This window comes from Bradyrhizobium sp. DN3 (genome assembly GCF_041357655.1).
Classification (GTDB): Bacteria; Pseudomonadota; Alphaproteobacteria; order Rhizobiales; family Xanthobacteraceae; genus Bradyrhizobium.
In genome coordinates this window covers 1-55,180 of sequence record NZ_JAULLN010000008.1, presented here as the reverse complement: position 1 = coordinate 55,180, position 55,180 = coordinate 1, and the positions used below count along the sequence as shown (strand labels likewise).

At 64.6% G+C, this 55,180-nt stretch carries 57 protein-coding genes and 1 pseudogene (1 of these 58 cut by a window edge); 27 read left to right on the top strand and 31 right to left on the bottom strand.

Annotation, left to right across the window (positions count from 1 at the left end; all coding sequences use genetic code 11):
- The 6 genes from rnr to AAE027_RS13860 all read left to right on the top strand — a co-directional run.
- Positions 1-2,301, top strand: the 3' portion of a protein-coding gene (gene rnr / locus AAE027_RS13885) for a ribonuclease R (RefSeq protein WP_370985854.1). It extends 54 nt beyond the left edge of the window; only the last 2,301 of its 2,355 coding nucleotides appear in the window; its start codon lies off the left edge, out of view; its stop codon occupies positions 2,299-2,301.
- On the top strand, positions 2,295-2,735 hold the full coding sequence (locus AAE027_RS13880; RefSeq protein ID WP_370985853.1) for a DUF983 domain-containing protein: 441 nt from the start codon (positions 2,295-2,297) through the stop codon (positions 2,733-2,735). The genes rnr and AAE027_RS13880 overlap by 7 nt, the downstream gene beginning before the upstream one ends.
- A 31-nt stretch (positions 2,736-2,766) precedes the next feature.
- On the top strand, positions 2,767-3,519 hold the full coding sequence (locus AAE027_RS13875) for an NUDIX hydrolase (protein ID WP_370985851.1): 753 nt from the start codon (positions 2,767-2,769) through the stop codon (positions 3,517-3,519).
- 278 nt (positions 3,520-3,797) lie between these two features.
- Positions 3,798-5,123, top strand: coding sequence for an LLM class flavin-dependent oxidoreductase (locus tag AAE027_RS13870; RefSeq protein WP_370985850.1), 1,326 nt, complete (start codon positions 3,798-3,800; stop codon positions 5,121-5,123).
- 124 nt (positions 5,124-5,247) lie between these two features.
- Complete coding sequence (gene rpmG / locus AAE027_RS13865; RefSeq protein ID WP_007603295.1) at positions 5,248-5,415, top strand: 50S ribosomal protein L33; 168 nt, start codon at positions 5,248-5,250, stop codon at positions 5,413-5,415.
- Positions 5,416-5,514: 99 nt separating this feature from the next.
- The gene (locus tag AAE027_RS13860; RefSeq protein WP_370985848.1) at positions 5,515-6,045 is read left to right on the top strand and encodes a hypothetical protein; all 531 of its coding nucleotides are present in this window, start codon (positions 5,515-5,517) and stop codon (positions 6,043-6,045) included.
- A 209-nt stretch (positions 6,046-6,254) separates the two neighbouring features.
- On the opposite strand, the gene AAE027_RS13855 is transcribed toward AAE027_RS13860, so the two are convergent.
- The 4 genes and pseudogenes from AAE027_RS13855 to AAE027_RS13840 form a co-directional block, all read right to left on the bottom strand.
- A complete protein-coding gene (locus AAE027_RS13855) occupies positions 6,255-7,358 on the bottom strand; it encodes a DUF6745 domain-containing protein (RefSeq protein WP_370985847.1) in 1,104 nt (367 codons plus the stop codon).
- Positions 7,336-7,683: a hypothetical protein gene (locus AAE027_RS13850; protein ID WP_370985845.1), complete on the bottom strand. Its 348-nt coding sequence runs from the start codon at positions 7,681-7,683 to the stop codon at positions 7,336-7,338. Before AAE027_RS13850 ends, AAE027_RS13855 begins: the two co-directional genes overlap by 23 nt.
- Positions 7,684-7,753: 70 nt before the next feature.
- Complete coding sequence (locus AAE027_RS13845; RefSeq protein WP_370985844.1) at positions 7,754-9,148, bottom strand: ammonium transporter; 1,395 nt, start codon at positions 9,146-9,148, stop codon at positions 7,754-7,756.
- Between the two features lie 397 nt (positions 9,149-9,545).
- Positions 9,546-9,844, bottom strand: a pseudogene (locus AAE027_RS13840) (MFS transporter); the annotation flags it as partial.
- Positions 9,845-9,919: 75 nt separating this feature from the next.
- On the opposite strand from AAE027_RS13840, the gene rpmG (AAE027_RS13835) reads away from it, so the two are divergent.
- Complete coding sequence (gene rpmG / locus AAE027_RS13835; RefSeq protein WP_007603295.1) at positions 9,920-10,087, top strand: 50S ribosomal protein L33; 168 nt, start codon at positions 9,920-9,922, stop codon at positions 10,085-10,087.
- A 133-nt stretch (positions 10,088-10,220) separates the two neighbouring features.
- On the opposite strand, the gene AAE027_RS13830 is transcribed toward rpmG (AAE027_RS13835), so the two are convergent.
- From AAE027_RS13830 to AAE027_RS13820, 3 genes are all read right to left on the bottom strand, one after another.
- The gene (locus tag AAE027_RS13830; RefSeq protein ID WP_276339337.1) at positions 10,221-10,343 is read right to left on the bottom strand and encodes a hypothetical protein; all 123 of its coding nucleotides are present in this window, start codon (positions 10,341-10,343) and stop codon (positions 10,221-10,223) included.
- 119 nt (positions 10,344-10,462) lie between these two features.
- Positions 10,463-12,199 carry an adenylate/guanylate cyclase domain-containing protein gene (locus tag AAE027_RS13825; RefSeq protein WP_370985841.1) on the bottom strand — a complete coding sequence of 579 codons (1,737 nt, stop codon included), beginning with the start codon at positions 12,197-12,199 and terminating at the stop codon, positions 10,463-10,465.
- A 170-nt stretch (positions 12,200-12,369) separates the two neighbouring features.
- Positions 12,370-13,602, bottom strand: coding sequence for an MFS transporter (locus AAE027_RS13820; protein ID WP_370985840.1), 1,233 nt, complete (start codon positions 13,600-13,602; stop codon positions 12,370-12,372).
- A 130-nt stretch (positions 13,603-13,732) separates the two neighbouring features.
- Between AAE027_RS13820 and AAE027_RS13815 the strand changes: the two genes are divergently transcribed.
- Positions 13,733-14,335 carry a TetR/AcrR family transcriptional regulator gene (locus AAE027_RS13815; RefSeq protein WP_370985838.1) on the top strand — a complete coding sequence of 201 codons (603 nt, stop codon included), beginning with the start codon at positions 13,733-13,735 and terminating at the stop codon, positions 14,333-14,335.
- 87 nt (positions 14,336-14,422) lie between these two features.
- On the opposite strand, the gene AAE027_RS13810 is transcribed toward AAE027_RS13815, so the two are convergent.
- Together AAE027_RS13810 and AAE027_RS13805 are read right to left on the bottom strand one after the other, a co-directional pair.
- Entirely contained in the window at positions 14,423-15,163 is a 741-nt protein-coding gene (locus AAE027_RS13810) for an IS5 family transposase (protein WP_370985837.1), read from the bottom strand.
- Between the two features lie 182 nt (positions 15,164-15,345).
- Positions 15,346-16,080, bottom strand: coding sequence for a TetR/AcrR family transcriptional regulator (locus AAE027_RS13805; RefSeq protein WP_370985836.1), 735 nt, complete (start codon positions 16,078-16,080; stop codon positions 15,346-15,348).
- Positions 16,081-16,195: 115 nt separating this feature from the next.
- On the opposite strand from AAE027_RS13805, the gene AAE027_RS13800 reads away from it, so the two are divergent.
- The 4 genes from AAE027_RS13800 (at position 16,196) to AAE027_RS13785 (ending at position 19,987) form a co-directional block, all read left to right on the top strand.
- Positions 16,196-17,089, top strand: coding sequence for an NAD(P)/FAD-dependent oxidoreductase (locus tag AAE027_RS13800; RefSeq protein WP_370985834.1), 894 nt, complete (start codon positions 16,196-16,198; stop codon positions 17,087-17,089).
- Positions 17,090-17,126: 37 nt separating this feature from the next.
- Entirely contained in the window at positions 17,127-17,882 is a 756-nt protein-coding gene (locus tag AAE027_RS13795) for an alpha/beta fold hydrolase (protein WP_370985833.1), read from the top strand.
- Between the two features lie 156 nt (positions 17,883-18,038).
- A complete protein-coding gene (locus tag AAE027_RS13790) occupies positions 18,039-18,965 on the top strand; it encodes an NmrA family NAD(P)-binding protein (RefSeq protein ID WP_370985832.1) in 927 nt (308 codons plus the stop codon).
- A gap of 158 nt (positions 18,966-19,123) precedes the next feature.
- Complete coding sequence (locus AAE027_RS13785) at positions 19,124-19,987, top strand: class I SAM-dependent methyltransferase (protein ID WP_370985831.1); 864 nt, start codon at positions 19,124-19,126, stop codon at positions 19,985-19,987.
- A 333-nt stretch (positions 19,988-20,320) separates the two neighbouring features.
- Here AAE027_RS13785 and AAE027_RS13780 read toward each other — a convergent pair whose 3' ends face one another.
- Together AAE027_RS13780 and AAE027_RS13775 are read right to left on the bottom strand one after the other, a co-directional pair.
- Positions 20,321-21,694, bottom strand: coding sequence for a PleD family two-component system response regulator (locus tag AAE027_RS13780; protein ID WP_091895936.1), 1,374 nt, complete (start codon positions 21,692-21,694; stop codon positions 20,321-20,323).
- A 14-nt stretch (positions 21,695-21,708) separates the two neighbouring features.
- The gene (locus AAE027_RS13775) at positions 21,709-22,074 is read right to left on the bottom strand and encodes a response regulator (protein WP_027553080.1); all 366 of its coding nucleotides are present in this window, start codon (positions 22,072-22,074) and stop codon (positions 21,709-21,711) included.
- Positions 22,075-22,314: 240 nt separating this feature from the next.
- Between AAE027_RS13775 and AAE027_RS13770 the strand changes: the two genes are divergently transcribed.
- Positions 22,315-22,626, top strand: a complete 312-nt coding sequence (locus AAE027_RS13770; RefSeq protein ID WP_370985830.1) for a DUF3572 domain-containing protein — start codon at positions 22,315-22,317, stop codon at positions 22,624-22,626.
- Positions 22,623-23,912: a DNA polymerase IV gene (locus AAE027_RS13765; protein WP_370985829.1), complete on the top strand. Its 1,290-nt coding sequence runs from the start codon at positions 22,623-22,625 to the stop codon at positions 23,910-23,912. Before AAE027_RS13770 ends, AAE027_RS13765 begins: the two co-directional genes overlap by 4 nt.
- Before the next feature lie 16 nt (positions 23,913-23,928).
- On the opposite strand, the gene AAE027_RS13760 is transcribed toward AAE027_RS13765, so the two are convergent.
- Positions 23,929-24,084 (bottom strand): hypothetical protein, encoded by a 156-nt coding sequence (locus AAE027_RS13760; RefSeq protein ID WP_008548553.1) that lies wholly within the window; start codon positions 24,082-24,084, stop codon positions 23,929-23,931.
- Positions 24,085-24,283: 199 nt separating this feature from the next.
- On the opposite strand from AAE027_RS13760, the gene AAE027_RS13755 reads away from it, so the two are divergent.
- A complete protein-coding gene (locus tag AAE027_RS13755) occupies positions 24,284-24,691 on the top strand; it encodes an ACT domain-containing protein (protein ID WP_370985828.1) in 408 nt (135 codons plus the stop codon).
- An 89-nt stretch (positions 24,692-24,780) separates the two neighbouring features.
- On the opposite strand, the gene AAE027_RS13750 is transcribed toward AAE027_RS13755, so the two are convergent.
- Together AAE027_RS13750 and AAE027_RS13745 are read right to left on the bottom strand one after the other, a co-directional pair.
- Positions 24,781-25,182: a RidA family protein gene (locus AAE027_RS13750; RefSeq protein WP_091899125.1), complete on the bottom strand. Its 402-nt coding sequence runs from the start codon at positions 25,180-25,182 to the stop codon at positions 24,781-24,783.
- 207 nt (positions 25,183-25,389) lie between these two features.
- Positions 25,390-26,235: a cell envelope integrity EipB family protein gene (locus tag AAE027_RS13745; RefSeq protein ID WP_370985827.1), complete on the bottom strand. Its 846-nt coding sequence runs from the start codon at positions 26,233-26,235 to the stop codon at positions 25,390-25,392.
- Between the two features lie 240 nt (positions 26,236-26,475).
- On the opposite strand from AAE027_RS13745, the gene AAE027_RS13740 reads away from it, so the two are divergent.
- The 4 genes from AAE027_RS13740 to AAE027_RS13725 all read left to right on the top strand — a co-directional run bounded on the left by AAE027_RS13740 (position 26,476) and on the right by AAE027_RS13725 (position 29,638).
- Complete coding sequence (locus AAE027_RS13740; RefSeq protein ID WP_018321130.1) at positions 26,476-26,943, top strand: RidA family protein; 468 nt, start codon at positions 26,476-26,478, stop codon at positions 26,941-26,943.
- A gap of 5 nt (positions 26,944-26,948) precedes the next feature.
- Positions 26,949-27,695: a glycerophosphodiester phosphodiesterase gene (locus AAE027_RS13735; RefSeq protein ID WP_370985826.1), complete on the top strand. Its 747-nt coding sequence runs from the start codon at positions 26,949-26,951 to the stop codon at positions 27,693-27,695.
- Positions 27,696-27,907: 212 nt separating this feature from the next.
- The gene (locus tag AAE027_RS13730) at positions 27,908-29,149 is read left to right on the top strand and encodes a GNAT family N-acetyltransferase (protein WP_370985825.1); all 1,242 of its coding nucleotides are present in this window, start codon (positions 27,908-27,910) and stop codon (positions 29,147-29,149) included.
- A 60-nt stretch (positions 29,150-29,209) separates the two neighbouring features.
- Positions 29,210-29,638, top strand: a complete 429-nt coding sequence (locus AAE027_RS13725) for an HIT family protein (protein WP_249756425.1) — start codon at positions 29,210-29,212, stop codon at positions 29,636-29,638.
- A 211-nt stretch (positions 29,639-29,849) separates the two neighbouring features.
- On the opposite strand, the gene tsaA is transcribed toward AAE027_RS13725, so the two are convergent.
- The 4 genes from tsaA to AAE027_RS13705 form a co-directional block, all read right to left on the bottom strand.
- Positions 29,850-30,341, bottom strand: a complete 492-nt coding sequence (gene tsaA / locus AAE027_RS13720) for a tRNA (N6-threonylcarbamoyladenosine(37)-N6)-methyltransferase TrmO (protein ID WP_091889533.1) — start codon at positions 30,339-30,341, stop codon at positions 29,850-29,852.
- A 31-nt stretch (positions 30,342-30,372) separates the two neighbouring features.
- Positions 30,373-30,723 carry an AzlD domain-containing protein gene (locus tag AAE027_RS13715; protein ID WP_091889535.1) on the bottom strand — a complete coding sequence of 117 codons (351 nt, stop codon included), beginning with the start codon at positions 30,721-30,723 and terminating at the stop codon, positions 30,373-30,375.
- Positions 30,720-31,457, bottom strand: a complete 738-nt coding sequence (locus AAE027_RS13710) for an AzlC family ABC transporter permease (protein ID WP_370986052.1) — start codon at positions 31,455-31,457, stop codon at positions 30,720-30,722. Before AAE027_RS13710 ends, AAE027_RS13715 begins: the two co-directional genes overlap by 4 nt.
- A gap of 225 nt (positions 31,458-31,682) precedes the next feature.
- Positions 31,683-32,636 carry a transglycosylase SLT domain-containing protein gene (locus tag AAE027_RS13705; protein WP_370985824.1) on the bottom strand — a complete coding sequence of 318 codons (954 nt, stop codon included), beginning with the start codon at positions 32,634-32,636 and terminating at the stop codon, positions 31,683-31,685.
- An 89-nt stretch (positions 32,637-32,725) separates the two neighbouring features.
- Here AAE027_RS13705 and AAE027_RS13700 point away from each other — a divergent pair, with 89 nt between their 5' ends.
- Positions 32,726-33,364, top strand: coding sequence for an HAD family hydrolase (locus AAE027_RS13700; RefSeq protein WP_370985823.1), 639 nt, complete (start codon positions 32,726-32,728; stop codon positions 33,362-33,364).
- Between the two features lie 4 nt (positions 33,365-33,368).
- Here the strand turns inward: AAE027_RS13700 and AAE027_RS13695 are convergent, their stop codons facing one another.
- Entirely contained in the window at positions 33,369-34,406 is a 1,038-nt protein-coding gene (locus AAE027_RS13695) for a phenylacetaldoxime dehydratase family protein (RefSeq protein ID WP_370985822.1), read from the bottom strand.
- A 28-nt stretch (positions 34,407-34,434) separates the two neighbouring features.
- Positions 34,435-35,451, bottom strand: coding sequence for a carbon-nitrogen hydrolase family protein (locus tag AAE027_RS13690; RefSeq protein ID WP_370985820.1), 1,017 nt, complete (start codon positions 35,449-35,451; stop codon positions 34,435-34,437).
- Positions 35,452-35,646: 195 nt separating this feature from the next.
- Between AAE027_RS13690 and AAE027_RS13685 the strand changes: the two genes are divergently transcribed.
- From AAE027_RS13685 to AAE027_RS13670, 4 genes are all read left to right on the top strand, one after another.
- On the top strand, positions 35,647-36,603 hold the full coding sequence (locus tag AAE027_RS13685; RefSeq protein WP_370985818.1) for an AraC-like ligand-binding domain-containing protein: 957 nt from the start codon (positions 35,647-35,649) through the stop codon (positions 36,601-36,603).
- Between the two features lie 149 nt (positions 36,604-36,752).
- Positions 36,753-36,944, top strand: a complete 192-nt coding sequence (locus tag AAE027_RS13680; RefSeq protein WP_370986051.1) for a hypothetical protein — start codon at positions 36,753-36,755, stop codon at positions 36,942-36,944.
- A gap of 115 nt (positions 36,945-37,059) precedes the next feature.
- Positions 37,060-38,085, top strand: a complete 1,026-nt coding sequence (locus AAE027_RS13675) for an aldo/keto reductase (RefSeq protein ID WP_370985817.1) — start codon at positions 37,060-37,062, stop codon at positions 38,083-38,085.
- 184 nt (positions 38,086-38,269) lie between these two features.
- Positions 38,270-39,691 (top strand): MFS transporter, encoded by a 1,422-nt coding sequence (locus AAE027_RS13670; RefSeq protein ID WP_370985816.1) that lies wholly within the window; start codon positions 38,270-38,272, stop codon positions 39,689-39,691.
- Between the two features lie 71 nt (positions 39,692-39,762).
- On the opposite strand, the gene clpA is transcribed toward AAE027_RS13670, so the two are convergent.
- The 3 genes from clpA to AAE027_RS13655 form a co-directional block, all read right to left on the bottom strand.
- Complete coding sequence (clpA, locus tag AAE027_RS13665; RefSeq protein ID WP_128933285.1) at positions 39,763-42,171, bottom strand: ATP-dependent Clp protease ATP-binding subunit ClpA; 2,409 nt, start codon at positions 42,169-42,171, stop codon at positions 39,763-39,765.
- 300 nt (positions 42,172-42,471) lie between these two features.
- Positions 42,472-42,804, bottom strand: coding sequence for an ATP-dependent Clp protease adapter ClpS (gene clpS / locus AAE027_RS13660; RefSeq protein ID WP_164934959.1), 333 nt, complete (start codon positions 42,802-42,804; stop codon positions 42,472-42,474).
- A gap of 572 nt (positions 42,805-43,376) precedes the next feature.
- The gene (locus AAE027_RS13655; RefSeq protein ID WP_024341049.1) at positions 43,377-43,715 is read right to left on the bottom strand and encodes a phasin family protein; all 339 of its coding nucleotides are present in this window, start codon (positions 43,713-43,715) and stop codon (positions 43,377-43,379) included.
- A gap of 388 nt (positions 43,716-44,103) precedes the next feature.
- On the opposite strand from AAE027_RS13655, the gene AAE027_RS13650 reads away from it, so the two are divergent.
- Positions 44,104-45,939, top strand: a complete 1,836-nt coding sequence (locus tag AAE027_RS13650; protein WP_370985815.1) for a serine hydrolase — start codon at positions 44,104-44,106, stop codon at positions 45,937-45,939.
- A gap of 224 nt (positions 45,940-46,163) precedes the next feature.
- Here the strand turns inward: AAE027_RS13650 and AAE027_RS13645 are convergent, their stop codons facing one another.
- The 4 genes from AAE027_RS13645 to AAE027_RS13630 all read right to left on the bottom strand — a co-directional run bounded on the left by AAE027_RS13645 (position 46,164) and on the right by AAE027_RS13630 (position 49,964).
- Positions 46,164-46,889, bottom strand: coding sequence for a DnaJ domain-containing protein (locus tag AAE027_RS13645; RefSeq protein ID WP_091889560.1), 726 nt, complete (start codon positions 46,887-46,889; stop codon positions 46,164-46,166).
- 78 nt (positions 46,890-46,967) lie between these two features.
- On the bottom strand, positions 46,968-47,714 hold the full coding sequence (locus AAE027_RS13640) for a vWA domain-containing protein (protein ID WP_370985813.1): 747 nt from the start codon (positions 47,712-47,714) through the stop codon (positions 46,968-46,970).
- Positions 47,715-47,836: 122 nt separating this feature from the next.
- Complete coding sequence (locus AAE027_RS13635; protein ID WP_128941297.1) at positions 47,837-48,697, bottom strand: alpha/beta fold hydrolase; 861 nt, start codon at positions 48,695-48,697, stop codon at positions 47,837-47,839.
- Between the two features lie 343 nt (positions 48,698-49,040).
- Positions 49,041-49,964 carry a division plane positioning ATPase MipZ gene (locus AAE027_RS13630; RefSeq protein WP_370985812.1) on the bottom strand — a complete coding sequence of 308 codons (924 nt, stop codon included), beginning with the start codon at positions 49,962-49,964 and terminating at the stop codon, positions 49,041-49,043.
- Between the two features lie 284 nt (positions 49,965-50,248).
- Between AAE027_RS13630 and panC the strand changes: the two genes are divergently transcribed.
- A complete protein-coding gene (panC, locus tag AAE027_RS13625; protein ID WP_370985811.1) occupies positions 50,249-51,100 on the top strand; it encodes a pantoate--beta-alanine ligase in 852 nt (283 codons plus the stop codon).
- Here the strand turns inward: panC and AAE027_RS13620 are convergent.
- The 4 genes from AAE027_RS13620 to AAE027_RS13605 form a co-directional block, all read right to left on the bottom strand.
- Positions 51,097-51,537 (bottom strand): DUF1489 family protein, encoded by a 441-nt coding sequence (locus AAE027_RS13620; protein WP_091889570.1) that lies wholly within the window; start codon positions 51,535-51,537, stop codon positions 51,097-51,099. The two genes, panC and AAE027_RS13620, sit on opposite strands and share 4 nt — an antisense overlap.
- Before the next feature lie 42 nt (positions 51,538-51,579).
- Positions 51,580-52,572 (bottom strand): hypothetical protein, encoded by a 993-nt coding sequence (locus tag AAE027_RS13615; protein ID WP_370985810.1) that lies wholly within the window; start codon positions 52,570-52,572, stop codon positions 51,580-51,582.
- Positions 52,573-52,730: 158 nt separating this feature from the next.
- Complete coding sequence (locus AAE027_RS13610; protein WP_085969273.1) at positions 52,731-52,934, bottom strand: hypothetical protein; 204 nt, start codon at positions 52,932-52,934, stop codon at positions 52,731-52,733.
- A gap of 307 nt (positions 52,935-53,241) precedes the next feature.
- A complete protein-coding gene (locus AAE027_RS13605; protein ID WP_370985809.1) occupies positions 53,242-53,904 on the bottom strand; it encodes a glutathione S-transferase family protein in 663 nt (220 codons plus the stop codon).
- A 122-nt stretch (positions 53,905-54,026) separates the two neighbouring features.
- Between AAE027_RS13605 and AAE027_RS13600 the strand changes: the two genes are divergently transcribed.
- Positions 54,027-54,743, top strand: coding sequence for a DUF599 domain-containing protein (locus AAE027_RS13600; protein WP_370985808.1), 717 nt, complete (start codon positions 54,027-54,029; stop codon positions 54,741-54,743).
- The last annotated feature ends 437 nt before the right edge of the window (positions 54,744-55,180 follow it).

Sequence of the window (55,180 nt, the reverse complement as noted above, 5' to 3'; positions counted from 1 at the left end):
ATCAAGGCAAACCACGGAAAGGTTGGGACCCGCGAAATTGCGCGCGAGTTCGGCCTGAAGAACGCCGATCGCGCCGAGCTCAGGCGCATGCTGCGCGAACTCGCCGACGACGGCATCATCAAGAAGAAGCGGCACAAGGTCTCCGAGCCGGACACGCTTCCGCCGACGCTGCTCGCCGACATCACCGGGCGCGACAGCGACGGCGAATTGATCGCCTCACCGGCCGAATGGGACGAGGTCGAAAGCGGCGAGCCGCCCAAAATCCTGATCGAGATGCCGCGCCGGCCCAAGCCTGGCACCGCCGCCGGTGTCGGCGATCGCGCGCTGCTGCGCGTCGAACGCACCGACGAGGACGAAGGCCCCGCCTATCGCGGCCGCATCATCAAGCTCATCGACAAGGCCAAGAGCCGCATCCTCGGCGTGTTCCGCGAGCTGCCCGAAGGCGGCGGACGGCTCGTCCCCGTCGACAAGAAGTTCGCTGATCGCGAATTGAACATCGCGAAGGCCGATACACAAGGCGCGCGGGACGGCGACCTCGTCAGCGTCGACATCGTCCGTTCGCGCGGCTTTGGCCTCGCCTCCGGCCGCGTCAAGGAGAGGCTCGGCTCGGTCAAGTCGGAGAAGGCGATCAGCCTGATCGCAATCTACGCCCACGACATCCCCTTGCAATTCTCGCCCGCGGCCGAGCGCGAGGCGGAAGCGGCCGAGCCGGCGAACCTGAAAGGGCGCGAGGATTGGCGCGACGTGCCGCTCGTCACCATCGATCCGCCGGATGCGAAGGATCACGACGACGCGGTGCATGCGCAGGCCGACGATGATCCCAACAACAAGGGCGGCTTCATCGTCAACGTCGCCATCGCAGACGTGAGCTTCTATGTGCGGCCGGGCACCTCGCTCGACCGCGACGCGCTCGATCGCGGCAACTCGGTCTATTTCCCCGACCGCGTCGTGCCGATGCTGCCGGAGCGCATCTCCAACAATCTCTGCTCGCTGGTGCCGGGCGAGCCACGCGGCGCGCTCGCGGTGCGCATGGTGATCGGACCTGACGGCCGCAAGCGCTCGCACAGCTTCCACCGCATCTTGATGCGCTCGGCGGCGAAGCTGCATTATGCGCAGGCACAGGCTGCGACCGACGGTCGGCCGGATGACACCACCGGCCCGCTGCTCGATCCGATCCTGAGGCCGCTCTACGCCGCCTATGCTTGCGTCAAGCGCGCCCGCGACGAGCGCGATCCGCTCAATCTCGATCTGCCCGAGCGCAAGATCCTGTTGAAGAGCGACGGCACGGTCGACCGCGTCGTCGTGCCCGAACGTCTCGATGCGCACAAGCTGATCGAGGAGTTCATGATCCTCGCCAACGTCGCCGCGGCCGAGATGCTGGAGAAGAAATCGCTGCCGCTGATCTATCGCGTGCACGATGAGCCGACGCTGGAGAAGGTCCACGCGCTCAGCGAGTTTCTGCAAACGCTCGACGTTCCCTTCGCGAAATCAGGCGCGTTGCGCCCCACCCTGTTCAACCGCGTGCTGGCCCAGCTCGAAGGTCACGACTATTACCCGCTGGTGAGCGAGGTCGTGCTGCGCACCCAGGCGCAGGCGGAATATTCCGCGGAGAATTACGGCCATTTCGGCCTGAACCTGCGCCGCTATGCGCATTTCACCTCGCCGATCCGCCGCTATGCTGACCTCATCGTGCACCGCGCACTGGTCCGCGCGCTCGGCCTCGGCGAAGGCGCCCTGCCCGACAGCGAAACGCCGGAATCGCTCGGCGAGGTCGCCGCGCATATCTCGCTGACCGAACGGCGCGCGATGAAGGCGGAGCGCGAGACCGTCGATCGCCTGATCGCGCATCACCTCGCCGACCGCATCGGCGCCAGCTTCCAGGGACGCGTCTCCGGCGTCACCCGCGCCGGTCTTTTCGTCAAGCTGAGCGAGACCGGCGCCGATGGATTGATCCCGATCCGATCCCTCGGCGCGGAATATTTCAACTATGACGAGAGCCGCCACGCCCTCGTCGGCACGCGCAGCGGCACCATGCATCAGCTGGGTGACGTCGTCGACGTCCGTCTGATAGAAGCAGCTCCTATCGCAGGCGCGCTACGCTTCGAGCTGCTGTCGTCAGAACGCGAGACCAGTCCCCGCGAGCGCCGGCCGTTCCGTCCGCAGCGCAAATTGTCCAAGGCGCATCCGGGGCGCAGTCCGGAGAGAAAACGCAAGCCGGAAAAGCAAAAATCTGCCAAGGGCAGGAAGGTCAAGGGAAAGAGCAAGGGCAAAGGCAAGGGACAGAAGGGCAAGGCATGGTGACGATGAGCACGGCCCCAAAGATCTGGACGCGCGAGACCGGCCTCGTCGAGAAGCGCGACGTGTGGGCTGCGATGAAGCGCGGCTTTCGCGGTCGCTGCCCGCGCTGCGGCGAGGGAAAGCTGTTCCGCGCCTTCCTGAAGACGGCGGACAATTGCGCCAAATGCGGCCTCGACTTCACCCCGCATCGTGCCGACGATCTGCCCGCCTATCTCGTCATCGTCATCGTCGGTCACATCGTGGTGCCGGCCATCCTCTGGATCGAGACCAACTACACCACGCCGATCTGGCTCAGTTTCGTGGCCTATCTGCCCTTCACCTTCGTCGCCTCGCTCGCGTTGTTGCAGCCCGTGAAGGGAGCTGTGGTCGGCTTGCAATGGGCTTTGCGCATGCACGGGTTTGACGAGAACCCTCCCGATGGTATTCCGCCTGTGTAAGCAAGAAGCAAAAAACGGTTTGGGTGAGGATATGACGGATATTGCGCAGGCAGTGGAGAAGGCCAGGGTTCACGATGAGAAGGAAGCCGACCACCATCCCTATTTTCGCCCGAGGGATGCGGCGACGCTGATCCTGGTCGATCGCAGCGGGCCCATTCCGAAAGTGCTGGTCGGCAAGCGCCACGACAAGGTGGTGTTCATGCCCGGAAAGTTCGTCTTCCCCGGCGGCCGCGTCGACAAGGCCGATTATCGCGTGCCCTGCGCCGCCCCTATCACCACGGAGTTAGAGGCCAATCTCGCCAAGGGCAGCCCGAAGACGCCGGCCTCGCGCGCGAAGTCGCTCGCCATTGCTGCGATCCGCGAAGCCTGCGAGGAGACCGGTCTCTGCCTCGGCCGCCAAGTGGAGGGCAAGGTGCCCAAGCTCGAGGGCCCCTGGAAACCGTTCGCCGATGCCGGCCTGCTGCCCGATCCCTCCGGCCTGTTCCTGATCGCCCGCGCCATCACCCCGCCCGGCCGCGTCAAGCGCTTCGACACCCGCTTCTTCACGGCGGATGCCTCCGCGATCACCCACCGCGTCGACGGCGTGATCCATGCCGATGCCGAGCTGGTCGAGTTGGTCTGGGTCGAACTCGGCTCAAAACCGCTCGCAGATCTGCATCCGATGACGCGCAATGTGCTCAACGAGCTCGACACGCGCCTTGCCACCGGCCCGCTCTGCCACGATGCGCCGGTGCCGTTCTTCCATTTCTACGGCGGCAAGATGCAGAAGGATGTTTTGAGCTGATCGGCGCTCCCCTCTCCGTCATTCCGGGGCGCGGCTCTCTCCACTGGTCATTCCGGGGCGCGCAGCGCGAACCCGGAATCCATTCATCCACCGTGTCTGCGGCTCGATGGATTCTCAGATGCGCGATTGCGCATCATAGCTCGCGCCAAGAGGCTCGCCCCGGCATGACGTGCTGAGAGAGCTGCAAAAAACAAAAAATTCTTCCCGTCCCCGCCAATGGCGGAGTTCCGCCGCGTGCCTATGTCTTTCCCCAGCGTCACCAAGAAGGACACCGGGCGATGGCACAACGGCAACTCAAGCTTGGCGCGTTCATGCGCCCGATCAGCATCCACACCGGCGCCTGGCGCTATCCCGGCGCCTGGCCCGATGCCAATTTCAACTTCGCCCACATCAAGCAGCTGATTAGGAAGCTCGAGGCCGGCAAGTTCGACGCCTTCTTCATGGCCGATCACCTCGCCGTCTTGAACATGCCGATCAATGCACTCAAGCGCAGCCACACCGTGACCTCGTTCGAGCCGTTCACGCTGCTGTCGGCGCTGTCGGCCGTCACCGAACGCATCGGCCTGATCGCCACCGGCTCGACCACGTTCGACGAGCCCTATCACGTCGCGCGGCGCTTCGCCTCGCTCGATCATCTCAGCGGCGGCCGCGCCGGCTGGAACATCGTCACCACATCTAATCCGGACGCGGCGCTGAATTTCGGCCTCGACGATCACATGGAGCACGCCGAGCGCTACAGGCGCGCCCGCGAGTTCTACGACGTCGTCACCGGCCTCTGGGACTCCTTCGCCGACGATGCGTTCGTGCGCGACGTCGAGAGCGGCCTGTTCTTCGATCCCGCGAAGATGCACACGCTCGATCATTCCGGCAAATATCTGAGAGTGCGCGGCCCGCTCAACATCGCCCGCCCGGTGCAGGGCTGGCCGGTGATCGTGCAGGCCGGCGCGTCCGAAGACGGCAAGCAGCTCGCCGCCGAGACCGCGGAAGCCGTGTTCACCGGCGGCGGCAGCCTCGCCGATGGCCAGAAGCTTTATGCAGACATCAAGGGCCGCATGGAGAAGGTCAGCCGCGACCCCGAGCATCTAAAGATCCTGCCCGGCGCCTTCGTCGTGGTCGGCGACAGCGTCGATGAAGCCAAGGAGAAGCGCGCGCTGCTCGACAGCCGCGTGCACTACGACAGCGCCATCGCCTCGCTGTCCGTCATTCTAGGCACCGATGCCTCGGGCTTCGATCCGGACGCCCCTCTCCCCGACATCCCCGAGACCAATGCCAGCAAGAGCGGCCGCCAGCGCATGGTCGATCTCGCCGCCCGCGAAAAGCTCACCGTGCGCCAGCTCGCCCAGCGCGTCGGCGGCTATGGCGGGCTGTCCTTCGTTGGCACCGCCAAGACCATCGCCGACCAGATGGAGGAATGGCTCGTCGGGCGCGGCTCGGACGGCTTCAACATCATGTTCCCGTTCCTGCCCGCCGGCCTCGACGATTTCGTCGACAAGGTCGTGCCGGAGCTGCAGCGCCGCGGGATTTTCCGCAAAGAGTATGAAGGGCCCACTTTGAGGGAGAATCTGGGCCTGCCGCGGCCGAAAAATCGGTTCTTCGAGGCCTGATCGGGCCGATTTGGCCGCTTTTTGCCCCCTAAAACCTTGACATCAGGCGGTTTCTGGCTAGGTTGCCGGCCAACGCGGGCCGTTTGGCCGGCTCCAGATTCCCTTTATTCCTGAGGTTCTGAACATGGCCAAAGCGGTCACCATCAAGGTCAAGCTCGTGTCCTCGGCTGACACCGGCTTCTACTACGTCGCCAAGAAGAATTCGCGCACCATGACCGACAAGCTGGTCAAGAAGAAGTACGACCCGGTCGCGCGCAAGCACGTCGAATTCCGCGAAGCCAAGATCAAGTAAGATCGCGGGACACTGAACGACTTTGACGGGGCCCTTCGCGGCCCCGTTTTTATTTGCGGCCGTTTTTATTTGCGGTCGATGGTCGTAGCCTCCACGTCCATGAGCGCAGCCCTGGACGAGGAACATGTCGGTGGCTACTCGGTCGCTTATGGCCGCGACGATGTCTATTTCCCGGTTTACGTCACGGCGGCGCTGGCCGCGATCTTCTGCACCGCCGCGTTTCTCACCGGCGAGTTCTACTGGCTTGCGCTCGCGGCGCTCGCGGCCGGGTTTACCTACTACAATATTCCACTGCTCGAGACCGGCCGGCCCACGATCGGCGCGAACCAGTACGGCATCTTCGTCCAGGCCTTCGGCCTGATCCGCTGGCGCGCCATCGAGCGCATCGACCTTGTCGAGATCGCCGAGCGCGCCATGACGGTGCATGAACTCCAGATCGTGCTGAACGCGCCGCTCACCAGCGCGCTCGTGGCCGACTGGCGCAAGCAGCCGTCCTGGCGCTGGCTGATGCGGCTACCCTGGCGGATGAGCCACACCAACATGGTGCGGATCAATGTCGAGCCGTTCGATCAGCCGCCGGACGTGATCCATCGCACCTTCCTGCGGATGTGGCGCTACTATCGAAGTTAGTAGCGCGCAATGAGCTTGGTCGAAGCGCTATCAGCCGGAGAGCTCTCTTCACCTCTCCCGAAGGGAGAGGTCGGATCGCATCGAAAGATGCGATCCGGGTGAGGGGTTACGGTCTCGCTGAGCGCTGCGACCCCTCACCCGGATTGCTTCGCAATCCGACCTCTCCCCATTGGGGAGAGGTGAACAGTCAGCGGCATGCCCGCCAGCCCTCACGTCCTCACCACGAGGTGTGCATAGGCCTCTGCCCTCATGCCGTAGGTCCACGCAACCGCTTCGCGCGGCGTGTGCAGATTGGCCGGCACCTGGAGGAAGAAATGCCTGCGCTTGCCGTCCGGCTCGGGCGCGGCGTTGACGACCTCCACGGCGGCCCAGGCGTCCGCGGCGAGCCAGTTGCGGCGCCACAGGATTCCGGTCTCGTCCTCGGCCACGCGGGTGGCGCCGCCGAGCGCGACGTAACGCTCCGCCGTCATGATCTCGATCATGCAGCGGCGGACCTGGACGTCGATCTGGTCGTCGATCGCAGCGAGCGTGATCCGGTCCTGGTGCTCGATGATCCAGCGTGGCACCTCCACCCCGCGCCAGGCCCAGATCGACCAACCGTCGGGATAACGCAGCGCCGGACCGCTGGCGTGATGCAGCCGGTCGCGCGCATCGCCGCATAACAGGTTCGGTCGCTCCGCGAGCCAGCAGGTGTGCTCGTGCGGCAGCAGCCAGCCCACGCCCGTCGCGAGTTGCATCAGGCCGCGCAGCGGCTCGGTCTCGGCGTGCAAACCGAGGACCTCGCGGAGATAGTCGTAAGCACCCAGCCACGACAGATCGTGCGGCCCCGCCGCGCAGCTCGAAAAGCTCCGCGGGGCGGTGAGCGCCTGCAGCACGCCAGCGAGCGACAGACCGGTTCGGCGCAGCTGGCCCAGCACGGACAGGTTCTGCTCCGGCACGTTCCGAATCACCGCCTCGGCCGCGGCAGTGACCAGCGCGTCCGCGGGATTGACTGCGCTGTCGACCGCGGCAAGCACCTTCCGGTGAATCCGCGCCTCGATTTTCGAAATGATTTGACGGCGAAGCCGATCGACGAGCTGAAAGCGGAGATTGCGGCCGTCATCGCGCGAAATGACAAGCCCGGCCAGCGCCTGCGGGCCGTCGCACCAGACGATGCGGGCCGGCGGCTCCAGTCCTGCAGCACGATAGGCAAGCCGCACGCCCTGCTCCGCGCTGTCGCGATCGGCAGGCGCGGTCGAGCGTCGGACGGCTCTCCACCGTGCACGGTAATCGCCCAACGCCGCCGTCTGCTCAATCGGCGAGGACGCGCGCATCTCGCGGCCCCAACTCACGCTGGCGGCGCACTCGATAGGTCCCGCGCGGCAGCGTCAGCGGCGCATGCTCCTGATGCGTCACCCGCGCATAGGCCGAGGCAATCTGGAGATGCCCGAGATAGAGCCCGGCCGGAATGTCGCGCGCCAGATCGTCGTCGCGAAACAGCGTCACGCGCTCGCGGATCGCATGACAATGTCCGGTGGCCTCGCCCTCCAGCAGGACCAGCGGCACACCTTCGGCGGTCTCCGTGAGCGCTCCCGATGGCGCGACATCGGACACCCGCTCGATCAGCAGGTCACCTTGCGCAAAGATCTCGGTCATCATGTCTTCTCCCTGCCGACGCATCCGCTGGATGTGCGGATGGCCGGATTGGTTCAACATTGCCGTCGGCGATCTAGTGCACGACCTCGCCATGCAGTGCGAGATCGAGACCGTCGCGCTCCATATCCTCCGATACCCGCAAGCCGACGAAGAGCTTGACCACGTAGAGGATGATCAGGCTGACGACGGCATCGTAGACAAAGACCGTGGCGACGCCGATGCACTGGTTGACGAACTGGATCGGGTTTCCCTCCAGCGCACCCGCAGTGCCGCCATGTTGCTCGACGGCGAAAACGCCGGTGAGCAATGCGCCGACGATGCCGCCGACGGCGTGGACGCCGAAGCAATCGAGCGCATCGTCATAGCTGAACATGGCCTTCAGCCCGGTGCATCCCCAGTAGCAGAGGGCGCCGGCCGCGATCCCGATCACGAAGGCCCCTACCGGGCTGACGAAACCGGACGCCGGCGTGATGGCGACGAGGCCCGCGACCGCCCCCGAGCAGATGCCGACCACCGTCGGCTTGCCCTTGAGCGACCACTCCACCAGCATCCAGGTGAAGCCGGCGACCGCAGTTGCGATCTGCGTCACCAGCATCGCCATGCCGGCCTGCATGCCCGCCGTCACCGCGGAGCCGGCGTTGAAGCCGAACCAGCCGACCCAGAGCAGCGAGGCGCCGATGAAGGTCAGCACCATGTTATGGGCCGGTCCCGTCTCCTTGCGCTTGCCGAGCATGATGGCGCACATCAGGCCGGCCACGCCGGCATTGATATGCACCACGGTCCCGCCGGCGAAATCGAGCACCTTGACCCAGGCGGCGTCGTTGCCGGAGGCGAAGATGCCGTCAGGGCCCCATACCCAATGCGCGATCGGCGCATAGACGAAGATCGCCCACAGGCCGATGAACCAGAGCATCGCGGAGAACTTCATCCGCTCGGCGAACGCGCCGGCAATCAGCGCCGGCGTGATGATCGCAAAGGTCATCTGGAAGCAGATGTAGACGCTCTCGGGGATCGTCGCTGCGAGCGGATTGGGATTACCGATCCCGCCCTTGCCGATGTCGCTGAGGATATCCTTCAGAAACATGCGGTCCAGCCCGCCGATGAACGGCGTGCCGGCGCGGAAGGCCAGGCTATAGGTCAGGATCGCGAACAGGATGGTGACGAGGCACGTCACCGCAAAACTCGTCATCACGGTGTCGCCCACGTTCTTCTTGCGCACCATGCCGCCATAGAACAGCCCGAGACCCGGGACCGTCATCATCAGCACCAGCGCAACGGAGGTGAGCATCCAGGCGGTGTCGCCAGGATTGGGCGTGCACTCCTCGAGGATCTTGCCGCCGCAAGCGGGCGGGGCCGCATCCTCGGCCAGCGCGACCTCGCCGAGGGCGAGGTAGAGAAGCGCAATTCCCAACAGCGCGACCAACAACGTCACGAGCCTTTGGCGCGTGGATGTTCTTGACTCCATCATCGTCCTCCCAAGTCGCAAGAGATGTTTTCTGGGCATTGTTCGAGTGGAACCGCGGAAACGATCGTTCGCGCCGGCGTGACGACGCCAGCGCGATCAGCTCGGGTTTTTGGGACACAATGATCGCGGCTCGGCGCGATGAGGTCGTCGAGCCTCGATGACTGGAGACTGGCGGCGACCAGCCTCATGGCTTATCGGCCTTTCCCTTGTCGCCAGATCGGAAAGCGTCAGAGACGTTCCAATTCCTGATCAAAGGACCTGCAAGATTCGCACCATCGATGCGATTCATTCAAGCTACTGAATGCGCAGCGATTCCAGTTTGCTGCTTTGCGGCAATCGCGCGATGCGCTGCTTCGCGCAGCAGCGCATCGCCTAACAAATAAGCAATCGCTGACGATGCCTATACGGTTCGCAGCACGGGTGGCGCCGTCGGCTTTATCGCAAACGCGATCTGAACGATGCCGGCGGCGAGCCCACCGCGACGCCGATCCGCCAAGCCATGTTGTAGGAGCCGGGCGCGCCATAGATCAGCCCGCCGCCATAGGCGCCGACGAAGCTACCGACCTGGTGGCTCATGAAGGCGAGCCCGTGAATCATCGCCTGCCATTGCAGGCCGAACATCTCTGCGACAGCGCCCGCAACCAGCGGCCCGACGCCGAGCCAGAGGAACCCCATCAGCGCGCCGAACACCAGCGTCGAGGCTCTGGCTAGGTTGCCGGCCAACGCGGGCCGTTTGGCCGGCTCCAGATTCCCTTTATTCCTGAGGTTCTGAACATGGCCAAAGCGGTCACCATCAAGGTCAAGCTCGTGTCCTCGGCTGACACCGGCTTCTACTACGTCGCCAAGAAGAATTCGCGCACCATGACCGACAAGCTGGTCAAGAAGAAGTACGATCCGGTCGCGCGCAAGCACGTCGAATTCCGCGAAGCCAAGATCAAGTAAGATCGGCGCAGCGTTGAAGAGTTTTGCGGGGCCCTTTCGGGCCCCGTTTTTATTTTGCCCGCTCGCCCCTCTCGTATCCCAGCCGCCATGCCGATGGCGCGAGCCTGGTTCGTCGCAGAGGTTCACTCCAGCTCTATTCCAAGAAGTAGACGCTCGTAACCAACACGGCGATCAGTACGGCACAACCAAGCAATGCAACGGTAAAGCAGATACGTGCTGGGATTGAATACGCGTCAAAGTGCGGCTGTTCGATCATGCCACGCCTCCTCTCACCATCTGGCGGGAGCGCGATCATTAATCTCGGCAGCCTAGCCCTGTGGAACTTCGGTTAAAAGTCAACTGTACTGACGCATTGGTCAGGGTGGCAGATCCCCGTTATTCGGGAAGACCTGAGGCGCGCATTGCTTCGATCAGTGGCGTTGCGAGCAGCGGCACGCAGCCGATGGCGGAGCACTGACCATTGCTGCTGAAATTGGGCTGAAGTTGCATCACGCGCTCGGCGGCTGCGTTCGCATCTTCCATTCGTCCGAGTTTGGCAAGCGACGCTGCCAGAAACATGTGCGAGACGCTGAAACCTGGTTTGCTGCGAATGGCCCGTTGCGCTGCCGCCGCAGCATCTTCATAGCGTCCGCGAAGAAAATGACCCATGCAAATGCCATGCAGCGCTGCGGTAATCCACGGATCGAATGGACTAAGGCGGATACCCCGCTCGCCCCATTCGATGGCACGCTCGGCTTGCCCTCCCCAGCCCAAAATCAACGCGCCCCAGGAATAGGCCCACGCCGCCGACGGGGAGATTGCCAGGGCGGCCTCGAAGGTTTCCAGAGCCAAGATACGGTTATGCTCGACGAGACCGATAGCGATTGCGGCGTAAACGAGTGCCGGGGCATCGTCGGGGCCAAGCGCCACTGCAGTATGCGCGTGCCTTATCGCGGCCGTACGATTGCTTTCACGCCTTCCCGCTCGGAGATATAGTATTTCATTGCAAAAGGCCGTCTGGCCGTGCGCGAGCGCGTAGTTCGGCTCGAGTAGAAGTGCGCGCTCGAGGAGTGGCACCGCCTGCGACGCGCCCTCCGGCATCCCGGTGTCCACCAGCGGCGTCGCACGTAGCAGGAGGTCGTAGGCATCGAGATTGTCAGGCCGTTTGCGCTTCGCCCGTTCAATTTCGGCCTGACGCACGCTGGGCTCGATCGCGGCGACGGTGCTCACGGTAATTTCGTCCTGCAAGGCAAAGATGTCGTCGACGGCGCGGTCGTAGCGATCTGCCCAGATATGGGCCCTGGTCTCCGCGTCAATCAGCTGCGCTGTGATCCGTACGCGGTCGGCCGCCCGTCGCACGCTGCCTTCCAACACATAGCGAACCCCCAGTTCGCGTCCAACCTGCCTGATGTCAACGGACCGCCCCTTATAGGTAAAGGTCGAATTGCGGGCGATCACGAACAGCCATTTGAAGCGGGACAGCGCAGTGATGATGTCCTCCACCATGCCATCGGCGAAGTACTCTTGTTCCGGGTCGCCGGACATATTTTGAAAAGGTAGAACCGCAATTGAAGGTTTGTCGGGTAATGACAGCAGTCGATTGCTCTCCGCAGTCGCTGCCTTCGCATTGGCAGGTTTGACTTCATATAGTCGAACCGCCTGATCGATGTTCTTCAGCGATCGTTCCCCGAGATCATCGAACTCGAATGTCGTTTTTCCCCTGACTTGTTCGAACGCACTTCCCGACAAGCACACGCCGCCCGGCGCGCACTCGTTCTCAACGCGTGCGGCCACATTCACGCCATCACCAAAGATGTCGTTTTCGTCGCTGATAATGTCGCCGATGTTGATGCCGATGCGAAAGGCAATCTGTCCTTCCCGGCCGGCCATCTTCTCTTGAACGGCCATGGCGCAAGTCACCGCGTCGACAGCGCTGGCGAATTCGACCAGGAGGCCATCGCCGGTCGTCTTGACGATCCTGCCCTTGTGCTCCGCAATGGCTGGATCGACGATTTCGCGGCGGATGACCTTAAGAGCTTCGAGCGTGCCGACCTCATCGGCGCCCATTAACCGCGAATAACCGGCAACGTCCGCTGCCAGCACCGCCGCTAACCGTCTCTCAACGCGCGCCATAGCCACCGCCACCCTGCCAGTTTGGAATTAATATAGCAGGATGAACATCTTCCGTCCCAGCCGGACGAAGGGCTGGGGTCTGGACGCCGCGCCAGGTCGCTTCGGGGGCACGAGCGGCTATTCGCGGCCAAACGGCGAGACGCTTGCTTGGCGCTTACGAACGCCCCTCGCTACGCCGCCTTCAACACCGGCGGCTGCGACGGCCGGATCAGCGCGAACGCCACCTGCACGATGCCGCCGGCGAGGCCCAGTGCCACGCCGATGCGCCAGGCCATGGTGTAGGAGCCGAGCGCGTCGTAGAGCAGCCCTCCACCGTAGGCGCCGAGGAAACTGCCGATCTGGTGGCTCATGAAGGCGAGGCCCTGGATCATCGCCTGCCAGCGCAGGCCGAACATCTCGGCGACCGCGCCCGCGACCAGCGGGCCCACGCCCATCCACAAAAAGCCCATGATCGCGCCGAACAGCAGCGTCGAGAACGACGTCGCCGGCAGCATGAAATACCAGGCGAGCGCGAGCGAGCGCAGGATGTAGATCGCACCCAGCAACGCCAGCTTGTTCCAGCGCTGCCCGGCCCAGCCGAAGAACAGCGAGCCCAGCACGTTGAAGCCACCGATCATGCCGAGCGTCTGCGCGCTCAGCATCGGGTCGAGGCCGCAGATCGCCAGATACGACGGCAGATGCGTGGTGAGGAACACCAGCTGCATGCCGCAGACGAGATAGGCGCAGGTCATCACCACGAAGGAGGCATTGCCGAACGCGGTCCGCGCCGCGATCGCGGCGGTGGCATCATCGATTTCGTCGGCGGCTGGCTTGGAAAGCGGGATCTGGTCGACGCGCCCGGCATACCAGGCGGCGGGGATCATCAGCACCGACATGATGACGAAGCCGGCAAGGCCAATGCGCCAGCCAAAGCCCTCGTTGAGCATCTGCCCGATCGGCGCCGACAACAGCGCGCCGAGCGAGCCCGCGCCGGAGACGATGCCGAGCACGGTGGAACGCACCGTCTCAGGCACCGCGCGCGCCGCCACCGACATCGCGATCGCAGCGGCCGTGCAGGCCAGCGAGGTGCCGATCAGAACGCCGGCGCCGATCATGATGCTGACAAGCCCGTTGGCGGTCGCCATCAGCGCGAGGCCGACGATGTACATCAGCGCGCCCACGATCATGATGGGACGAAAGCCGTAGCGCTCGGTCATGGCGCCGGCGAGCGGCTGCAGAAAGCCCCAGGCGAGGTTCTGGACGGCCAGCGCCAGTGTGAAATCCGACACCGAGATGTGGATGTCATGCGTCAGCGGCTGCAGGAAGATGCCGAGCGACTGCCGCAGCCCCATGCTCAGCGTCAGCATGATCGAGGCGCCGATCAGGATGGGCAATGTCGGACGCAGAACCTGCAACAGGGGCATTTTTCTTCTCCCTTTTGGGCACGGCGCGAAAGCCGACGTCTGCTTTTGCCGTTGATTTTGGGTACACAGACCTGTGTACTTAGGCTATAAAGGGCCGGTGCTGTCAAGCGAACAGGACGCGCGCTACCGCATGGCTCCCCCGCCCGCCCCACAGACGATGAAAGAGCGGATCCTTCAAACCGCCGACAAGCTGTTCTATCTGCAAGGCATTCGCGCCATCGGCGTCGACACCATCGCGGCCGAGATCGGCATTTCCAAGCGCACGCTCTATAACCACTTCCCGTCCAAGGACGCGCTGATCGCGGCTTACCTCGAGCGCCGCTTCGTCAGCGCGCGCCCCTCCGACAAGCCGCCGGCCGAACAGATCCTTGCGACGTTCGATTCGCTGGAGCGACGCTTTGCGTCCAAGGATTTTCGCGGCTGCCCGTTCGTGAATGCGGTCGCCGAGCTGGGGCCTTCCGACCGCGCCGTGAAGAAGATCGCAATCGCCTTCAAGGAAAGCCGCCGCGTCTGGTTTCGCGATCGGTTGAACGAGCTCGGCGTGGCCGATGCCGACGCGCTCGCAACGCAGCTCGTGCTGCTCGTCGACGGCTCCATCGCCCAGGACCTCGTCCGCGACGATCCCGCAATGGCGCGGGCAGCAAAAGAGGCGGCGAAGGTGCTGCTGCGCAATGCCGGGGTGGATGTGGGGGATGATGCGAAGCTGGTGAAGGACAAGCGTCCGCCGCAGTGATCGCTGCCACCGCATTACTCGGTGTCATCACCCGCGAAAGCGGGTGATCCAGTATTCCAGAGGCAGCGAGGTTAGGACGTGGACTCATTAACGCGCAGCCAGCCATACCCTGATCGATGCAAGCTGTACGAAGGCAAGGTAGTTAGCGGCGAGCCTGTCGTAGCGCGTTGCCACCCGTTTGATTCTGTTGAAGAACCGCTCGACCTGGTTGCGAGCGCGGTAGAGATAGGGACTGAAGCAGATCGGATCGCTGCAATTGCTTTTCGGTGGAATGTTGGCCCACGCGCCCTTCTTCATGGCAAGCTCTCTGATCCAGTCGGCATCATAGCCACGATCCGCAAGCAGCATCGACCCGGATTTCAGTCGAGACAGCAGTTTTCCGGCGAGTCGAACGTCATGTGCCTCGCCGGGGCTCAGCGCCAGCCGTACCGGCAGACCATTGCTATCGACCACCGCATGAATTTTGCTCGTCAAGCCGCCGCGTGACCTCCCCATCGACTGGCGCTGGTTTCGTGTGATGCAGGCTCCATGCTGATGCACTCGGACAATGGAGGTGTCGATCATCTGCACAGCGGCAACATGGGCAGCGGCGAGCGCGTCGATGATGCGGCCCCAGACACCAGCCCGCCGCCAGCGGACGAACCGGTTGTAGCAAGTGGTGTATGGGCCAAACGCTTCGGGCAGATCACGCCAAGGTGCCCCGGATCGCAAGACCCAGAAGATGCCATTGAGGACACGTCGGTTGTTTACCCGAGGGACGCCACGCGGCTTGTTCGGCAACATCGGCTTGATGGCAACCCATTCACAATCGGCAAGTTCGTAGCGCATGATTCGAGCCCCAAATATGCGAGTTGAATCATGAGCGTCCGGCCAAACGCAACCTTTTGGCTGGCGATGGTTTGGCGCTTTCAGGTCAAAGCGGACATCAGCCACACGACGACCCCCGCTCAAATCTTCGAAAATGACCCAAGGCGGACGTTAGTCGGACCGTGTGGCCGACTCGTCGATTTTCATGATCGGCTGGCCTGCCTTGATCTGCTGGCCGACGCGGTCACGCACGATTCAAGTTTTGTTTTTTGACTTTGGGCAGACAAATCTCCGCCCACTTGGTCGTTGCCACGGTGCGCGGCGATGAACATGGCGACGGCCGACCGGCAATAGGATTCGATTTCGTTGTCGTCCTCTGCTCTCGCCTCATCGAAGCGTGCGATCATCAGGAGATCGGATCCTTTGAAAAGCGCGGCAAACAAGCGGGCGGACTGGAGAGGGTCGGGCACGTTCAGAAGCGCCTTCGCGTGCAGCTGACGCAACAGGGCCTCGATTTGGCCGATGACATGGGCGGGGCCGGCTTCGTAATGGAGCTTGCTTAACGACTTTTGACTCGTCTTGTCGGCCATGACCATGGCTTCGACACTGCGGACGTCTGATCTCAACAGCGTGCGAAGCAGTGATGATCCCACCGCCATGAGCTGATCTTCGACCGAACCGTCGACGCCTTCAAGAAGCGCCTGTGGTGCAAACAACTGATGGCAGCCGGCCGCGATGGCCGCGCTGAACAGCGCCTCCTTGCTCTCGAAGTGCCTGTAGATGCTGAGCTTGGATATCTTCGCCCGCTGGGCGACCTTGTCCAACGTCGTTGCTTGAAAACCCAATTCCACAAAGAGTTCGCTCGCGGCGTCGACGATCGTTTGGCCAAGCGCTTCGTTGGCGGGCCGGCCACGCCGGCCCTGGCTGTTTTCGGTCACGACAATTCCAGTACTTGACAGTATCCTAATTCTTGAATTACGATACCATGAAGTATCCGAATTGTGCAAGCCAACGGGTAGGTTTCGACCTGTCCTCCATCCGGAGCCCATCACCATGGATGACGTGATCATCATCGGCGGCAGCTTCGCCGGCCTCGCCGCCGCCCTGCAACTCGGCCGTGCCCGCCGCAAGGTCACCGTTCTCGATACCGGCCTGCCACGCAACCGCTTCGCCGGCCACTCGCACGGCCTGCTCGGCCACGATCACAAGCCGCCGCTGGACATCCTGGCCGAGGCGCGGCAGCAGCTGGCGCGTTATCCCGCGATCAGGCTGGTGAGTGCCCGGGCCGAAAGTGTCTCCGGCGCCATCGACGATTTCAACGTCATCACTGGCGATGGCGAAAGCCTTGGGGCGCGTCGTCTGATCCTGAGCTATGGCGTGGCCGACCAGATGCCTGATGTTCCGGGCTTTGCCGAAAGCTGGGGCACGTCCATCGTGCCCTGCCCCTATTGCGACGGCTTTGAAGTCGCCGGCCAGCATTGGGGCCTCGTCTGGTCCGGCCCGCAGTCGCACAATCAGGTCAGGCTGTTCCTCGATTGGACCGACAAGTTGACGCTCTTCGCCGATGGTCACGACATTCCGCCCGATATCCAGGCCGATCTGGCGCGCCGCAACATACCTGTCGTCGATGGCCGGATCACCGAGATCGCCCATCACAAGGGCCATATCGCCACCGTCAATCTCGATACTGGCCGCAATGTCGCGGTCGACATCCTGTTCGCCCATCCGCGCAACAAGCCGTCCGCGAGCCTGCATGAATCACTGGGTCTCGCCACGGTGGATACGCCCGTCGGCATCGCCCTCAAGGTCGACGAGCGCCGTCAAACCAGCATGCCTGGCATCTACGCCGCCGGCGACCTCGTCACGCCCTTCTTGCCCTCGGTCACCCAGGCATCATCGCAGGGCGCGATGGCGGGTATCTTCGCCCAGCAGTCGATGGTGGTTTGAGAGCATAGATTCCCTTCTCCCGAAGTCAGGATCTCCGATGACCAACGACCTTCCCATTGTGCTCCTCCATGGCTCGGCCACCGGCTCCTATTCCTGGGCCGCGGTCCGCACGGGTCTGGAGGCGCACGGCGCCAGGGTGGTGGCACCCGACATGCTCGGCTACGGGCGGTCGCCGCCACCGAGCGAGGCGTGGCAGCTAAAGGACGAGGTGGCCCACCTGCGCGGCTGGCTCGACATGCAGGGCGTCGGCGCGTTCCACCTCGTCACCCACTCGATCGGGGCATTTTTCGGACTTCACCTGCGGCTGGCCGTCGGGTCTCGCGTGGCGCGGCTCACGTTGGTCGATCCTATGGTCGTCAGCGTGCTGCGCGTGCCCGGGGAGGAAGACGCCCTGCGCGAGGTGCAGACCCTCTGCGATCGGTTCATGCGCGCGCTCCCGGATCACGATGCGGCCGCCTGCCTGTTGGTGGAGCACTGGAGCGGCGCCGGCGCGTGGAACGCGCTGGGCGAGAAGGGCCGTGCGCTAGTTGCAGGGCTCACACCGCGGCTGCGGCTCGATATGACCGCCAGCGCAGCCGATCGGACCACGCTCGCCGAGCTCACCCCGACCGCGGTGCCGACCTCGGTGCTCGTCGGAGAGCGAACGTCGGCCGCTCCGCGGTCGGTGAGCCGTCTGCTCGCGGAAGCGTTCGACGCTCGCACGGTCGTTGTCCCCAGGGCTGCACACATGATCCCACTGACCCACCCCGCGGCGGTCGTCGAGGCGATTCACGCCGACATGGTGGCATCGTGAGTCGCGCCGAGCGCTCGCTCGATCCCAGGTGATCGGCCTCGAACAGCCCCGTCAATCAATTCAACACCAATTCCAGGAGTCGCCAGTGAAGTTGTCCGGTCACACCATTCTCGTCACGGGCGGGAGCGCCGGTATCGGTCTCGCGGAAACCTTGACATGAAACACTCCCATCCCATCCTTGTCACCGGTGCCGCTGGCCAAGTTGGCGCGATCGGACCGAGCGTGACGAAGTCTCTGCTGGAGCGCGGGCTGAAGGTGCGCGCCATGGTCCGCCAGGATGACGGCCGGGCGGAATCGCTGAGGGCACTTGGTGCCGAGGTGATCGTCGGAGATCTGTTCGACCTGGACGCGGTGCACCGCGCCGTGGATGGCTGCAAGCGCCTGTACTTCAGCATGTCGGTCAACGAGAAGTATCTCGAGGCTACGACGAACGTGGCGGTGGTTGCCCGACACCATGGCGTCGAAGCATTCGTCAACATGTCGCAGATGACGGTCTCGGAGATGAGCATCCGCGAGACCGCGCGCAGCCCGCAGCACAAGCAGCACTGGCTGGCCGAACAGGTCTTGCAGTGGAGCGGCTTGCCGGTGGTCACGATGCGTCCGACCGCCTTCATGGACGCGTTCTTCTGGCGATTTGCCGTTCCGACGGTCACCGCTCAGGACGCGCTGATGTTGCCCTTCGGAGAGGGAAAGACGTCGCCAATCGCCGCCCACGATGTTGCGCGGTGCGTGACAGAGGTGTTGGCCAATCCCGAGTCTCACCTTGGAAAGGTATACGAGCTGACCGGTCCCCGTGCGGAGACGCTTCGCGAGGTCGCCGAAGATTTCACAAGAGTCTTGGGGCGTCCAATCACCTACAAGAACATTCCGTTGGAGCCCTGGCTGGAGAGCCTGCGATCCATTGGCGCATCCGCACACGTGGTCGCGCACTTGGAGTCGATGGCACTGCTGCACCGGGACGGCCGATACGACCGATCCTCGGGCGATGTGGACCTGCTGACTGGTGTGCCGCCGATGTCGATCGAGGACTTCGTTCGCGCGCATCAGAACGACTTTCTGAAGGCAGACGCGCGCAAGCCGTAATCTTTCGCTTGTAGGCCGGATGAAATGCATCATCTCGGAAGTGCCCGGCGGTCGCCGCTGCGCCCAGTGATCGGGTAGCTGGAGGCGGGACCGCTGGAGACGATGCGCGCTTTTGCATCGGACGCTTAGTTAAGAACGAAGCAGAACAAGGATATGTCATGGCACAGCACAAGGGCGATCGGGTCGCCGACTGGAATGGCCAAAGCGGGGAGCGCTGGGTCGCCCACCAGGCCCGGCTCGACGCCAGGCTGGCGGTGTTCGGCCAGGCCGCGATCGAAGCCGCCGCGCCCGCGACGGGCGAGCGCGTGCTGGACGTCGGCTGCGGCGCGGGCGCGTCGAGCCTGGCTCTGGCCGCCCTCGTCGGCGCGGGGGGCCAAGTGCTGGGCGTGGACATATCCGAACCACTGATCGCCCGAGCGCGCGCGCTTGCGCCACAGGATACGCCGGCCCGGTTCCGCGTGGCCGACGCCAGCAGCGCCGAGCTGCCCGAGGGGGCGTTCGACATTTTGTTCTCGCGTTTCGGGGTGATGTTCTTCGAAGATCCGACAGGGGCGTTCGCCCATATGCGCCACGCGCTCCAACCGGGCGGCCGGGTCGCATTCGTCTGTTGGCGCGGCGCGGCCGAGAACGATTGGATGCGCCTGCCGATGGGCGCGATCAGAGGCATCGTCCCGCTGACGGCGCCGCCCGATCCCGAAGCGCCCGGTCCATTCTCGTTCGGCGACCCGAGGCGGGTGGGTCGGATCCTGACGGCGGCCGGGTTCACCAATATCGCTATCGCGCCTTTCGATGCTCTTGTCCCGTTTGGCGAGGGCGCGACGCGGGACGCGGCGATCGACGACGCGGTGAAGATGGCGATCGAGGTCGGCCCGCTGTCGCGCGTGCTCGCCGATCAGCCCGACGACATCCGCGCTCGCGCCTCGGCCGCGGTTCGTGCCGCCTTCGCGGGCCGCCCCGGTGAGCGGTCGCTAATGATCGAGAGCGCGACGTGGATCGTCACTGCGCGCAATCCGGCAAGCTGAGGGATTAAGAGGGGAAGACGCCCCCGCTCGGTGGCCTTTGGCCGGTCAGCGGGATCAGATGAGGGCGTATCCGCGGTGTCGGAGCAAAGCGATTTATGAGTACGCGCCCTAGAACCGAAAGGCCGCGGCGTACTGGATTCCCCGCATGCGCGGGGAATGACAGCGGAGTTTGTAGGACATGTTCGGGATGATGGCAGAATGCCCCTGTTTTGCCCGACGTGTCAAATGGCGCTGCCGCCAGCGCAAACCGCGCTGCTCCTCGCGTAAGCCGTTGATCTTGCTACCGCCGGCTACTGTGCATGGGGTTGTTTTCGCACTTTTTGTATCGGCAGCTCACGCCGCCTGCGACACCACGCGGTTGCGGCCGTCGTGCTTGGCGCGGTAGAGCGCGGTGTCGGCACGCTTGAGGACGTCGGCGACGGCCTCGCCCTTCTGCTCCAGCGTGGTCAGGCCGATCGAGATCGTGACCTCGATGCGCTTCGTCCCCTTGTGGATCGCAAACGGCTCGCCTGCGATCGAGCGGCGCAGGCGCTCGGCGACCATGCCGGCGACGTGGAGATCCGTCTCGGGCATCACGATGACGAACTCCTCGCCGCCATAGCGGCAGGCAAGGTCAATGCCGCGGATCGACTTGCGCACCCGCACCGCGAATTCGCGCAGCACGTCGTCACCGGCGTCATGGCCGTAATTGTCGTTGATCGACTTGAAGTAATCGATGTCCAAAATCATCAGCGCGAGCGGCTTGCCGCGGGTCGCGGCCTGCTCGGCGAGCGTCGCCAGATGACTCTCCATGTAACGGCGATTGTGCAGCCCGGTGAGCGCGTCGGTGATCGCCATCTCGATCGAGTTCTGCACGTTGTCGCGCAGGTGATCGGTGTAGCGGCGGCGGCGGATCTGGGTTCGGGCCCGCGCCAGCAGCTCGGTCTTGTCGATGGGGCGCAGCAGATAGTCGTTGACGCCGATCTCGAGGCCGCGGAGCAGCCGCGTCGAGTTCTCGGGGTCGGCGATTGCCAGGATCGGCACGTGGCGCGTGCGCTCCAGCGAGCGTGCCTGGCTGCAGAGCCGCAGGCCATCGAAATTGTTGAGATCGAGCGAGACGATCAAGAGGTCGTAATTGCCCTCGGCGGCGTGAAACAGCGCTTCCGTCGGGTTCGGCTCGACGTCGATGGTGTGCTCGGCGGCGAGGATCGTCGCCAGCCGCTCATAGGAGGACTCGCGGTCGTCGACCAGCAGGATGCGGCCGCCCTTGCCGGTGTCGGCCACCGCGCTGCGCTCCGGCGCCTGCATGCCGATCTCGAGCGAGGTGATGGCGCGCATGCGCAGCTCATCGGTCATCATCTTCAGCCGCGTCAGCGAGCGCACGCGCGCGATCAGCACCACGTCGGAGACGGGTTTTGTCAGAAAATCGTCGGCGCCGGCTTCAAGTCCGCGGTTGCGGTCGGACGGGCTGTCGAGCGCGGTGACCATCACGACGGGAATGTGGTGGGTGGCAGGGTCCGTCTTCAGGCGGCGGCAAACTTCGAAGCCGTCCATGTCGGGCATCATCACGTCGAGCAGGATGATGTCGCATTCGGCGCGCCGGCTGATCGCCAGCGCCTCGGCGCCGTTCGCCGCAGTCATCACGTCGAAATATTCGGCAGACAGGCGGGCTTCGAGGAGCTTGACGTTGGCAGGAACGTCATCGACAACCAGGATACGCGCGGACACTTTGAACTCACTTCCTATCCGATAAAACGCCGGACCGTCTCAATGAATTTGCCGACCGAGATCGGCTTGGACAAATAGGCTTCGCAGCCGCCCTCGCGGATGCGCTCTTCGTCGCCCTTCATCGCGAAGGCGGTGACCGCGACGACGGGAATAGTGCGCAGCTCCGGATCGTCCTTGATCCAGCGCGTCACCTCGAGGCCCGAGACCTGCGGCAATTGGATATCCATCAGCACGAGGTCGGGCCGCATCTTGCGCACGAGGTCGAGCGCCTCGTAGCCGTTGCTGGTGCCGGAGGTCTGGTAACCGTGCGCCTCCAACAGGTCGCGGAAGAGCTTCATGTTGAGCTCGTTGTCTTCCACGATCAGGACGGTCTTAGCCATCCCGCCCTCCTGATTGGTCCGCAGACCCATACATGTGACGCCTCAGGCGCCGCTCGCCGGCGCTTCGAAAACTGGATTCAAACTAGCCCCAGATTCGCTCTAGTTTCGTTAAACCCGAGGGCCGACTTTCTGCGATGTGGTTTCCAGTTGCTTGTCGGGCTCGCAAGACTCGAGGCGAAGACTCGGGCATGATGATTCCAAATTAGAGACCGAAAGTTAACGGAAAGGCAAACCGGCCCCGTGAAAAAGCCTGTTCACAACCCCCGCGAAGTCGCTGAAATCGTTGCGATTCAGGCCCTGTCCTTCGTCGCCGGCGAGCCCGAGCGGCTGGGCCTGTTCCTGGCTGAGACAGGGGTCGGTCCGGACACCCTGCGCAATGCCGCCTCCGACCCCAATTTCCTGCTCAGCGTGCTCGATTTCGTGCTGCGCGATGACGAGACCGTGAAGGCCTTTGCGAAGACCGCGGAACTGCATCCGACCAACGTTGCCGCGGCGCGGCAGGTGCTGGGCGACGCGCTCGGCGACCCCTCCTGGGAGCGCGACGTGCCGTGACCGAACCCGATCCGGCCGGGCCCCGTTGCTTCTGCCGGGATTGTCTGGCCGATCTGGATATGGGCGTGAGGCGCTGTTCCGCCTGCGGATCCCCTCGCCTGGTCCGCCACCGCGCGCTCGCGGGCCTGACCATCGCCCATATCGACTGCGACGCCTTCTATGCGACCGTCGAGAAGCGCGACGATCCTGCTATCGCCGATAAGCCCGTCATCATCGGCGGAGGCAAGCGCGGCGTGGTGTCGGCTGCCTGCTACATCGCCCGCACCTATGGCGTGCGCTCGGCCATGCCGATGTTCAAGGCTCTGGAGGCCTGCCCGCACGCCACCGTGATCCCGCCCGACATGTCGAAGTACGTCCGGGTCGGCCGCGAGGTGCGCCAGTCCATGCAGGCGCTGACGCCGCTGGTCGAGCCGCTCTCGATCGACGAGGCCTTCCTCGATCTGTCCGGCACCGAGCGCGTCCACGGCATGATCCCGGCAAAGGTGCTGGCGCGCTTTGCGCGCGAGATCGAGCGCGACATCGGCATCACCGTCTCGGTCGGCCTGTCCTGCAACAAGTTCTTGGCCAAGATCGCCTCCGACCTCGACAAGCCGCGCGGCTTTGCCGCGCTCGACCAGGACGAAGCGCGCTTGATGCTGGCTTCGAGGCCGGTCGGCTTCATCTTTGGCGTCGGACCGGCCACGCAGGAGCGTCTCGTGCAGCGCGGCTTCCGCATCATCGCCGATCTGCAGAAGGCCGACGAGATCGAGATGATGCGGCAGTTTCCGAGTGACGGCCGCCGGCTATGGCGGCTCGCGCGCGGCATCGACGACCGCCGCGTCGAGCCTGATCGCGGCGCCAAGACGATTTCCAGCGAGACCACATTCGAGAGCGACATCCGCGATTTCGCGACGCTGGAGAAAATCTTGTGGCGGCTATGCGAGAAGACGTCGTCGCGTCTCAAGAGCAGCGAGCTCGCCGGCTCGACCGTCACGCTGAAGCTGAAGACCGCCGATTTCCGCGAGCGCACGCGCTCACAGTCGATCGCCGCCCCGACGCAGCTCGCCGCAAAGATCTTCTCGATCTGCCGCGAGATGCTGGCGAAAGAGATCGACGGCACCGCCTTCCGCCTGATGGGCGCCGGCGTCAGCGCGCTGCGCGACGGCTCGGTCTCCGACGACACCGACATGCTCGACCGCCGCGCCGCGCACGCCGAGCGCGCGGTGGACAGTCTGCGCAAGAAGTTCGGCAGTGCCGCGGTGATCCGCGGCATTGCGTATGAGGGGCCGGAGAAGGCGCAGGAGTGATCGAGTCCTGGTCAACTCAGTCGCGTTCGAAGATCCGTGCACCCGGATAGGCGCGCCGGGCATACTGAACGACCAACTGCCGATCCTGAGTTTCCAGGAACGGCGTTCGGATCTGACAAGACCCGACGATGAGGTGCCACAGGCCGTTGAGCTTTCGAATGACGACGTTCATTTGAGCCTCCTCGCAGTGACCCGAGTGGACTCAAATTGTAAGAATCTCCCGCCGTGGCTCAATTCTACCAGCGTAAGGTCAGCGTATGAGAAGGATTAGAGGAGATATACAAAGGTATGTTGACCATGGCTCCAACAGCCTCTGTCGCCGATAGCTTCGCGAGGGCTCAAACGATCCTGCCGGTTCAGGGGCTGGCACCGTGACAGGCGAACGCGATCTCGACGCGCTGCTGAGTAACATGAAGCCGGAGATCCTGAACGGCATCTTCGTGTTTTGCACGCTTGCGCCCAGCGCGAGCATTCCAGCCACCATCAGTCCGATGCTGACGTTCCGCGAACGCGAAGGAACAACGCTGGTGATCGCTCTCGAAGAGGCCGAAGCGGCAGGCCTGCGCTACGAGTTCGCCTCGCGCCTGATCACTCTGACGGTTCATTCGTCGCTGGACGCGGTCGGCTTCCTGGCTGCGATCACAGCCCATCTCGCCGCAGCTGGCATCAGCGTGAATGCCGTTTCGGCCTTCCATCACGATCACCTCTTCGTGCCCGTGGACAGGGCTGACGAAGCGATGGCTGTTCTACAGAAGATGTCTGGCGCGAGACACTCGTAGCCCGGATGGAGCGAAGCGCAATCCAGGACAGCGCATCCTAGCAGCAGACCCGGATTACGCTTCGCTCCATCCGGGCTACAAGAGAGACCTCAATCCGCGACGGCCACCGCCTCGATCTCGATCAGCCATTCCGGCGCGGCGAGCGCGGAGACACCGACAAGCGTAGAGGCCGGCGGCTCCATACCTTCGAAGAAGACGGAGCGGGCTTTGCCGATGATGGGGCGCAGCTCCGGCTTGTAGTTCACGACGAAGGTCGTGATCTTGACGATGTTGGCGTAGCTCGCCCCCGCCGCTTTCAGCGCGTGGCCGAGATTCTGCATCACCTGCGTCGTCTGCGCGGCAATATCGCCCTCGCCGACGATCCGCCCCTCCTCGTCCACCGACACCTGACCGGAGATGTAGATGGTGCGCGCGCCGGTAGCAGTGACGACGTGGGAATAGGCGGGATTGTGATGCAGCCCGCTGGGGCGGAGATGGTCGAGCTTGGGCATGGTACTGGCCTCCCGGATGTTTGTGGTTGGGAGGAGCGTAGCTGGAGAGCGCGCGGAGAGCCAGCCCCGTCATTGCGAGGAGCTCTTGCGACGAAACAATCCAGAATTTTTCCGCGGAGAGATTCTGGATTGCTTCGCGGAGCCTGTCATCGGGCCGCGCTGCGCGCGGACCCGGTGGCTCGCAATGACGGAGGAGAGACAGGTCCCTCAATTACAGGGCTTGCTGTCCTTCACGTCGAACTTGCCCATCGCGCCGGAGATCACGAAATCGTTGTAGTCGAGCACGAGCTGGCGGGAGACGCCGTTCTCGTAGAGCTCGAACGCCATCGCGTAGACCGGCGTCTGCTCGCCTTCCTTCTGCTGGGCCTCGCGGTCGAAGTAACTGACGGTGACGGGCCAGCGCTTGAGCGATTTCATATGCTCGTCGGAGATCGACGGGTCGGACGCGGTGGCACGGTCGGCCGGGATCGGCTGGCCGATCACGGTCAGTGTGTTGTAGACCTTCTGGCCATCGTCGGAGCCGTCATAGACGGAGAGCTCGAGCAGCGACTTGCCTTCGTTGGCCGCAGCGATGATGCGCTGGATCTGCTCGGTCGGGAATACGATCTTGCCGTCGAGGGTAAATGTCTTCGGCGCCGGCAGTTTCAGCTTGACGTTGATGTGGTCGCCGTCGCGCTCGGCTGAGCCGTCGACGCGGCCGGCATCCGCCTCGTTCATGCGCGTCTCGATGTTGAAGCGGTAGCTCTTGCCGGCGGCGTCCTCCCAGGAATTGGAGCGGAGGTCGCTCAGCGTGACCTTACCCTCGCCGCTGTCGAGCTCGGAGACCTGGCGGAATTCCGAGGTATAACCCTCGCAGGCATTCCCCGTGAAATTGTAGAGGATGCGGCCGCGGGCACTGTTGACCGAGTTGGAGCGCGATTTCACGAGGCTGAGGTCATAAAGCGCCTGGTGCGCGAGGAACGGACCCTTGGCGGCCTGCGCCCCGCCGCCAAGGCCGACAGTGGCCGCCGCGAGCGCCATCACACCGAGCGAAGTCCGGAAAAGGTGCACCATGTCTGTTCCTTGAGGATGCGTCCTTGGGGAAGCGCAGATTAGACATTTTAATGACCGATCCATTGCGTCGCAACTGAGGCCGTTTCACGTAAAGTTGCGGCTCCGCGTTGAACCTCCTCCCCTGCCTCAACAAAATGCAGTCCCTCCGGTTGCTTGCATGTGGCGGCACGATGAGCGAAACAGGGCCGCCGGCCTCCAGAGGCGTCGGGGCAGATGAATTCTTGGACAACGAGGTCGAACATGGCTGGCACAGTCGAGCAGAAACTGGCGGAACAAGGCATCAAGCTGCATGAAGCCCCCACTCCCGTCGCCAACTATGTGCCGTTCGTACGCACCGGCAATTTGCTGTTCGTCTCCGGCCAAGTCTGCTTCGATCCCGCCGGCAAGCTGATCGCCAAGGGCAAGCTGGGTGCCGGCGTCTCGATCGAAGACGGCGCTGCGGCCGCCCGCGGCTGCGCGGTAAATCTGCTGGCCCAGGTCAAGGCCGCGCTCGGCGACCTCGACAAGGTCGTGCGCGTGGTCCGCCTCGGCGGTTTCATCAACTCGGCGCCCGACTTCCTGGACGGGCCCAAGGTGCTGAACGGTGCTTCCGACCTGATGGTCGCGGCCTTCGGTGACAAGGGCCGCCATGCCCGCACCACCGTCGGGGTCGCCTCGCTGCCTGCCGATGCGGCGGTCGAGGTCGACGGCGTGTTCGAGGTCGCCTGACACGAATGCGCGCTCCGGATTGGCTGACAGCCCGGCCGGTCGCCCATCGCGGCCTGCATGACATTTCACGTGGCATCGTGGAAAACATGCCGGGCGCGGTCCAGGCCGCCATCGCAGGCAATTTTTCGATCGAGGTCGATATCCAGCTCTCCGCCGACGGCGAGGCCATGGTGCATCACGACCACGCGCTCGGCCGCCTCACCGAGGCCACCGGAGAGGTGATCGAGAAGACCGCGGCCGAGCTGAAAGCCATCAAGTTCAAGGACACGCCGGAGCGGATGATGTCGCTCGGCGACCTCTGCGCCCTGGTCGCCGGCCGGGTACCGCTGGTGATCGAGGTGAAGAGCCATTTTGTCGGCGACCGCAAGCTGGTGGAGCGGATGGCCGAGGTGCTGGCGTCCTATGACGGTCCCGCCGTCGGCATGTCCTTCGATCCCGACCAGGTGCTGGCGCTACGCGAGCTGCTGCCCTCGCGCCCGCGCGGCATCGTCGCGCAGCGGACCTATGAGGACGAGTACTGGGCCAAGCTGACGCAGGCGCAGCGCGACAGCATGCTGTACCTGCGTCACGGCTTGCAGACCCAGCCCCACTTCGTGGCGTTCAAAGTCGACCATCTGCCGGCCCCCGCCCCCTGGATTGCCCGCAACGTCTTCGGCTGTGCCCTGCTCGGCTGGACCGTACGCACGCCGGAGCAGCGGACGCGGGTCGAGCAGCATGCCGATCAGATGATTTTTGAGGGGTTCGTGCCGTAGGGTACGGCATGCGAACGCGCTCGTGTCCCGGACAAGCTGCAACGCTCCAAGCGTTGCGGCGCAGAGCCGGGACCCATCCCTCCGCGAACGTGCTGCCACAAGGGTCCCGGCTCTGCAGCGCCCCGCTGAAGGAGCGCTGCGCTGCGTCCGGGGCACGAGAGAGGCGTTCCCCACCCTTGAAGTCGCTGCTGCAATGCACGATCTTGGGGACGATGGCATCATCCGAAATCACGCTCGAGGCCGTACCTTCGATTGGCGAAGTGGCACCGGAGGATTGGGACGCCTGCGCCAATCCGGGCAAGGCTTGCAATGGGAATGGCACGGGAACCTCATCCGCCCTTCCAGGCGATTCCGCTGGTCTCTTAAAGTCGGCCTATAACCCGTTCGTCTCACACGCATTTCTCTCCGCCGCTGAGAAATCGGGCTCAGCGACGATCCGCACCGGCTGGGGACCGCGGCATCTCGTGGCCAAGCTCGACGGTCGCGTCGCCGGCGTAGTGCCCTGCTATCTCAAGTCGCACTCGCAGGGCGAATATGTCTTCGACCGCGGCTGGGCGGACGCCTATGAGCGCGCCGGCGGGCGGTACTATCCGAAGCTCCAGGTCTCGGTTCCGTTCACCCCGGCCACAGGACCGCGTCTGCTGGTCCGCGACGGTGTCGACCGCGAGCGGATCGCCGAGGCCCTGGCGAGCGGGCTGGTGGCGCTAAGCGGGGTCAGCAAGGCCTCCTCGGTGCACGTCACCTTCGCCCGCGAGGCCGAATGGAAGCTGCTCGCCAAGCACGGTTTCCTCCAGCGCACCGACCAGCAGTTCCACTGGCATAATGACGGCTTTGCCAGCTTCGATGACTTCCTGGCGACGCTGAACTCGCGCCACCGCAAGTCGATCAAGCGCGAGCGACGCGATGCGCTCGCCGCCGGCATCACCATCCACTGGCTCACGGGCAAAGACATCACCGAGGATGCCTGGGACGCGTTCTTCGAATTCTACATGGAGACCGGCTCGCGCAAATGGGGCCGGCCGTATCTGACGCGCGAGTTCTTCTCGCTGATCGGCGAGACCATGAGCGAGGACGTGCTGCTGGTGATGGCCCGCCGCAACAATCGCTGGATCGCGGGCGCGATCAACTTCATCGGCTCAGACACGCTGTTCGGCCGCAACTGGGGCGCGGTCGAGCATCATCCGTTCCTGCATTTCGAGGTCTGCTACTATCAGGCGATCGATTTCGCCATCAAGCGCGGCCTCCGGCACGTCGAGGCCGGCGCGCAGGGCGAGCACAAGATCGCACGCGGCTATCTGCCGAAGACGACCTATTCCGCCCACTTCATCGCCGATCCGGGCCTGCGGCGCGCCATCGACGACTATCTCAAGCGCGAGCGCGCCTATGTTGCGGAAGCCGGACGCGAGCTCGCCGAGCTCGGCCCGTTCCGCAAAGGCGCCGACGAGGCGCCTTGACGCCTCGCCGTTGCTGGTGACAGTAAGCGCAAAATCTCGAGGAGCCGCCGAGGAGCTAGCATGACCGCCTACGACACCAACAACATCTTCGCAAAGATCCTGCGCGGCGAGCTGCCCTGCTACAAGGTGTACGAGGACGAGCACGTCTTCGCCTTTCTCGACATCATGCCGCGCGTGCCTGGCCACACGCTGGTGATCCCGAAGGCCGCTGCCCGCAACATCCTCGACATCAGACCGGACGACTTCGCCCATGTCGCCCGCGGCGCGCACAAGATCGCGGCGGCAGCGATGAAGGCGTTCGAAGCCGACGGAATCACCGTGCAGCAGTTCAACGAGCCCGCCGGCGGACAGGTGGTGTTTCATCTCCACATGCACGTGATGCCGCGCCGCGACGGTGTCGCCATGCTGCCGCCCGCGAGCCGCAAGGAAGACACCAAGGTGCTGGAACAGCACGCAGCCAAGCTGATGGCGGCGTTGAAGGCGGGGTAGATCTCTCCGCTCGTCATTCCGGGGCGCGCCCCGTAGCCCGGATGGAGCGAAGCGCAATCCGGGACTGTCCCCGCATTCCGCTTCGCTCCATGCGGGCTACGATGGCTCCTCCTCGTCATTGCGAGCGAAGCGAAGCAATCCAGACTGCTTCCGCGGAGACGGTCTGGATTGCTTCGTCGCAAGGGCTCCTCGCAGTGACGGCGGAGAGACTTCACTCCGTCTCGAAATCGCCCTTCTGCGGCGCCGCCAGTGGCGTGAACTCGCAACGGTCCGGCTTGATGTCGATCAGCGGCGTGTTGTCGAGGCAGTCGAGTCCGCGCACCAGGATCGCATTGCCCTCGATGCCGACCAGCTTCACGATCGAGGTGCCGATCGGATTGGGCCGGACCGGTGAGCGTAGCGAAAACGTGCCGCGGGTCTTCTCGTTGTTCTTTGGGCTCTGCAGGATGATGTCGCGGCGCGACTTGTCGAGCCAGTAGAGCACTTCGAGGTTGCTGTAGAAATCGACGCCCTTGATGGCCGGCACGAACGGCTCGAATATTTCGAGCCGGCACACCGGGCCGTCGTGACGCCCCTGCCGCGGCGTCTCCAGCCGCGACGTCCAGGGGGTGCGGATGCGGCCGATGAAGACGAGGCCGGCATCCTCTGCGGGCGGCAGTTCGATGGCGACCTCGCCCTCGCGGAGCTCCTGTTCGCGAACCATATTTCCTGTTCCTTGCTGTTCGCCGGCGGTTTTAGCCCAACCACCACTTGCCGGCCAGCATGAAGACTTCGCCCGTGACCACGCCGGCAAAGATCGAGCGGCGGGTCAGCAGGAAGACGACGAGCCCCGCTCCCACCGCGCCATAGCGCAAGATATCCGGCACGCTGGCAAGCGCCCCTGGCGGCTCGACCACGATCTGGGCGATGACGCCGGCCAGGATCGCGGTCGCGACCGCCCGCACCCAGACCAGCAACTCGGAGCCCTCGTCGATGCCGCCGCCGAACCACAGGCCCAGCATGCGCCAGATCTGGTTGGGAACGACGCCGGCGACGAAGAGCACGGCGAGCGCATGCCAGTCGCCGATGAGCTGCGAAAAGCTCATGCGCGCACCTCCCGCCACCAATGCACGCCATAGGCGATCGTGCCAGCCACGACGCCGCTGACGAGGATGTCGAGGCCGGAGTTCATTTTCGCCGCTAGCGGATAGAGCAGGATTCCGAGCGTCAATGCGACGACATCGGCGACCTCGCGGCTGTTGCGTGCGGTCGAGAACAGGAACGACAGCGGCGTCAACAGCAGGATCGCAGCTCCCAGCGTCTGCGTCAGGTTGGCGGCGAGGAAATAGCCAACCGTGTTGGCGGTGAGGCACACCGAGACCAGGCCGCAGCCGAGCCCGTGGACGAAGGCGATGCGCCGCTCGCGCGGCACAAGCGGCAGGAAGCGGTGGCATTCGACCCAGAGCGTGACGGCGGTGAGATGCGCGGTGAAGATCAGCTCGCGCCGTTTCGTCGTCGGCGTGCGCATCAACGGCAACACCGAGACCACCATCGGAAACAGGCGGATGGCGCTGACGGTGACCGCGATCGCCGACTGGATGATGGTGGCACCCGAGCCAAGCGTGGTAATCAGGATAATCTGCGCAGGACCCGCCCAGACGAACAACGTCGAGGCGAGCGCCCAGAGCAGGCTGAAATGGGTGTCGTGGGCGAGCGCGCCGATGCCGAGATAGGTCACGAACAGCACGATGGTGAGGATCGTCTGCGTGATCGAGCGCAGCCCCCATGCAAAGGCGCGCCAGGAGCTTTGCCATTGAGGTGAATCGAGCGGAGGCGCCACGGGAGGTTTGGTCGAGGAGAGGAATCGTGCCTCATAACGGGCGATACGGCGACGCACGTCAAGAAAGCCCGCGGCGGGGCTGGCATGCGCACGTGGCGCGGGGCACCCGCCGACGTCATTCCGGGGCGCGACAAAGTCGCGAGCCCGGAATCCATTTCACCACGATCTCTGCGGCCCGATGGATTCCGGGCTCGCGCCAAGAGGCGCGCCCCGGAATGACAAGCCCTACCCACTCACACCGCGGTTCTTCAGCACGAAGCACGCACCGCCCGCTTTGCGGATACGATTGCACAGATCGTCCGCCTCGGCGCGCGTGTCGGCACCGATGCGTACCTGATAGAAGGCGCGCGTGCCGCGGCTGCGCATCACTGAGCTCAGCAAGCTCGGATCGCGGTCGCCGATCACCGCGCTCAGCCGCGTGACCGCGCGGGAATACATCGCCAGCGCCCTGTTGCGGTCGAAGCCGGCGGCGAGCTGCACGCCCCAGACCTTTGCCGCCGCAAGCTCGACATGCTGCTCAAGCTCGGCGACGAACGGATTTGGCGCGCGCTTGAGCAGCGCCATCAGATCACCGCAGCTCGTCGGCGGTGAACTCGGCGGGCCCTTGCCGGTGCTGCCTGCCTTGGCCCAGGCATCGACGCTCGTGCCAGTGATGGCGAAGACGTAGTTGCGGGTCTGCTCCGGCATCGGTCCCGTGCCGGCGAGCCATTCCTGCACCCTGCGCGGACCTGCGTTGTAAGCGGCCGCCGCGAGGCCGAGATTGCCGAACTGATTGCGCAGCTCGTTCAAGAACTCCGCCGACTTCGGCAATGCCTGCACCGGATTGAACGGATTGAGCAGCCCGCGCTCGCTTGCAGTGCCCGGCATGAACTGCGCGATCCCTTGTGCGTGCTCGCCGTTGCGGGTCAGCGGTCCGACCGCGTCGGACTGGAAGCGGCTTTCCTGCCAGATCACGCGGGCGAAAAACTCCAGCGGCAGATTGGCCTCGCGCGCCGCTGCCTCAATGATCAGGCAGAGCGATTCCCGCGTGTCGCTCTCGCGGGCGTCCTTCGGTTTCTCCGCCGGCTTCGCGGGTTCCTCGGCATTCGGAGGCGCGACGGGCGGAGGCGCCTCCTCCGCCAGCGCCGGCGACAGCACGAGGGCCTGGCACAGGACAGCGATAACCCGAGCTATTCGCATGGCATTGACGTTATCGGACAAATCGGACCTTGACTTGGAACCCCAGCCAACTAGCAACGAGCGGCAGTATCAACGCAGGTCCCGCTCCGATGGTGACAATCTTTTTTGATCTCGACGGCACGCTGACCAACCCGAAGCCCGGGATCACCCGCTCGATCCAGTACGCGCTGGAACGGCTCGGCGTTTCGGTGCCGAGCGAGGACGAACTGACCTGGTGCATCGGCCCTCCGCTGCATGCCAGCCTCAAGAGGCTCACCGGGACCGATGAACTCGCTGACCGCGCGCTCCTGCTCTATCGCGAGCGCTTCAGCGACATCGGGCTGTTCGAGAACGAGGCTTACAGCGGAATTACGGACACATTGTCGACGCTCGCAGCGACAAGTCAGCGCATGTTCGTGGCGACCAGCAAGCCCGCCGTCTATGCCACGCGCATCGTCGATCATTTCGGCCTGAAACCGTATTTCGAGCGCGTGTTCGGCTCCGAGCTCGACGGCACCCGCGTCGACAAGCGCGACCTGCTCCGCTACGCGCTCGATGAGGCCAGGGTCGATCCGCATCACGCCATCATGATCGGCGATCGCAGTCATGACGTGGTCGGTGCCCGCACCAACGGCATGACCGCCATCGGCGTGCTCTACGGCTATGGCAGCGAGGCCGAGCTAAAGGAGGCCGGCGCACATCACATCTGCGCCGCGCATCCCGAGCTGCTCGGCCATTGCGTGACCTAGCCTATCAGGCGCCGACAGTCTCCACCGCTGCCAGCATGCCCGTCTTTGGATGACAGTTCAGGTATTCGAAGAACTGTTCGTCGGCAGCGGCCACCGTCACCTCGTGATAGAGCCGCAGCTTGGCTGACGGCCCGAGCGTCGACAGATATTTCATCGCCGCACCGAAGATCTTGACGTGGGTCGGATGCGACTCCGCCCAGCGTTCGAGCGCAGCGAGGCTCTTCCACCAGCTCTGGCCATAGGACTTTTCGCTGACGCTGCCGTCAGCCGCGAGCACGCGCATGTAGCGGTTGGCGTAGCAGCCGATGCCGAGGCCGTCGTCGCGCAGGAAATCCATGCCCTCGCGCAGCACCGGCTCGACGTCGTCGAGATAGAGGTTGCGCTCGGATGTCTCGGTATCGCTCCAGTCCTGCCCGGAGCGGATCAGGCAGAGATTGTCGTGCGCCACGACGCGCAGCCGCGCGCCATCGCGGATCAACTCAGGGGTGCCGCCGGGCGTCATGGCATCGGTCTGCGACAGCGGGATGCGGTCGCGCATGCCGCCCCAATAGGCGTGCTCCTGCACCTCGCCGCTCATGCCGCCGGCGATTGCGGCAACCCCCTCGGGCCGGTCAGCCGAGGAGAACAGCGTCTCGTGCCGTGCCACAGCGGGCCGCAGCACCTCGATGAAGGTGCCGATGCCGTCTCGCTGTCGTCCGGTCCAGGCCTCGCGCGCCGGTGCGAACCAGGCATCGAAGCGCGCGACATCGTCCCAATAGGCCACCGAGACAACGTTCTCATGACCAGACCGATCGACATAATGCGCGCGGTCCCAATGTGATGGACCGTTCTCCGCAGCGAAGAGCCCTGCGATTTCTTTCAACGCGTCCGTCGCCGCCGGCGCCTCACCGCGATATTGCACGCCGAAATAGGCCATCACGACGCGGCCGACGGCAGGCTTGTAGCGCGCCACGAACGAAGGATATGGCGGCTGGTAATCGTCCGGCACGCGCTTGTGGCGCGTGCGCGGGGCCTCGAGATGCGCAGGAATTGCGGATTCCATGATCGTGCCCTCTCCTCGACGCCGACGATCAGCTCGCCGCCGCGGCGATGTCCTTGGGCTCGACGGTGTCAACCGGCAGCGCAAATTGCTCGACCCGCTTGTACGGCTTGTTGTTGAGCAGGAGCCGCGTCACGTCGGGCCGCGAATAGTGCCCGGCGGGATCGGCGGCGTTCTTGGCGATGCCGATGGCGCCGAGGTCGATCTCGGCAATCAGGAGGCCCTCCTGGTCCGGCGCCAGCTTCTCGCCGATCTGGCTGCCGTCGGGGCCGTAGATCGCGGCAAAGCCGCCGCCGGCATGCAGCAGCGCATGCTTGTCGGCCCGGTCGCACAGTTCGTCGATCATTCCTTGCGACACCGTCGCGCAAGGCGCCAGCACGAAGCAGGAGCCTTCCACCGCGTAGACGCGCGAAGCCGCATTGTTGACCTCGGCCCCGAGCGCCGGCGCAAAGGGATCGTAGAGCGAGAAGCTCGGCCAGGCCGCGACGTGCACCTGTTCGTTCTGGGCGTACATCGCGTATTTCGACAGCGGCTGGAGATGCTCCCAGCAGCACAGCGCGCCGAGACGGCCGATGTCGGCTCTGGCATGCACGGCGAGGTCGCTGCCATCTCCTTCGCCATAGACGGTGCGCTCGGCATGGGTCGGCCGCAGCTTGCGGCGCTTTGCGATGGTTTCGCCGTCGGGTCCGATCAGCCATTGCGCCAGATAGAGGCTGCCGCCGTCGCGTTCGGAGAGACCGATCACGGCGGTGAGCTTTGCCCTGCGCACGGCCTCGCGCAGCTTTTCGGCCTGCTGGCTGTCATAGGACAGTGAATTGTCGAAATAGCGCTGCACGAAGCCGCGGCCGATCGCCCAGGCCGGCGAGTCCATCCAGATATGCCAGGGGTAACCGGGGATGAACGCTTCGGGAAAGGCGATCAGCTTGGCGCCCTTCTCCGCGGCCTCCCTGATCAGCGCGATCGACTTGTCGATCGAGGCGTCGAGGTCGAGCCAGGCCGGCGCCGCCTGCACCACCGCCACTTTGTATTTCGGATGTTCGATGCCCATTCCCGCCTCCATTGCCGGTTGATCGGAAGCCACGTCCGATGCAGTCTATTTGGCCAAGCCGGGCGGCCGGGCGCTCGACCACGGCGGAACAAAAACTCGACTGGACGCGGCCGACGACCGGTATGGGATTTGCCTCCGGGCAGGCTGGATCCGCCAACAGGCGATTTTGCAGGATGTGAAAGGGAGGCTCCTCAGATGCCAGTCCAGTTCACGACGGACGGCAGCCCCGGCTACCGGCGGCTTGCTCTCTGGCAGGACATCGTCTGCGACGTCTTCGTCGGGCTCGACTGCAAGTCGGACCTCGGCAGCGCCTTTCACGGCTCGGTCACGCAGGCTTCGCTCGGCAGGGCGGTGTGCTCCGAGGTCTGCTCCGATCGCCAGCACGTATTCCGCACACCCTCGCGCATCGCGCGCTCCGATCAGGATTTCGTCCTGGTCGCGCTCGGCAATCGCGGCGACGGCGGCGTGGTGCAGGATGGCCGCGAGACCGTGATCCATCCCGGCGAGTTCGCCCTGTATGACACCACGCGGCCCTATGAGCTGAAGTTCAACGACAGCTTCACGCAGACCATCTTCAAGGTGCCGCGTGAGATGCTGCAGCGCCGGCTCGGCGGTACCGAGGCGCTGACCGCGATCGCGTTCGGCGCCGACGCACCGCTCGAGCGGCTCGCCTATGATTTTATTGTCAGGCTCTGCCAGAGCGCGGACCGGCTGGCTCCGAACAACGCGGTCGCGCTGTCGGAGCAGGCGGTCGATCTCCTTGCGATGGCGCTCGGCGAACGGCTCGGCAAGACGTCGCTGCCATCCTCGACCCATCGCTCCGCCCTGCTCTACCGGCTGAAAGCGCACATCCGCGCGCATCTCGCCGATCCCGATCTCTCGCTCGCGGAGACCGCGGCCGCGCTCGGCATCTCGCCGCGCTATGTCAACGATCTCCTCGCCGACGAGGACATCTCGTTCCAGCGCCACGTCCTGGCCGAACGTCTCGCCCAATGCCGGCGCGACCTCGCCTCACCCGTGCTCGCCCATCGCCACATCAGCGAGATCGCCTTCGCCTGGGGCTTCAACGACCTCTCGCATTTCGGCCGCGTCTTCCGCGAGCATTTCGGGATGTCACCGCGCGACTTCCGGCAGAGCCAGTTGCGGCACTGACGTCCCTTGCAATCAGCCATCACCTCGAGCCTTCGCTTCCAGCGAAGGTAATGCTCGCCAATTCCAAATTGTCTTGCCGCGTGACCTGCATCAAGCTGGCACGCATGAGGACTGGCGCCACCATAAGCGGAACGGAGCTGTTGCTGGGTGTGATCGCGATCCGGCTCGCAGTGCTGGTCCTGGTGGGCTGGAGCCTGACGCTGCTGCCGCGGCAAACGCGTGACAGCGAACCCGCGTGCTTTCCCTCGCCCGCGACAAGGCTCGAAACTCGATCTTTGGCGAAGACGCCCGGCTCGCGCGTTGCCGATGCAGCGTTCGACGACATGCGCCTGCACGACTAGGCCATTCCCAAGCAAGGCCGGTATGTGAGTGCGTGATAGGACGCGGCGCCCGCTTGCATTATCCTTGGCCACCAAGCCGCAGTGATCAATCAGCGACCAGCCGAGGAGCATATCGATGGAATACCGACGCCTGGGCCGGTCAGGCCTCATGGTGCCCGCGTTGAGTCTTGGGACCGGTACCTTCGGCGGCGTCGGCCGCCTCGCCGCGTGGGGCACGACGAATGCGACCGAAGCGCGGCGGCTTCTCGATATTTGCCTCGATGCCGGCGTGTCGATGTTCGACACCGCGAATGTCTATTCGCTCGGCGAATCCGAGCGCGTTCTCGGCGAAGCCATCAAGGGACGCCGCGACAAGGTCCTGGTCTCGACCAAGGCAAGCTTCCGCTTCGGCGATGGGGCCAACGACATCGGATCATCACGCCAGCATCTGCTCGCCGCGATCGACGGTTCGCTGAGCCGGCTCGGCACCGACTACATCGACCTATTCCAACTCCATGGATTCGACGCCTTCACCCCACCTGAAGAGGTGCTCGCGACCCTGGACGTGCTCGTGCGCGCCGGCAAGATCCGCTACGTCGGCGTCTCGAATTTTTCGGGCTGGCACCTGATGAAGTCGCTCGCCGTCGCCGACAAGCATGGCTTCCCGCGCTACGTCGCCAACCAGACCTATTATTCGTTGATCGGTCGCGACTACGAGTGGGAGCTGATGCCGCTCGGTCTCGACCAGGGCTTAGGTGCCGTGGTCTGGTCGCCACTCGGATGGGGCCGCCTCACCGGCAAGATCCGCCGGGGTCAGCCCAAGCCGGACGTCAGCCGCCTGCCCCAGACCGCCGATTTCGGCCCGCCCGTGCCGGACGAACATGTCTATCGTGTCGTCGATGCCATCGACGAGGTCGCGAAGGAGACGGGCAAGAGCGTCTCGCAGATCGCGCTCAACTGGCTGCTGCAGCGTCCGACCGTCGCGACCCTGATCATCGGCGCGCGCAATGAGACGCAGCTGCGCGAAAATCTCGGCGCGGTCGGCTGGTCGCTGACCAAGGACCAGATCGCAAAGCTCGATGCCGCAAGCAAGGTGACGCTGCCCTATCCCTATTGGCACCAGCGCACGACGTTCACCGACCGCAATCCGCCGGCAGTGTAGAAGCCGGTCAATTGCCATGACTGCGCGCTGTTGAGCGCTCGTGAAAGCGCGTTCCGACCCCTGTCCTTTCATGGCGGAAGCCCTGCTCCGGCAGGGGAACTGTCCGGGTCCTGACGGGTTGCTGTCGATCGGGCAATTTCCTATTCGGAGATGAATTACGGCTCGAATCAACCGTGCCTCCATCATGTCGTCCGCCCCGATCGAGCATGCCGACGGCCTGCCGCAGCCACAACGCAACCAGGCGGTGCTGACCATTGCGCTCGGCATCATCATGGCCGTGGTCGACAGCGCCATCGCCAACGTGGCGCTGCCGACGATTGCGGCCGACCTCGATGCGAGCCCCGCCTTCTCGATCTGGATCGTCAACGGCTACCAGCTCGCGATCACGATCTCGCTGCTGCCGCTAGCTTCGCTCGGCGAGATCGTCGGCTATCGTCGCGTCTATCTGGTCGGGCTCGCACTGTTCACGCTCGCGTCCGCGTTGTGCGCGCTGGCACATACGCTGCCGCTGCTGACGATCGCGCGCATCATCCAGGGCTTTGGCGCGGCCGGCATCATGAGCGTCAACGCGGCGCTGGTGCGCTTCACCTATCCGCGCAGCCAGCTCGGCCGCGGCATCGGGCTCAACGCGCTCGTGGTCGCGTTCTCGGCGGCGGTGGGACCGACGCTCGCCGCCGGCATCCTCGCGGTCGGAAGCTGGCCCTGGCTGTTCGCCATCAACGTCCCGCTCGGTGCGGTGACATTGCTGATCGGCTTGCGCAGCCTGCCGCACACCAAACAAGCGAACCGTTCCTTCGATTGGCAGAGTGCGGGGCTGTCGGCAATCACGTTCGGCGTCGGCATCGCCGCCGTCGACAGCGTCGGTCACGGGGAGGCCGCGGTCACCTGCCTCGCGCAATTCGCCATCGCCATCGTCGCGGGCGCGCTGCTGATCTATCGCGAAACCCACATGACCTCGCCGCTGTTGCCGGTCGACCTGTTACGCATCCCCGTATTCGCGCTGTCGATTGCGACCTCGATCGCATCGTTCTGCGGGCAGATGCTGGCCTTCGTCGCCATCCCCTTCTATCTCCAGAGCCGCTTCGGCTATTCCGCCGTGCATATGGGCCTCTTGATCACACCCTGGCCGATCGCGGTGGCTTTCGCGGCGCCCCTCGCCGGCCGCCTGGTCGAGCATTATCCGGCCGGCCTGCTCGGCGGCATCGGGCTCACGCTGTTCGCCTGTGGCCTCGGTGCGCTCGCCTTCCTGCCCGCTAGCCCGACGCCGTTCGACGTGATCTGGCGCATGGCACTGGCCGGCGCCGGCTTCGGCCTGTTCCAGACCCCCAACAACCGCACCATGATCGCGGCCGCCCCGCGCGAGCGCGCCGGCGGCGCCAGCGGCATGCTGGGCACGGCACGCCTGCTCGGCCAGACCACCGGCGCGGCGCTGGTGGCGCTGTTGCTCGGCCGCTATCCGATCGACGGAACCCGATTGGCCCTGCTCGCCGGTGTCGGCTTTGCACTCTGCGGCGCGGTGCTGAGCATGCTGCGGCTGTCGCCCGTGGGCGCGCGCGGCGCCGAGCACGTTCGTGTGCAGGACGACCAGCGCCTGCGGGGGGAATGAAGCCGCTACGGTGATGCGAGCAACAAAAAGGCCGACTTTTCAGCCGGCCTTTTCAACTCATCGCGCGCAAGTCAGACCTTGACCAGCGGTCCTTTCGAGGTCGGCCCCTTGGAGCCGCCGGGACCGCCCGGCTTGGACTTGCCTGGCGGACGCTTGCGGGCGCCGGGCAGCTTCTCCTGCTTCGGCGTGACCGGGCCCTCGACGAACTCGAAGCCAATCTTCTCCTTGGTCTCGTCGGCCTCGTCCTTGACCAGAACCACGCGAACGTGGCCGCCGCCCTTCAGCTTGCCGAACAGCACCTCGTCCGCCAGCGGCTTCTTGATGTGCTCCTGGATCACGCGGGCCATGGGACGTGCACCCATCTGCTCGTCATAGCCGTGCTGGATCAGCCAGGCCTTGGCCTCCTCGGACAGCTCGATTGTGACGTCGCGGTCGCCGAGCTGCGCCTCGAGCTGAAGCACGAACTTCTCCACGACCGTGCCAATCACCTCGACGCTGAGATGGCCGAACGAGACGATGGCATCGAGGCGGTTGCGGAATTCCGGCGCGAACTGCCGGTTGATCGCCTCGTGGTCGTCGCCTTCCCGCTTGGAGCGGGTGAAGCCGAACGCCTGCTTGGCGAGATCCGCTGCGCCCGCATTGGTGGTCATGATCAGGATCACGTTGCGGAAGTTAACCTGCTTGCCGTTGTGGTCGGTGAGCCGGCCGTGATCCATGATCTGGAGCAACACGTTGTAGAGGTCTGGATGCGCCTTCTCGATTTCGTCGAGCAGTACCACGCAATGCGGATGCTGGTCGACGCCATCGGTGAGCAGGCCGCCCTGGTCGAAGCCGACATAGCCGGGAGGCGCGCCGATCAGGCGCGACACGGTGTGCCGCTCCATATATTCGGACATGTCGAAGCGCAGGAGCTCGACGCCCAGCGCGGCCGCGAGTTGCTTGGCGACCTCGGTCTTGCCGACGCCGGTGGGTCCGGAGAACAGGTAGCAGCCGATCGGCTTCTCCGGCTCGCGCAGGCCCGCGCGTGCCAGCTTGATCGAGGCGGCGAGCGACTCGATCGCCTTGTCCTGGCCGAACACGGTGCGCTTCAAGGTCTGCTCGAGATGCTTGAGCACCTCGGCATCGTCCTTCGACACGCTCTTCGGCGGAATCCGCGCCATCGAGGCGATCGTGGTCTCGATCTCCTTGATGCCGATGGTCTTCTTCCGCTTGTTCTCGGAGACCAGCATCTGCGCCGCACCTGACTCGTCGATCACGTCGATCGCCTTGTCCGGCAGCTTGCGGTCGTGGATGTAGCGCGAGGAGAGCTGGACGGCGGCCTCGATCGCCTCGTTGGTGTATTTCAGCCGGTGGTAGTCCTCGAAATACGGCTTGAGACCCTTGAGGATCGCGATGGCGTCCTCGACCGTCGGCTCGTTGATGTCGATCTTCTGGAAGCGCCGCACCAGCGCGCGGTCCTTCTCGAAGTGCTGACGATATTCCTTGTAGGTCGTCGAGCCCATGCAGCGGATCGTGCCCGAGGCCAGCGCCGGCTTGAGCAGGTTCGAGGCGTCCATCGCCCCGCCCGACGTCGCGCCCGCACCGATCACGGTGTGGATCTCGTCGATGAACAGGATGGCGTTGGGGTGAGCTTCCAGCTCCTTCAGCACCTGCTTCAGACGCTCTTCGAAGTCGCCACGATAGCGCGTGCCGGCGAGCAGCGTGCCCATGTCGAGCGAGAACACCGTCGCAGCCGCCAGTACCTCCGGCACCTCGCTGTCGACGATGCGCTTGGCGAGCCCCTCCGCGATCGCGGTCTTGCCGACGCCGGCTTCGCCGACGAACAGCGGGTTGTTCTTCTGCCGGCGGCACAGCACCTGGATCGCGCGGTTGATCTCGGAGTTGCGTCCGATCACCGGATCGATCTTGCCGTCGCGCGCCTTCTTGTTGAGGTTGACGCAATAGGTCTCGAGCGCCTCGCCCTTCTTCTTGGCGTCCTCGTTGCCCTTGGTCTCGGTCTCCTCGTCGACGCCGCGCACGGGCCGCGCCTCGGAGACGCCCGGCCGTTTGGCGATGCCGTGGCTGATATAGTTGACCGCGTCATAGCGCGTCATGTCCTGCTCCTGCAGGAAATACGCGGCATGGCTCTCGCGCTCGGCGAAGATCGCGATCAGCACGTTGGCGCCGGTCACCTCTTCGCGACCGGACGATTGCACGTGGATCACCGCGCGCTGGATCACGCGCTGGAAGCCGGCGGTCGGCTTGGCGTCGTCGGCGCCATCCGTCACCAGATTCTCGAATTCGGTCTCAAGATAGTTGACGAGGCTCGTGCGGAGCTTGTCGAGATCGACACTACAGGCACGCATGACGGCGGCTGCATCGGAGTCGTCGATCAAAGAGAGCAAAAGATGCTCGAGCGTCGCGTATTGGTGATGACGCTCGTTTGCGATCGCCAGCGCACGATGCAGGGATTGTTCAAGGCTTTGGGAAAAAGTCGGCATTCGCGTCCTCTATGGCCCCCACCATCATGATCGTCATCGCCCGGTCAGGCAACAACAACCTTTGTCACATATAGTTATACAAGATCGCGGCAAAAGACCGGTTCCGCGACACTGGCGGCTGCACACCTGCGGTATTCTCGATCACGGTATTCTCGATGCAAAACCCGTTCCGATTTGGGCGGGATCGGCGCCGGCACAAAATTCCGTTGCTGCCGGCTGCAACGGATGTCGCGCGCAGACCTCAGGCGACGATCACACCGCCACTACAAGGGAGCCGGCTTCAACGCGCCGCGAGGCGTCTTACTTCTTTTCCATCACGCATTGCAGCGGATGCTGGTGCTTGCGGGCGAAATCCATCACCTGTGTCACCTTGGTCTCCGCGATCTCGTAGGTGAACACGCCGCACTCCCCGATGCCGTGATGATGGACGTGCAGCATGATCTTGGTCGCCGCCTCGACGTCCTTCTGGAAGAACTTCTCCAGCACATGGACGACGAATTCCATCGGCGTGTAGTCGTCGTTCAGGATCAGCACACGATACAGGTTCGGCCGTTTGGTCTTTGGCTTGACCTTGGTGATGACCGACGTGTTCGGCCCGGAAGGGCCGCCCGAACGGTTCTCATCGTTGCTCATCCGGGGAGCGTAGGCGGCGGTGACCGCGGACAGGTCGAGTCTGGAAGTCAGTTGCGGCATGGCACAGGCGTTCAAATTCCCCACGGAAGCGAATGACGGTCTGCGGCGCAGCTCAGCACTTCGGAGCCTCGCACAGGCGCGCCGCCTTTCTGAATCGCCGCCTCCGACCGATCCGGTCCAAACCGGATCGGTCGATAGCAATATGACCCTACCCCCGGCTCGCCGCAAGCATGCAACGGTCCGGCCGATGCTGCCGCGGCGGTCCCGATTCCCGGCCCGGTGATCCTCACCAAGGTTAGTCAATCCGGACCGGTTTGACAAAATTTTCCGTCGCGCCCTGGAACGTGTTGACCAGGAACCCGACCGTCCCATGCGGCTGCGGCGTTTCGCGCAAGACACATCTCCGGTTTTCTACGGTCCAATTTACCAAGGCTGCTTGCCGACCTGCCATTGTCGCACAACTCATCACGATCGATGCGGTGCAAGTGCGGCACTCTGACGGATTGATCGCGCGCAAACAAAAAGCCCGGCTGATCAGCCGGGCTTTTCCATTCCAGGACTTCCAGAAAGCGTTAGTTCGCAGCCGGGGTGAACTTCGACACGATGGTCTCGACCGGCTTGAACGCCTGCTTGGCGAGGTCGCTGTAGAGGCCGGCGATCTTCTGCGATTCAGCAACGAAGGTCTCGTAGGCGGAACGAGCGAAATCGGTCTGCGCTTCCATGGCCTTGTCCAGCGACTTCACGCCGGAGAGCTTCTCGACGAAGGACTTGGTGTCTTCGAACGACTTCTTGGTGTAGTCGCCATAGGCGCTCGCGATCGCCTGGAGGCCGTGCTGCACCGACGTCGCGGAGGCGACGCACTGCTCGAACTGCTCTTTCCCGTAGTTCTGAAAGTCTTCAACCTTGAACATGTCGGAATCCTTTTTCCCTGGCTCTCGTCGGGAAGCCCCGGCTCCCTGACTCTGCCCACAATTAGTGCAACGCACAAAAAAGTCAAGAATCTTGTGCGGCGCACAAAACTAGATCCAAATCGCTGAGATTCCCGGGGTTTCCCGCAAGGGTTCCTTAAGCTTTTGGAAACCGCGGCCCCCTACCCTGATTCCCTGGACGTGTTCACTTCCGCAGGCGGTCAAAAGCCGTTTGAGAACATCACCTTAGCCAGAACAGCGGCTCAGGCCCAACGTCTCCCGCGGCGAACACCAGCGGAGGGACAGCCTGAGCAGGTAATGATCCCGGCTCCATTGGGCACAATTTCGCCTCACGAGCCGGTGATCAAGTCAGAAACGGGGACGGGGTTCCATGCTTCGTAACAACTTGTCTTCCTCGCGCTTGGCGCGGGTTGGCGTTTTCGGGCTGCTTACGGTCACCACCGCAGTCATCTTCACCACCGATGCTGCCGAGGCGCGGCGCCACCGGCGCCATTACGCGCACCACCGGGTGCAGCGCGATGTGTCCGAGAGCTCCAGCCCGAAATTCGCGTCCATCATCGTCGACGGCAATTCCGGCGCGGTGCTGCAGTCGACCAGCCCCGACGGACTGCGCCACCCCGCCTCGCTCACCAAGATCATGACGCTCTATTTGCTGTTCGAGCGCCTCGAGTCCGGCAAGCTGAAGCTCGACACCGAGATGCCGGTGTCCCAGCATGCCGCCGACCAGGATCCGACCAAGCTCAACCTCCGCCCCGGCCAGACCATCCGCGTCGAGGACGCGATCAAGGGCCTCGTGACGCGCTCCGCCAATGACGCCGCCGTGGTGATCGCGGAAGCGATCGGCGGCGACGAGGACGATTTCGCGCAGATGATGACGCGCAAGGCACGCTCGCTCGGCATGTCTAAGACCGTTTACCGCAACGCTTCGGGCCTGCCGAACGACGAGCAGGTAACGACTGCACGCGACCAGGCCACGCTCGGCCGCGCCATCCAGGAGCGCTTCCCGCGCTACTACCGCTACTTCGCGACCGCCTCGTTCAACTGGCGTGGACAGTCGATCCGGAACCACAATCACCTGCTCGGCAATGTCGAGGGCGTGGACGGCATCAAGACCGGCTACACCCGCGCCTCCGGCTTCAACCTCGTCAGCTCGATGCGCCGCGGCAATCGCCACCTGATCGGCGTTGTGCTCGGCGGCCGCAGCGGCGGCTCGCGCGATGCCATCATGCGCAACCTGCTCGCGGAGAATCTCGAGAAGGGCGCGACCACCCATACAGTCGTTGCCGTCACCGAGCGTAACGGCGCCGACGCCAATGCCGACGTCGCCGACGCATCCGATACCCCGGCACGCCCCGTGGCGCAGGTTCAGGCCGCGGCCGCCCCTGCTCCCGAGGCCGCCCCGTCCCGCCTTGCCGCGCGTCTGTCGACGCTGGCCGCTGCAACTGCCGCGATGCCGCCGTCTCAGCCGAAGCCCGAAGCCAGGCCGACTGAATCCAAGATCGAGCCGGCGCCGCTCACCAACGGCGTGATCTCGAGCCAGCCGCTGTCCATCATCCCCGGCTCGTCCGAGCCGATGAAGCCGGTCCGGGTCAAGACGGTGCAGGTCAAGGCCGGCGCCGTGAAGGTCGCCTCCGCCGCCCCGGCCCAGGTATCGCCGCCGGTCACCAACACCATTCCGTCCCGGTCCGACGTCGCGGAGACCTCCGGCGCCGTCGTCGCCCGGGCCGATCTCATCAACAAGCCCGAGGTCGCGACCCAACCGGAGGCGCCGAAGGCCGAGATCGCCCGCACCGAGCTGCCGCGGCAGCCGGCGGGCTTCGGCACCGGCAACGGCATCCTCGGGGTGCTGCCGGCCGCAACCGCCGCCGCGCCCGCACCGGCCGCTCCGAAGCTTGCTTCCGCCGACCCGGCGCCGCAGCCGATCCAGATGAGCGCCACCACCAAGCCGGTCGTCACCCACAGCGGCTGGATCGTCCAGGTCGGCGCGCTCGAGAGCGAGACCGAAGCCCAGCACCGCATCGACGCCGCCCGCAGCTCGGCCCGCGGCCTGCTCAGCAAGGCCGATCCGTTCACCGAACCGGTCGTCGCGAAGGACAATCGCAAGCTCTACCGTGCCCGCTTCGCCGGGCTCGAGCGCGACCAGGCCGAAGCCGTCTGCCGTACCCTGAAGCGCGCCGAGATCTCCTGCATCACCGTGCGCAACTGATCTCCTCTACCTCTTCCGAACGAATGCCCGCGCTCTTGCGCGGGCATTTTTGTTTTCGGACGTGCGGTGAGCAGAAGCCAGTTCCGCGACAACCTCTCGTCAAGGATTTACGGTTAAGATTTTCCTCAAGGGATCGACCACGCCGATAATGGCGGGCATCGGGCGACGGCAAACGGAGCAAGCGGAGCTCACGCGGTACGGGCGTTTGTGGCGTGGTGCCGGAGTTAGCCGTTATGCGTACGAAGCAGAGTATCCTTGGCCTCGTTTACACGGGCAGCGAGATACGTCGAGCCCCCCTGGTCGGGATGGAGTTTCTTCATCAGGGACTTGTGAGCCCTGCTGATGTCGTCGCGCCCCGCGCCCGGCTGCAAGCCAAGGATCTGATAGGCTTCCTCCGTCGTCATTTTGCCGCTCGTCGCCGTGCGGCGCTGCCGCCCTGCCGCATCGCGCTGCGCGTCCTGACGCCAAGCGGGAAACCGGCGGTCCAGATAGCTTTCAAGTAAGGCCACACTCTCGGCGTCGAACGCCGGCACCATCGCCAGCAGGCCGGCGAGATCAAACTCGTCGAGGTCGCGCCCGGCATGAGGTCCGGCAACTATCTGGCCTGTCAACTGGCCGGTGTCGTGGTCAAGCCGCATGTCCAGGAATTGCGAGCGCACCCGCGAGGCCTGTCCGGACGGGCGCGTCGCGCCGCCGCCGAACAGCCCTCCGACATTGCCGAAGCCGGCGTTGGCCAGGGGTGTCCAGCCGAGCAGCCCGGCGCCGAAGATTCCGAGCGGAATCGCGACGACCAATTCGCCCCGCAGACCCGTGAACGCTGCGGCCGCCAGCGCCACCACGCCGCCACCGAACTTGATGGCGCGCGCCAACGCCGCCGGATTGGCAGAGCGGAACGTCTGGAGCAGCAGATAGAGCGTGATAACAGCGACAGCGCCGGCAATCAGGGTCATGGCCGGAATAATATAGTCGCCCTCCCGGCAAAATGCATCGCGTCCACGGCCGCAGCGGGTCGCAGCCTGCTTGAAGCGTTACTTCATCTGACCGATCAGCTTTGCTGCGCCGCTCGCGCTCTTCGCCAGTTGTAGCAGCGCTTCGCGGCCGCCGGCAGCGTAAGCCGCCGCTGCCCGCAACAGTTCGCGCAACTGCGCCGCTGCGCCGGGATCGAACCGGCACCAGGCACCGCCGGTCAGGCGCGCGATCTCGCGAAAGGTCCGCTCGGCCACCGCGTCATGGCCTTCCTGAAACACGAACACGGGCACCTTGAGCATGCCGAGCTCGCCGGCCTTGGCGCAGAGTTCGTCGGCCTTCTCCTCCATGGCATCGCCGACGAAGACGACGGCCCGCACGCCGGAGGCGACCGCCTGGCGCCGGGCCTCGCTCAGCACCTTGCCGATCTGGGTGTCGCCGCCGCGGCAATCGATCTTGCTCATCAGCGTCGCAAGCCTGGCGCTGTCGGAGATCCATGCCGTCGCGCGGCATTCGTTGAAGCCGCGATAGTAGACGAGCCGGATGTCGAGACTGCCGAGCGCCGCGGTCTCGCGAAACATGTCGGCCTGGAGCGCGCAGGCCATGTCCCAGGTCGGCTGCCGGCTCATCGTCGCATCCAGCGCGAAGATCAGCCGCCCCTGCGCGCCGGGCGCATGCGGCGACAGCGCGCGCGCCTTGGTGACGAAGGCGGCAATGTCCGCCGAGGTCGACGTCCCGGCCTGCGGCACCGCGCCGCCGGCCTTCGTCGAGACGGCATCACCGCGCGGCCTGATGGGTTCGCCCGACATCGCTGCTCAACCATGCGTGGGCGATTAATGTGGTGCGCGCGCAGAGCCCGGTCAATGTGCAAAGCCTCCGTGGGCTTGCGCCGGCGGAGGCTTTGCAATCGGTGCCGATGATGAGGGAGGCGTCAGCTCTTGGCTGGCGCCATCAATGCGACCGGACCGGGCTCGAGGATCTTGGGCGGGGACGACTGCGTGTCGACTGGCGCAATCTCGCTGTCGGTCGCGCTCAGGAACTTGTCGAGCATGCCCTGGATCGAGTTCTTGGCGACGTCCGGACCGGTGTCCCGCATGTCATTATGCTGGAATTCGGTCTTCACGACCTGAATGCCCGCCTTCTCGCACTCCTCGTCCGTGGGGATCACGCCCGCATCGGTCTTGAACTGCGGATCGGTGGAGCGGAACGACAGGATCTTGAACTTGCCGGCGGTGACGAAGGGAACCCGCAGATTGTCGAGGGTGACAACCTTCTTGACCTCATCCGGATACTGCTTGGCGAAATACATCGAGATGTCGCCGCCCATGGAATGACCGACCATGGTTACCTTATCGTAGTCGGCATTCGGCTGGACCTTCTTCATCTCCTGCATGGCGAGATGAATGTTGGCGACGCCGCGCAGGATCTGCGGCAGGCGGCCGACATAGAGCTCGCCCGGCTTGGTCACCATCGGAGGATCGGTCGGCAAATCATGCTGCGGGCTGACGACCATATAGCCGCGCGCAGCGAAGATGTTGGCGAGGAAGCCGTACTCGGTGTTCTTGACGGTATTGCCGTGATTGATCACGGCGACCGGCAACGTGATCATGCCGGCATTGGCCTGCATTTCCTTGTCGCGGCGCACCGCGATGTCGACCGGCACCGGGCGATTGTCGCGCGAAGTGTCGTAGAAGGTGATGGTCTCGTGCTTAATGGCCCACTTGCTCGCCGTGAAATAGGCGATGCCGCAGAGGGCACTGACTGAAACTAGAACGGCAATTCCACGCTTCATTTTCGTCCTCAGCCCCAGGCTCTTGCGGCCTGATCCCTGTTGAAAATCGTGTTCTTCCGGGGCTCTTCGTCCCCTTGTCGCCTATTCCCTAATATATGTCACAGCAGCGTGACAGGAAGGCTAAATATTGTGAACCGGCAGCCCTTTCATTGTGCGTCGCACACGTTTGTTGGGCACCCTGTCCTCATACGGCCACTTAAGGTGCAGGCCACTATCCGACGCAACCAGTGGCGATTGGGTTCGATTTCACAGGTAAGTGCAGGATGAAAACGGCGGAACGCGGGTTGAGTTCCCGCGACAAGCGGCCGCTGGGATCGACTGGAAGTAGCTATATACCGCTGCCTTAGGCACCGAGAATGTCGTGGACCTCGAGCGGCTTGTCGACCTGGCTGAACCACTCGGCGCGGTTGGCGGCGCGGCGGCGTCCGCGCTCGTCGAGCGGCAGCTTGAGCTGGCGGAGCAGGCTCGTCACCTCCTCCCGCGCGGTGAGATGGCCGAGATTGGGCCGCATGCCCAGTGTCGCCTCGTCGATCTCGTCGAGAGCGGTCAGTCCGCGCGGGAAGAATTCGCGATAGACAACGCGTTCGGCGAAGCCGTCGACATAGCGGAAGCCGAGCCGCAGCGACAAATCCTTCAACCCCTCGGCGACAAGCTGCTTGTTGCGGGAGCCGAGCATCGACAGGCGGTTGCGCACGACGATCCAGTCGGTGGTCGCGCCGTCGAGCTGGCGACGCTTGCGCCTGACATCGCGCACCATCTCGGCGTAGTGGCTCTCTCCGGTGACCGCGTAGCTGGCGGGATCGACGGTGCCCAGCACATCGAAGTCGAGGAAGCTGTCGTTGATCGGCGTCACCAGCGTGTCTGCCATCGAATGCGCGAGCCGCATCAGGTAGCTGTCGGTGCCGGGCGTATCGATGACGATGAAGTCGAAATTGCTTTCGACCGCCGAGACCGCCTCCATGAATTGCTGGAACTCGGAATTCTCGTTCTCGGCGATCTGCATGGTCTCGCCGAGCTTGATGCAGCGATGCACCGGCAGCTCGAGGTCGAGCTTGGTGCGGCGCGCCCAGGCGGAGCGGTTGCTGATGTAGCGGGTAAAGCTCTGCTGTCGGCAGTCGAGGTCGATGGTGGCGACGCGTTGGCCGGCCTTCAGAAGCGCAACCGCGATGTGCAGGGCGGTGGTCGATTTGCCGGAGCCGCCCTTCTCGTTGCCGAGCACGACGACATGCGCCGAGCCGGATTGGCCTTGGCTAGCCTGCACAAGCATAGCGATCCTCAACACCCCTAACGAATATCTTCGAGTTGACCGCGTTTGCGGTCAAGTGAAATGCGTGACAGGTCATGCAAATCGCAGCGCGCCGTTCTTCATCATGAATCGCAGCGTCATCTTTCGTCTGTGATGCAGCTCGCAATGTCGCGACATCCTGCGCGGCCTTGCGCGGGATGCTGTGCCGCGTCCGGATGGATGGTGTCCACGATCGCCGCTTGTTAAGGTTAGCCAGCCGGACGCCAGCCCTCACCCGCACTGATTCCCAACCCCGTCGAGTCCTGATGTCACCAAGCCCCTTGATCGCCCGCACGGTCCCCACCCTGCGACGCGCCATCGACAATCTTCGCAAGCGAAAGGCCACGATCGCGCTGGTCCCGACCATGGGGGCACTCCATGACGGGCACGTGTCGCTGGTTCGCCTCGCCAGGCGGCGCGCAAGCCGCGTCGTGGTGTCGATCTTCGTTAATCCGACTCAGTTCGCTCCGACCGAGGACTTTGGCGCTTATCCGCGAACCTGGAAGGCCGACATCGCCAAGCTCGCGGCCGAGGATGTCGATGTGGTCTGGCACCCCGGCGTCGAGGCCATGTATCCGGAAGGCTTCGCCACCCGCATTGTGCCGGAGGGGCCGGCGCTGGCCGGGCTCGAGGACCGCTTCCGGCCGCATTTCTTCGGCGGCGTCGCCACCGTCGTCGGCAAGTTGTTCACGCAATGCCGGCCGGATGTCGCGATCTTCGGCGAGAAGGATTTTCAGCAGCTGCGGGTGGTGACGCAGATGGCGCGGGATCTCGACCTCGGCGTCAAGGTCATCGGTTCCCGCACGGTGCGCGAGCGCGATGGGCTCGCGATGTCCTCGCGCAACGTCTATCTCTCAGCCGAGGAGCGGCAGACCGCAATCACGCTTTACCGCGCCATGAAGGAGAGCGCCGCGCGCATCCGTGCCGGCCAAGCGATCGCGCCCGCGATGGCCCGCGGTGCCGAGATGATCAAGGCGGCCGGTTTCGCGCTCGACTATTTCGAAGCCCGCCATGCCGCGACGCTGGCACCGGTCAGCTCGCGCAAGGACGGCCCCCTGCGGATCCTGGTCGCGGCCAAGCTCGGCACGACCCGGCTGATCGACAATATCGCGGTTTAGAGCAGCCCGAGATCGCGCAGCTCGCGCCGCATCGGCTCCGGCATCGCCGCGATCGAGCCAGCGGCGGACTTGCCGAGATCGGCGGGCACGGAATCATCGGTGAGATAGCGCCAGCCCTGGAACGGGCGCATCGGCCGCGGCGACACCGAGATCACCTTCGGCTGCATCACGATCCGGCAGCGCCCGATGCCGTCCTTGTCACGGAACGGCTCGATGCCGATGATCTTCTCCCGCGCAGCGATCTCGCCCTTGATCACCCAATAGAGCGAGCCGCCCGCCAGGATCTCGGCGTCGCGCTTGGGCACCATGCGGGTGATGTGGATGTGACGTTGCGGCAGACCCTTCTTCTTGGCGGTCTGCATCCGTTCGGCGACCCACTCCTTCAATTCCTTGACGGAGTCGCAGCCGACGGCGAGCTTGATCAGATGTAGCGGCATGCCCCAGCAATAGCCGGGCGGCCGCGCATTTGGAATGCCGATCTACTCGTTATCCGCAGCCGCGGGCGCAGCCGCCGAGGCGGGCGGCGGCGCGAGCGGAACCGGCGCGGCCGCTGGGGCACGCGCAGCCTTCGGCGCCGGAGGCTTCTTGGCGGCGGGGGCCGCGGGAACTGCGGCCTGCGCCGAGGTCGCGGCCGGCGCGCGCGGCGCGGGCGCTGCTGCCGTGTTTGCAGCGGGTGCCGCCGGGCGCGTCGTCGCTGTGGGCTCCGGATTCATGATGCTGACCGGCGGCGTCGATGAGGCGCTCGGGAACTCGGCATTGGTCGGCTTGCCCGTCGGCATCGACGGCGGCAAGCCGGCAAGCGCGGCGCTGGCCGGCAGCCCCGGCGCGGGCGCGTTCCAGGTCGGCGCATAGCGCGCGACCAGCGTGTCGTAGAGATGGGAATTCATGTTGGCGGCGACCTGCTGCTGGTCGGTCAGCGAGCGGAACGCCGCGCAATCGAACTGCGTGCAGCCGTCGCGCGCGACCAGCACATGCGCGACGAGGCCGTAGCGATCACGCTCCAGCGATTTGCGCAGCACCTTCATGTCCAGCGTCAGGCTCTTGTCGGCCGTGGCGACCTCGCCGAGCGCGGTCAGCCGGTCGATCCTGGCGGCGGTGTAGGAGACGGCCGCAGCGGCCGCGTCAGGCGCGCCGAACAGCGCCTTCTCGCAACCAACGGCCACGGCATCGCCGGCGAGATCGTCGAGACAGGACAGCGCCGGCAAGCTCGCCGTCACCGTTCCTTGCGCGCGCGCCTCGGCCGGGGTGGCCTGCCCCTCAGAACCATAGACGCGCACGGTGGCCGCTCCGGCGATCGCGATGGATAGCAGCGTAATCACGGTCAGCGCGCCATTGGCGACCGACCGGTCGGCGCGCTGCAGGGTGATGAGGAGGATCAGCCCGAAGAATCCAGCAGCCACCAGCGTCATCCACATCGGGAAGGCCGGCGAGTGCCAGATTTGGTCGAGCGAAGTGGCCCATGCCCAGTTCATGCGCGACGTCCCCTCACGCGAGCAAAGAGCGGATGGTCAAAGCGAGCACCGCGAGTCGGCAACTGCCCCCGCCCACCTTGGGAAGGTGAAGCGGGCCTTTTGACGGCGACAGGACACAACTTCCCGGGAGGCGCCTATGCGCAGGTAGCGTCGGGCCTTCAGGAGAGCGCGAGCTGGCTTTCCTTGGCGACGCGCTCGAAGGCTTCGGTCGAGCTCTTGATCCGGTACTGGCAGTCGTCGCCTTCGGTCGGCAGCAGACGGATGACCTCATACGCGCCGCTGGCAGCCGGTCGCGCGACGTTGCTGGCCGTGAACAAGACGCGCGTTCCCACGGGGAATTTGTGCTTCAACACCCTCTCCATTACTCAAACAGCGCCTGCCTCGCCCAGTGTCCCACTGCGATGGCCGGCCGGAAACCCGGGCCGTCGTATAGCACGAGCCCCGCCGGTTTGGCCAGCGCAAACCGGCATGGCAATCGCGCAAATTCTGCCGCTATTTCATAACGATAGCGGGACAAACTGCAGGCCCGATGACACCTTGGGAGCCGCCCGTTCACGCGGCGTGTCGCGGTTGGTGTCGCAGCTCCCCCCTTGCGCCATGGCCGCGGGTCCATTGCGGCCTGACCGCCACCGGCCCGCGGGCCGATGAGCGAAGCCGCCAGACCAGCGATCAGGCGTCCTCGAACTTCTCGATGCGAAGCGTTTCGGCGAGCCCGTCCCGGGTCCATTCCTGGAACGCCGGGAGCGCCAGCATCGTGTCCATGTAGGTCTTGGTCTCGGGCGTGACCTCGATCGCATAGGTGCGGAAGCGGTGCACGACCGGTGCGTACATCGCATCCGCCGCACCGAAGCGGCCGAACAGGAACGGTCCCTTGGCGCCGTAACGCGTGCGGCACTCGCGCCAGATCTCCTGCACGCGCGCGATATTGGCCTTGGCGTCCGCCGACAGCGTCACGGGACGCACGGGACGATGCAGGTTCATGCCGCATTCGTTGCGCAAGGCCATGAAGCCGGAATGCATCTCGGCGCACACCGAACGGGCATAAGCGCGCGCGGCGACATCATCGGGCCACAGCTTTTTCTCCGGGTAGCGCTCGGCGATGTATTCGATGATGCTGAGCGAATCCCACACCGTGATGTCGCCATCGACCAGCACCGGCACCTTGCCGGCGCGGCTGAAGGACAGGATCTGCTCCTTGTCGGCGGGATTGTCGGTGTAGAGCGGGATGAGCGTCTCCACGAACGGGATGTCGTTGGCGCGCAGTGCGAGCCAGGGCCGCATCGACCATGACGAGTAGTTCTTGTTGCCGATCGCGAGTTTCAGCGCAGCCATGTCATCAATCCTTCCCGAGACGTCCAGAAGCGAGCTGCTTTTAACGCCATCGCCTGCCGCCAATCAATCGTTGCCGCGCCTCGCCATGCGTGGCAATCGTTGCCGCCCGCGAGGAGAAGGACATGAGCAGGCACTGGGTCGACATCACCGCCGTCGGCTTCTTCATCATCGAATGGCTGGCCTACGCGCTGACGCTGGAGCATTCGGCCTATGGCCGCGACAGCCTGTCGGCGCGCATGAACCGCTATCGCGAGGTCTGGGTGCGCCAGCTGCTCGACCGCGACACGCGCATGGTCGACATGCAGATCATGGCCTCGCTCCAGAACGGCACCGCCTTCTTCGCCTCCACCAGCCTGTTCGCGCTCGGCGGCGCGCTGGCGCTGCTGCACGCCACCAACGACGCCATCACCATTCTGAGCAAGCTGCCGATCGACCTTAGCCCCTCGCCCGCACTGTGGGAGCTGAAATGCGTCGGCCTCGTGCTGATCTGCGTCTACGCCTTCTTCAAGTTCGCCTGGGCCTATCGCCTGTTCAACTACGTCGCGATCCTGTTCGGCGGCATGCCGCCGGCCTCCCAGCGCGACACGGCGGAGGCCGAAGCCCATGTCATCCGCACCTCGCGCCTGTTCGAATCCGCCGGCCGCCATTTCAACCGCGGCCAGCGCGCCTTCTTCTTCGCGCTCGGCTATCTCGGCTGGTTCGTCAGCCCCTGGCTGCTGTTCGTGACCACGGCGGCCGTGGTGGTCGTGACCTGGCGACGGCAGTTCGCGTCCAGCGCCTGGGCGGCGATGGCGCCGGAGGTGGTGGCTGATGGCGAGGAGCAGAAGCGCGGTCATTGAGGCGTCAGCGCCGATGCGGTGAAGTGCAGCCCACGCTTTCTCTACATCGTCATTGCGAGCGCTGCGAAGCAATCTAGAGTCTTTCCGCGGATGCATTTCTGGATTGCTTCGCTGCGCTCGCAATGACGGAGTATGGAGCATCGGCTCTCGTCCTCCAAATGCCACTGTCATTCCCCGCGAAGGCGGGGAATCCAGTACGCTGCGGCCTATCGGTTCAATCACAAGTGTCTCGGAGTACTGGATCGCCCGGTCGAGCCGGGCGATGACAGCGCGCGTGTGGTCGCAGACATACGTCCACATTCTCGCGGCGCGTTTCGCCCGAGCTTTGCTTCGTCGCTCCACCCTCGAAACCAAGAGGGCGCAGGGAAGGCCGGGTGCCGGCGGCACCCGCGGTCCGCTGCGCGAAACGCACACGCAGAGAAGACCGCACAGCAGCA

Excerpts from the sequence above, each read along its gene's own strand:
- AAE027_RS13880 (WP_370985853.1), top strand. The coding sequence starts at position 2,295 with ATGGTGACGATGAGCACGGCCCCAAAGATCTGGACGCGCGAGACCGGC.
- AAE027_RS13875 (WP_370985851.1), top strand. The coding sequence starts at position 2,767 with ATGACGGATATTGCGCAGGCAGTGGAGAAGGCCAGGGTTCACGATGAG.
- AAE027_RS13870 (WP_370985850.1), top strand. The coding sequence starts at position 3,798 with ATGGCACAACGGCAACTCAAGCTTGGCGCGTTCATGCGCCCGATCAGC.
- rpmG (WP_007603295.1), top strand. The coding sequence starts at position 5,248 with ATGGCCAAAGCGGTCACCATCAAGGTCAAGCTCGTGTCCTCGGCTGAC.
- AAE027_RS13860 (WP_370985848.1), top strand. The coding sequence starts at position 5,515 with ATGAGCGCAGCCCTGGACGAGGAACATGTCGGTGGCTACTCGGTCGCT.
- AAE027_RS13855 (WP_370985847.1), bottom strand. The coding sequence starts at position 7,358 with ATGCGCGCGTCCTCGCCGATTGAGCAGACGGCGGCGTTGGGCGATTAC.
- AAE027_RS13850 (WP_370985845.1), bottom strand. The coding sequence starts at position 7,683 with ATGATGACCGAGATCTTTGCGCAAGGTGACCTGCTGATCGAGCGGGTG.
- AAE027_RS13845 (WP_370985844.1), bottom strand. The coding sequence starts at position 9,148 with ATGATGGAGTCAAGAACATCCACGCGCCAAAGGCTCGTGACGTTGTTG.
- rpmG (WP_007603295.1), top strand. The coding sequence starts at position 9,920 with ATGGCCAAAGCGGTCACCATCAAGGTCAAGCTCGTGTCCTCGGCTGAC.
- AAE027_RS13830 (WP_276339337.1), bottom strand. The coding sequence starts at position 10,343 with ATGATCGAACAGCCGCACTTTGACGCGTATTCAATCCCAGCACGTATC.
- AAE027_RS13825 (WP_370985841.1), bottom strand. The coding sequence starts at position 12,199 with ATGGCGCGCGTTGAGAGACGGTTAGCGGCGGTGCTGGCAGCGGACGTT.
- AAE027_RS13820 (WP_370985840.1), bottom strand. The coding sequence starts at position 13,602 with ATGCCCCTGTTGCAGGTTCTGCGTCCGACATTGCCCATCCTGATCGGC.
- AAE027_RS13815 (WP_370985838.1), top strand. The coding sequence starts at position 13,733 with ATGGCTCCCCCGCCCGCCCCACAGACGATGAAAGAGCGGATCCTTCAA.
- AAE027_RS13810 (WP_370985837.1), bottom strand. The coding sequence starts at position 15,163 with ATGCGCTACGAACTTGCCGATTGTGAATGGGTTGCCATCAAGCCGATG.
- AAE027_RS13800 (WP_370985834.1), top strand. The coding sequence starts at position 16,196 with ATGGATGACGTGATCATCATCGGCGGCAGCTTCGCCGGCCTCGCCGCC.
- AAE027_RS13795 (WP_370985833.1), top strand. The coding sequence starts at position 17,127 with ATGACCAACGACCTTCCCATTGTGCTCCTCCATGGCTCGGCCACCGGC.
- AAE027_RS13790 (WP_370985832.1), top strand. The coding sequence starts at position 18,039 with ATGAAACACTCCCATCCCATCCTTGTCACCGGTGCCGCTGGCCAAGTT.
- AAE027_RS13785 (WP_370985831.1), top strand. The coding sequence starts at position 19,124 with ATGGCACAGCACAAGGGCGATCGGGTCGCCGACTGGAATGGCCAAAGC.
- AAE027_RS13775 (WP_027553080.1), bottom strand. The coding sequence starts at position 22,074 with ATGGCTAAGACCGTCCTGATCGTGGAAGACAACGAGCTCAACATGAAG.
- AAE027_RS13760 (WP_008548553.1), bottom strand. The coding sequence starts at position 24,084 with ATGAACGTCGTCATTCGAAAGCTCAACGGCCTGTGGCACCTCATCGTC.
- AAE027_RS13750 (WP_091899125.1), bottom strand. The coding sequence starts at position 25,182 with ATGCCCAAGCTCGACCATCTCCGCCCCAGCGGGCTGCATCACAATCCC.
- AAE027_RS13745 (WP_370985827.1), bottom strand. The coding sequence starts at position 26,235 with ATGGTGCACCTTTTCCGGACTTCGCTCGGTGTGATGGCGCTCGCGGCG.
- AAE027_RS13740 (WP_018321130.1), top strand. The coding sequence starts at position 26,476 with ATGGCTGGCACAGTCGAGCAGAAACTGGCGGAACAAGGCATCAAGCTG.
- AAE027_RS13735 (WP_370985826.1), top strand. The coding sequence starts at position 26,949 with ATGCGCGCTCCGGATTGGCTGACAGCCCGGCCGGTCGCCCATCGCGGC.
- AAE027_RS13730 (WP_370985825.1), top strand. The coding sequence starts at position 27,908 with ATGGCATCATCCGAAATCACGCTCGAGGCCGTACCTTCGATTGGCGAA.
- AAE027_RS13725 (WP_249756425.1), top strand. The coding sequence starts at position 29,210 with ATGACCGCCTACGACACCAACAACATCTTCGCAAAGATCCTGCGCGGC.
- tsaA (WP_091889533.1), bottom strand. The coding sequence starts at position 30,341 with ATGGTTCGCGAACAGGAGCTCCGCGAGGGCGAGGTCGCCATCGAACTG.
- AAE027_RS13715 (WP_091889535.1), bottom strand. The coding sequence starts at position 30,723 with ATGAGCTTTTCGCAGCTCATCGGCGACTGGCATGCGCTCGCCGTGCTC.
- AAE027_RS13705 (WP_370985824.1), bottom strand. The coding sequence starts at position 32,636 with ATGCGAATAGCTCGGGTTATCGCTGTCCTGTGCCAGGCCCTCGTGCTG.
- AAE027_RS13700 (WP_370985823.1), top strand. The coding sequence starts at position 32,726 with ATGGTGACAATCTTTTTTGATCTCGACGGCACGCTGACCAACCCGAAG.
- AAE027_RS13695 (WP_370985822.1), bottom strand. The coding sequence starts at position 34,406 with ATGGAATCCGCAATTCCTGCGCATCTCGAGGCCCCGCGCACGCGCCAC.
- AAE027_RS13690 (WP_370985820.1), bottom strand. The coding sequence starts at position 35,451 with ATGGGCATCGAACATCCGAAATACAAAGTGGCGGTGGTGCAGGCGGCG.
- AAE027_RS13685 (WP_370985818.1), top strand. The coding sequence starts at position 35,647 with ATGCCAGTCCAGTTCACGACGGACGGCAGCCCCGGCTACCGGCGGCTT.
- AAE027_RS13675 (WP_370985817.1), top strand. The coding sequence starts at position 37,060 with ATGGAATACCGACGCCTGGGCCGGTCAGGCCTCATGGTGCCCGCGTTG.
- AAE027_RS13670 (WP_370985816.1), top strand. The coding sequence starts at position 38,270 with ATGTCGTCCGCCCCGATCGAGCATGCCGACGGCCTGCCGCAGCCACAA.
- clpA (WP_128933285.1), bottom strand. The coding sequence starts at position 42,171 with ATGCCGACTTTTTCCCAAAGCCTTGAACAATCCCTGCATCGTGCGCTG.
- clpS (WP_164934959.1), bottom strand. The coding sequence starts at position 42,804 with ATGAGCAACGATGAGAACCGTTCGGGCGGCCCTTCCGGGCCGAACACG.
- AAE027_RS13655 (WP_024341049.1), bottom strand. The coding sequence starts at position 43,715 with ATGTTCAAGGTTGAAGACTTTCAGAACTACGGGAAAGAGCAGTTCGAG.
- AAE027_RS13650 (WP_370985815.1), top strand. The coding sequence starts at position 44,104 with ATGCTTCGTAACAACTTGTCTTCCTCGCGCTTGGCGCGGGTTGGCGTT.
- AAE027_RS13645 (WP_091889560.1), bottom strand. The coding sequence starts at position 46,889 with ATGACCCTGATTGCCGGCGCTGTCGCTGTTATCACGCTCTATCTGCTG.
- AAE027_RS13640 (WP_370985813.1), bottom strand. The coding sequence starts at position 47,714 with ATGTCGGGCGAACCCATCAGGCCGCGCGGTGATGCCGTCTCGACGAAG.
- AAE027_RS13635 (WP_128941297.1), bottom strand. The coding sequence starts at position 48,697 with ATGAAGCGTGGAATTGCCGTTCTAGTTTCAGTCAGTGCCCTCTGCGGC.
- AAE027_RS13630 (WP_370985812.1), bottom strand. The coding sequence starts at position 49,964 with ATGCTTGTGCAGGCTAGCCAAGGCCAATCCGGCTCGGCGCATGTCGTC.
- panC (WP_370985811.1), top strand. The coding sequence starts at position 50,249 with ATGTCACCAAGCCCCTTGATCGCCCGCACGGTCCCCACCCTGCGACGC.
- AAE027_RS13620 (WP_091889570.1), bottom strand. The coding sequence starts at position 51,537 with ATGCCGCTACATCTGATCAAGCTCGCCGTCGGCTGCGACTCCGTCAAG.
- AAE027_RS13615 (WP_370985810.1), bottom strand. The coding sequence starts at position 52,572 with ATGAACTGGGCATGGGCCACTTCGCTCGACCAAATCTGGCACTCGCCG.
- AAE027_RS13610 (WP_085969273.1), bottom strand. The coding sequence starts at position 52,934 with ATGGAGAGGGTGTTGAAGCACAAATTCCCCGTGGGAACGCGCGTCTTG.
- AAE027_RS13605 (WP_370985809.1), bottom strand. The coding sequence starts at position 53,904 with ATGGCTGCGCTGAAACTCGCGATCGGCAACAAGAACTACTCGTCATGG.
- AAE027_RS13600 (WP_370985808.1), top strand. The coding sequence starts at position 54,027 with ATGAGCAGGCACTGGGTCGACATCACCGCCGTCGGCTTCTTCATCATC.